Here is a 55,734-nt window from a genome sequence, read left to right on the forward strand (position 1 = left end):
GGATGCGGGCCCAGGATGCGTCGGTGAGTTCGTGTCGGCCGACCATCACTCGAGCCTGAACCACACCGATGAAAGATCGCCAGGACAGGCCCTAGAAGGACCACCCTTCCCCCCACGCCTCGCAGGCTCGGCGCGGGCCCCTGAAGGGCGGCCGTTCCAGCACGTCACCGGGCGCCGGTCCAGCACGTCACCGAGGGCCGGTCCAGCACGTCACCACGCTCCGCCGAGGGCCGCTCCCGCACCGCGGGGGCGGCCCTCGGCCGTGTCCGGGGTCAGCCGCCCCGCGGCGCGTACATGATCACGGCGACGCCGAGCAGGCAGATCAGCGCCCCGAGGACGTCGAAGCGGTCCGGCCGGTAGCCGTCCAGCGCCATGCCCCAGGCCAGGCTCCCGGCGACGAAGACCCCGCCGTAGGCGGCCAGGATCCGGCCGAAGGTGGCGTCCGGCTGCAGGGTGGCGACGAAGCCGTAGGCGCCCAGGGCCACCACCCCCAGGCCGATCCAGAGCCAGCCGCGGTGCTCTCGGACGCCCTGCCAGACGAACCAGGCGCCGCCGATCTCGAGCACGGCGGCGGCGAGGAACAGGACGATGGAGCGGGCGACGAGCACGGGCGGATGCTCCCAGCCGGAGCGGTGCCGGGTGCGGGCGCGTGGTGGACTCGGGGCGTGACCGTCCGCGCCGTCCCGTCCGTCTTCGTCCGCGCGCACACCCAGGTCCGGCGGCCCTCCTCGGTGCCGGAGGTCCGGCTGCACGTGGCCGACGACGTGGTCGCGCTGTGGGAGGCGATGGAGGCCGCGGACGGCGGTGCGGGGGAGGCCCCGCCGTTCTGGGCCGCGGCCTGGCCCGGCGGGCAGGCGCTGGCGCGGTACGTGCTCGACACCCCGGAGGCGGTGGCCGGGCGGGCCGTCCTCGACCTCGGGTCCGGCAGCGGGCTGGTGGCGCTGGCCGCCCGCCTCGCCGGCGCCCGCTCGGTGCTGGCCAGTGACGTCGACCCGTTCAGCCGGGCGGCGGTCGGCGTCAACGCCGGGCTCAACGGCATCGCCGGCGTCAGCGTGACCGGCGACGTCCTCGGCCGGGACCCCGCCGGCATCGACGTCGTCCTGGCCGGCGACGTCTGCTACGACCGGGAGATGACCGAACGGGTGCTGCCCTTCCTCGACCGGGCCCGCGCCCGCGGCTGCGAGGTCTACGTCGGCGACCCCGGCCGGCCGTACCTCCCGCACGACCGGCTCGAGCCGGTCGCGGTCCACGAGATCCCGGAGACCGAGGGCCCGGGGCTGCGGCGGACGACGGTCTGGCGGCTGCCCTGACCGAGGAGGTGGGGCGGGTGGGTGACGGTGCAGCCGTGCACGTCGGGACGTCGGGCTGGAGCTACGACCACTGGGACGGCGTCCTCTACCCGCCGGGCACCCCACCGCGCGACCGGCTGGCGCACTACGTGCGGCACTTCGGCACCGTGGAGCTCAACGCCAGCTTCTACCGCTGGCCGCGGACGGCGACCTTCGCCTCGTGGCGCCGGCGGCTGCCCCCGGGTTTCCAGCTGTCGGTCAAGGCCCCCCGCGGCCTGACCCACGCCAAGCGGCTGTACGCACCGGAGACGTGGGTCGGCCGGCTCACCGCGTGCTGGCACGAGCTCGGCGACCGGCGCGCCGTCCTGCTGGTGCAGCTGCCGCCCACCCAGGCCCGGGACGACGCCCGGCTGGACTTCTTCCTCGGCCTGCTGCCGGACTGGATGCGGGTCGCGGTGGAGTTCCGCCATCCCAGCTGGCACGACGAGGCGGTGTACGCGCTGCTCGAGCGGCACGGCGCGGCGTACTGCGTGATGAGCGGCGCCGGCCTGCCGTGCGTGCTGCGGGCCACCGCGCCGTTCGTCTACGTGCGGCTGCACGGCCCGGACGACGCGCACCTCTACGCCGGCTGCTACCCCGACGCCGACCTGCGCTGGTGGGCCGACCGGATCGGCGAGTGGGCGCGCGACGGCCGCGACGTCTACGCCTACTTCAACAACGACGGCCACGGGCACGCCGTGCGGAACGCCGAGACCCTGCGGGCGCTCGTCCCGCGCTGAGCCGGCGTCACTGCTTCCGCGGCGGCACCACCACCAGCGCGACGCCGAGCGCGGTGACCCCGATCCCCACGAGCGACAGCCCGCCGACCCGCTCGCCGAAGAGCAGGTACGCCTCGACGGCGGTGGCCACCGGCACGAGGTAGTAGAGGCTGGAGACGCCCGCGGCCGTGCCCCGGCGCAGCAGCAGGAGCAGCAGCAGGACGGCGCCGATCGACAGGAACAGCACCAGCCAGACGAACGCGGCGACGAACTCACCGGTCCACCGGATCGACATGTCCTCGGTCGCTCCCGCGATCACCAGCAGCACGGCCGCGGCCGCCGCGTACTGCACCGCCGTCCCCCAGACCAGCGGGATGCGGTCACCGTGCCGCTTCTGGTAGACGGTGCCGAGCGTCCCCGAGGCGAGTGCCACGAGACACGCGACGAGACCGGCCACCGGGAGCGGCTCGGCGGAGCCGGCGTCGGCGATGCCCGGGCCGACCACCAGCACGACGCCGCCAACACCGAGCGCCAGCCCGAGCCACTGGCGCGCCGCGGGCCGCTCGCCGAGCACCCGCGCGGCGAGGACGGCGGTGAGCACCGGTTGCAGGCTGACGATCACCGCTGCCACCCCCGCGGGCACACCGAGCGAGATGCCGTAGAAGACGCCGCCCAGGTATCCGCCGTGCAGCAGCAGCCCGGCGACCGAGGCGCGGCCGTACTGCGGGCGGGAGGCCATGCCGGCCGAGCGCAGTGCGACGGCGAGGACGCCGAGCAGGACCGCGGCGACGCCCAGGCGCAGGCTCAGGAAGGTGAACGGCTCGGCGTAGGGCAACCCGTACTTCGCCCCGACGAAACCGGTGCTCCACAGCAGGACGAACAGCGTCGGCCCACCCAGCGTCTGGACCCGCGAGGTCGTCCCCGTCATCGGCTCAGTCTGACGACGCCGGGACGATCACCGCCTCCGTGCCGCCATCCCGGCCGCGGGCGACCCGCACTGCCAGCAGCCCGTAGCCGAGCACGTTGGGCACCAGCGCGACGGCGTAGATGCCGGCCTGGACGGCGGGGCCGCCGACGTCGAGCCCGAGCGGCGCGAGGGCGTAGTGGCCGAGGAAGCCGCCGGTGTACGGGACCCCGCCGGCGCGCTCGCGCAGCGCCAGCTCCAGCTCGGTCAGCGGGCAGGGCGCCCCGGCCAGGTGCACCGCGAGGATCGCCGCGGCCACCGGCGCGTGCACCAGCAGGAAGCGCGGCCGGCGCAGCGCGACCAGCGCGCCGGTCACCATGAGGGCGACGGCGAGCGCGTGCACGAGCGCGACGAGGTGTGCCACCACCACGTTGCCAGCCTGGCACGCCCCGGAGCGCGCCGGCCGCCCGCGAGCGCGAGGATGGGGGCATGAGCGAGCACGACGCCGGCGGGCGTGAGACCGGGTCCGGAAGCCGGGTGAGCCGGTCGGTCGAGGAGTTCGTCGGCCAGCTGCGCGCGTTCACCGACCGCGCACGCGGAGCGGTGCCCTTCTCGATGCCGCGGCTGCCCTCGCCGCCCGGGGCGATGTCGGCGGCACAGCTGCGCGCCATCGACCGGGCGGTGCGCAGCCAGCGGCAGCAGATCGCGGCGATGACCGCCCAGCTGCAGGCCTTCGACGAGCAGCTGGCCGTCTTCGAGCGGATCCTCGACCCGCTGGTGGAGTGGAGCGCCACCTGGGCGCGGCTGGAGGAGTCGGTGGCCGACCTGGTCCGCCGGCCCGGCGATCCCGACGACGGGACGGCGGGGACGACGCCGCCTCCCTGAGCTACCGCTGATCGCGCCGCAGCGGGTGGTCGGGCGGCACCTCCACCAGCACGATGCGCACGCCCTCGGGGTCGGCGACCCACGCCTCGACCAGGCCCCACGGCTCGGTCCGCGGGTCGCGCAGCACCGTCGTCCCGGTGGCGCGCAGCCGCTCGACCTCGGCGGCGACGTCGCGCACCTGCACCCACAGCGCCATGCCGCGCGGCGGCTCGTCGCCGGGACCGGAGACCTCGAGCAGGCCGTTGCCGAGGAAGAACACCACCCCGGGGTGCTCGGGCGGCCCGAACTCGCGGTGCACCGCGAGCCCCAGCACGTCGCGGTAGAAGGCCTGCGACCGCGCGGGGTCGACCGGCCGGAGGAGGACCCGGCTGCTCAGCACGTCCACGGGGGCATCATCGCGGCAGGACCGCACACCGATGCGAGGAGGGACGCCGTGGCGCAGCGCTACGAGTACCGGGTGGTCGAGCTCCGCGAGGGGCTCATCGGCGGCAAGATGTCGGGTGACAAGCTGGAGAAGGTGCTCAACCAGCACGCCCGCGAGGGGTGGCAGCTCAAGGCGATCACCTCGGTCGAGGTCAAGGGCCGGCTCGGCCCGGGCGGTGTCGAGGGCGTGCTGGTGACGCTGGAGCGCCCGACGAGCTGACCGATCCTGCGAGGAGGGCCCGTGCCCGACGCCGCCGAGGCTCGCGCCCGGCTGCGCGCGGACTGCACCCGCTGCGCCGGGCTGTGCTGCGTGGCCCCGGCGTTCGCCGCCTCGGCCGACTTCGCCATCGACAAGCCGGCCGGGCACGCCTGCCCGAACCTGCGGGACGACGACCGCTGCGGCATCCACGCCGAGCTGCGCGAGCGCGGCTTCCCCGGCTGCACGGTCTTCGACTGCTTCGGTGCCGGGCAGCAGACGGTGCAGGTGACCTTCGCCGGCGCCCCGCGCTGGCGGGACTCCCCGGAGCAGGCGGCGGCGGTGTTCGCGGCTTTCGGCGTCCAGCGGCTGCTGCACGAGCTGCTCTGGTACCTCGCCGAGGCGCTCGCCCTGGACGCCGCCGCGCCCCTGCAGGGGGAGCTGGCCGCCACGCACGGACGGGTCGAGCGGCTGACCGCCGCGGACGCCGGAGAGCTCGCCGGCGTGGACGCCGGGGTCCTGCAGGCGGAGGCCGGTGCGCTGCTGCTGTCGGTCAGCGAGCTGGCGCGGGCCGGCGTCCGGCCGAGGGCGGGGGGCCGGCGCCGGGCCGACTGGCGCAACGCCGACCTGGTGGGCGCCGACCTGCGTCGCGCGGACCTGCGGGGTGTCAGCCTGCGCGGTGCCCTCCTGATCGGGGCGGACCTGCGCGGTGCCGACCTGCACCGGACCGACCTGCTCGGTGCTGATCTGCGGGGCGCGGACGTGCGCGGTGCCGACCTCTCCGGCGCGCTGTTCCTCACCCGGCGCCAGGTGGCCGGCGCCCGCGGGGACGCCGCGACCTCGCTGCCCGCCGGGCTGGAGTTCCCGCCGCACTGGGGCCCGCGGTGAACGACGCCGAGCGGTGGGTCCAGCGGCACCGGGGCGGCGCCGCACCGGCCGACGTCCTCGCCTTCGCCGACCGGCTGCCCGGCGTGGCGGTCGAGGAGGTGACCGGCCGCTGGCGGGGGGCCGAGCTGCCCACCGGCTCACCGCTGGACGGGCTGCTGAGCGCGCACCGGTGGTGGGGCAAGGAGGTGGTCGACCCCGACACCGTGCACCCGCTGCTCGTCGCCGACCGGGCGGGCCGGCCGCGGCCGGTCGACCCGGCGCCGGCCCCGCTGACCCTGCTGCGCCGCGCACCCGGCCTGGCCCGCAGCGCCCCGGCCCGGCTGGCGTTCACCGTCGCCCGGCCGCTGCTGACCACCCGTCGTCCCACCGCCCGGCTGCGCCTGGTGGTGCACCGTGGCGTGCCCACCGCGGCGCTGGTCTACGACCGGCTGCCCGTGGTCGACGTCTTCCGCCGGGTGGGTCCGGACCTGCTGCTCGGGCTGATGGACATGCGGGGACTGCGGGACCCGTTCGCCTTCCTGCTCCAGCGCGCTCGCGGCTGACGACCCAGGAAACCGAGCGCCCCAGGACACCGAGGCAACGTGGTTCCGCGGGCAGCCCGCCCGCCATCCACGCCGTCCTGGTGCGCGCCGTCGGCCGGGGAGGACCACCGGCGGACGGTCAGGCGGGGGGCGCGTCGTCCTCCGGGCGGTCCTTGGTCCCGGGCGCACGGCGGCGCAGGAAGCCGGCGACCGTGCCGACCCGGTCGGTGGCCTGGCGCAGCCCGTGCACCAGCGGGAGGAGGTCGTCGGAGACGGTGCGCAGCGTGTCGGGCAGGGTGTCGACGGCCGGGTCGTCGAGCACCCGGCCCACCCGCTCGAGCCCGGGCCGCAGCGCCCGCACCGGTTCTTCCAGCTCGTCGACCAGGCCCTCGAGCCGCTCGGCGGTCCGCTGCGCGGACGCGATGGTCTCGGTGGCCACCCGCGTGGCCGTGATCAGCTCCCGGACGGCGCTGTTGAGGTCGGCCAGCGTCCGCGGCAGCTGGGCCATCGCCTCGGTCTGCTTCTGCAGGACGTCGACCAGCTCGGACAGGCCGGGGATGCGGGGGAGGCCCAGCCCGCGGAGGGGGTCCACGGCACCACCGTCCGCGAGCGGGGCCGTCGCCGCAACCCGCAGCCGCCCCGGGCCGGTGCGGCCGCCGCGTTCCCTGCGTCCTCCCCGGGGCATCGGCGCCCCCTCGCCGCGCTGCGCGGTGTGCAGGCCCTGGGAGACGGGACCATGCTGCGCCGGCCGTCCCGCTACAGCGCCTTGAGGATGTCCTCCACCCGCTCGCGGGCGTCGCCGAAGAGCATCCGGGTGTTGTCCCGGAAGAACAGCGGGTTCTGCACGCCGGCGTACCCGGTGCTCATCGACCGCTTGAAGACGACGACGTGCCCGGCCTCCCACACCTGCAGCACCGGCATGCCGGCGATCGGGCTGCCCGGGTCCTCGAGAGCGGCCGGGTTGACCGTGTCGTTGGCGCCGATGACCAGCACCACGTCGGTCTTGGCGAGGTCGTCGTTGATCTCGTCCATCTCCAGGACGATGTCGTAGGGCACCTTCGCCTCGGCCAGCAGCACGTTCATGTGCCCGGGCAGCCGGCCGGCGACCGGGTGGATGCCGAACCGCACCGCCACGCCCTTCTCGGTCAGCGTGCGGGTGAGTTCCGCGACGGGGTACTGGGCGTGGGCCACCGCCATCCCGTAGCCGGGTGTGATGACCACCGACTCGGCCTCGCGCAGCAGGTCGGCGACCTCCTCGGCGGTGATCTCGGTGTGCTCGCCGTCCTCGGTGCCGGAGGCCGTGCTGCCCTCGTTGCCGAAGCCGCCGGCGATGACCGAGAGGAACGACCGGTTCATCGCCCGGCACATGATGTAGCTGAGGTAGGCACCCGAGGAGCCGACCAGCGCGCCGGTGATGATCAGCAGGTCGTTGTCCAGCAGGAAGCCCGAGGCCGCGGCAGCCCAGCCCGAGTAGCTGTTGAGCATCGAGACGACGACCGGCATGTCCCCGCCGCCGATCGAGGCGACCAGGTGCCAGCCGAGCGCGAGGGCCAGCACCGTGACGGCGGCCAGCAGTCCCAGCCCGGGGGAGACGACGAAGGCGACGGTCAGCGCGGCGAAGGCGACCAGCGCGCCCAGGTTGAGCCAGTTGCGGCCGGGCAGCATCAGCGGGTTGCTCTTGATCCGCGCCGAGAGCTTGAGGAACGCGACGATCGAGCCGGTGAGGGTGACCGCGCCGATGAAGACCCCGATCACCACCTCGGCGGAGTGGATGCCCAGCAGGTCGGCCGGCACCTCGGTCTGCTCCCCAGCGTTCGCCTCGACCGACAGGTAGCCGTTCCACCCGACCAGGACGGCGGCCAGGCCGACGAAGCTGTGCAGCAGCGCGATCAGCTCGGGCATGCCGGTCATCGCGACCCGGCGGGCCCGCCACAGCCCGATCGCGGCGCCGCCGGCCATGGCGACGACGATCAGCCCGACGGCGGTGGCCCCGGTGCTGCGGGCGGCGAGCCCGACGGTGGCGGCCAGCGCGACCGCCATGCCGGCGATGCCATACCCATTTCCGGCCCGCGCCGTCTCGTGCCGGGACAGCCCGGTGAGGCTGAGGACGAAGAGCAGGGCGGCGACGATGTAGGCCGCGGCGGCGGCGGACGTGGCGGTCATGTCAGCTCCTCGTGAACATGCCGAGCATGCGGCGGGTCACGGCGAAGCCGCCGAAGACGTTGATGCTGGCGACCAGCACGGCGACCGTGGCGAGCACGGTGACCAGGGCGCTGGTGTGGCCGATCTGCAGCAGGGCGCCGACCACGATGATCCCGGAGATCGCGTTGGTGACGCTCATCAGCGGGGTGTGCAGCGCGTGGTGCACGTTGCCGATCACGTAGAAGCCCACGACGACCGCCAGCGCGAACACCGTCAGGTTGCCGATCAGCTGGTTCGGCGAGAAGGCGGCGGCCAGGAACAGCAGCAGCGCCGCCACGCCGACGACGGCCGCGGTGCGCGCGGGGGAGCGCGGCGTCTTCGGTGCCGGGGGCGGTGCGGCCGGGCGCGGCGCGGGTGCCGCGGCCGGCGTCGCGGACACCTGCACCGGGGGCGGGGGCCAGAGCAGCTCGCCGTCCCGCGCCACCGTCATCGAGCGCTGGACGACGTCGTCGAGGTCGAGGACCAGCCGCCCGTCCTTGCCGGGGGTGAGCAGCTTGACCAGGTTGACCAGGTTGGTGCCGAACAGCTGCGAGGCCTGGCCGGGCAGCCGGCCGGGCAGGTCGGTGTAGCCGATGATCGTGACCCCGTTCGGGGTGACGACGACCTCGTCGGGCACCGAGCCGGCCACGTTGCCGCCCTGCGCGGCGGCCATGTCGACCACCACGCTGCCCGGCGACATCGACGCCACCATCTCCTCGGTGATCAGCCGCGGCGCCGGCCGGCCGGGGATGAGCGCGGTGGTGATCACGATGTCGACCTCGCGGACCTGCTCGGCGTACATCGCCGCGGCCCGCCGGTCGTAGTCGGCGGAGGTGACGCTCGCGTACCCGGTGCCGCCCCCGCTGTGCTCCTCGTCGGCCGGCACCCCGACGTACTGGCCGCCCATGGAGGCGATCTGCTCGGCGACCTCCGGCCGGACGTCGGTGGCCCGCACGACCGCGCCCAGGCTGCTGGCCGCGCCGATGGCGGCCAGCCCCGCGACGCCCGCGCCGACGACCAGGACCGTCGCGGGGGGCACCTTGCCGGCCGCGGTCACCTGTCCGGTGAAGGAGCGGCCGAAGGCGTGCGCGGCCTCGATGACCGCCCGGTAGCCGGCGATGTTGGCCATCGAGCTGAGCACGTCCAGGGACTGGGCCCGGCTGATCCGGGGGACGGCGTCGATCGCCAGCGCGGTGATCGGGCGGCTGGCCAGCGTCGCGAGCAGGTCGGGGTCGAGCGCGGGGGCCAGCGTGCTGACCAGGACCGCGCCCTCCCGCAGCCGGCCGACCTCCTCGACGGTCGGCTTGGCCACGTGCAGGACGACGTCGGCGCCCCACGCCTGGTCGGCCGTCCCCACCCGGGCGCCGGCCTCGCGGTAGCCGTCGTCGGGGAAGCTGGCGGCCGACCCGGCTCCGGTCTCCACCAGGACGTCGTGGCCCAGCGCGGTCAGCTGGCGCACGGTGGTCGGCGTCGCCGCCACGCGGGTCTCGCCGGGGCGGGTCTCCCGAGGCACTCCGATGAGCACGTCCGGTTCCTCCTGCACGGGTCGCTCGCCGCCCGTCTCCGGTGACGGTGCGGTCCGGTACAGCGGTGGTGCACGCCGGTGGGCGGGCGATCCGGGACGGCGTGCACTGGTGGCGCAGCCGAGGAGATCATGCCGAACCGTGGAACAGCTCCGTGAGCGGGCTGCGTCACCCTCTGCTGCGAGCGCGCCGACCGGCCTGGGCGTCGGGGCCCGGAGCCCCCGCAAGGGTGAGGACCTCCCTTCCGGGCTGGAAGCCGCAACCCCTCCTGGCGTACTCCTCTGCAGACGGACGAGCGGCACGGACGCCGGTCGCCGTGGGTCGGCCGAGGGGGACGCGTGGCAGCGACGACGGGAACCGCTGGACCGCTGGTGCCACCGGAGGTCGTCTCGTCGGTCTTCTACGGGGCCGCGGTGAGCGACACGCTGGTGCTCCTGGTCGTCGAGGTCGTGGACGGCACGCCCCGGATCGCCTGGGGCAACGAGGGCGCGACCCACCTGCTCGGCTACGGGATGGACGACCTGCGGTCGCTGTCGCTCGCCGCGCTGGTGCCCTCGCTGCGCGGCGCGGAGGTGGGGCTGCTGCTCCGCCGCGAGCGCAGCGCGCGCATGAACCTGCCCGTCCGCACCGCCAGCGGCGCCCTGGTCGGGGTGCTCGTGCTGTGCACCCCGACGCCGAGCGGGCGGACGTGGACGCTGCAGCTGGTCCCGGCCGACAGCTTGTCCGAGCGGGTCCTGCGGGCCACCACCGAGGCCTCCGCGCAGCGCCTTGCCACGCTGACCGAGCGCTCCCCGGTGCCCACGCTGCTCTCCGAGCAGGGCATGCGCCTGGCGCACGTCAACGACGCCTTCTGCAACCTGGTCGGGCTGCAGGCCGAGCAGCTGCTGGGCACCGGCTGGATGGCCACGGTGCACCCCGACGACCTCGACGGCGTCATCGAGCAGGTCGTCGCCGTCCTCGGGGGGCGCGACGGGGAGACCAGGGCCCGGCTGGGCCGCACGGACGGCACCGAGCGGACGACGGTCATCCGCTTCGCGCAGCTGTTCACCCCCGGCGTCGGGGCCGGTTTCGTCGCCACCATCGAGGACGTCACCGACCGGCTGGCCGTCGAGGCCCGGCTCGCGCACCACGCCTCCCACGACCCGCTCACCGGGCTGCCCAACCGCACCCGGCTCGCCGAGCACGTGGCCGGACGGTTCCGTCCCGGTGCCGGCGGCCTGGCCGTCATCTTCCTCGACCTGGACGACCTCACGGTCGTCAACGAGTCGCTCGGCCACGCGGCCGGCGACGAGTTGCTCGTGGAGGTCGCCGCCCGGCTGCGCGCCACCGTGCGGCCCGGCGACCTGGTGGCCCGCTTCGGCGGCGACGAGTTCGTCGTGGTCTGCGAGGGCGTGGACGCGGCCGACGCGGTGGCCCTGGCGGAGCGGATCGGCGCGGCGCTGGCGTTGCCGGTGCGCCTGTGCGGGGTCGACGTCCGCCCGCACGCCAGCGTGGGCGTCACCGTGCAGACCGCTGAGCACTGCGCGGCCGAGGACCTGATCCGCGACGGCGACATCGCGGTGTGCCAGGCCAAGGCCGGCGGCAGGGGCCGGATCACCGTGCTCGACCAGCGGGCCCGGGCCGAGGCGCGGGACAGGCTGCGGCTGGTCGCCGAGCTGCGCGAGGCGATCGAGCGCAGGGAGGTCACGCTGCACTACCAGCCGATCTTCCGCGCCGACGACGGCACCCCGGTGGCCGTCGAGTCGCTGGCCCGCTGGCACTCCCCGCTGCGCGGCCCGATCAGCCCGGCGGTGTTCGTCGCGCTGGCCGAGGAGAGCGGGCTGATCGGCGCGCTCGGCCTGCTGGTGCTCGACGAGACCTGCCGCCAGCTGGCCGAGTGGGACCGCCTCCTGGACGACGCCGCCCCGCAGCGGGCCAACGTCAACGTCTCGGCGCTGCCGCTCGACGACCGGCTGCAGGGCCACGTGCTCGCCGCCCTGGAGCGGCACGGGCTGCACCCGTCGCGGCTGTCGATCGAGATCACCGAGTCCGCCTTGGTGGAGGACCCGTCCGCGGCCCGCGAGGTGCTCGTGCAGCTGCGCGACCTCGGCGTCTCGCTGGCCATCGACGACTTCGGCACCGGCTGCTCGTCGCTGGCCCACCTGCGCCACCTGCCGGTGGACGTCCTCAAGGTGGACCGCTCGTTCGTCGCCGAGCTCGCCGACGGGCACGCCGAGATCGCCTCGGCGGTCATCGCGCTGGCCCGCAGCCTCGACCTGACGACCGTGGCGGAGGGCGTGGAGACCGCGGAGCAGGCGGCGCGGCTCGCCGACCTCGGGGCCGGCTTCCTGCAGGGCTTCGCCCTCGCCCGGCCGATGACCGGCCGCCGCGCCGCTGCCTGGTACGCCGCCTCCGCCCGATGACCGTCAGCCGCCTCGTCCCCCCGGGAGCAGCCGTGCGCACGACCCCGCCCGCCACCCCGTCCGCCGACCTCGAGGCGGTGCTGAGCAGCATCGACACGATGGCCGCGCAGCAGCCGATCGCCGCGCGGATCGTGGCGATGGCCGACTCCGACGACACCGACGCGCGCACCCTCGCCCGGACCCTGGCCTCCGATGTCGCGCTGGCCGGCCGGGTTCTGAAGCTGGCCAACTCCGCCTACTTCGGCATGCGGGGGCGGGTCGGCTCGCTGCAGATCGCGGTCACCGTCGTCGGCTTCCCCACCGTGCGCACCATGGCCACCGTCGCGCTGGCCGGCCTGGACGACGAGTCGCGGCTGCCCGAGGGGTTCTGGGGGATGAGCAGCTGCGTCGCACTGGGCGCCGCCACCCTCGCCCCGCGGTTCGGCGAGCGCCCGCAGGACGCCCTGTGCCTGGGCCTGCTGGCTCCGCTCGGCGTCGCGCTGCTCCACCACACCGACGCCGACGGCTACGCCGAGCTGACCGCCGCCGAGCCGACCGCCGCGGGTCGCCGCGCGGCGGAGGTGCGCCGCTACGGCATCCACGCCCACCGGCTCACCGCGGTGGCGCTCGAGCAGTGGGGGTTCCCGCCGAGCATGGTCACCCCGCTGGGCGCGGTCGACGACTGCAGCAGGCCGGAGGGTGCGCTGCTCCGGGCGGCGCTGGAGCTGGCGGCCCGGCTGACGGCCGGGGACCACGTGCCGGTGCCGGTCGAGCAGCTCACCGGCGGTCAACTGCGCGAGGACGCCGTCCCGCCGGTGCTGGAGCGGGTGCGCGCCGAGGCCGACGAGCTGCGCCTGGCGATGCTGGGGGAGTAGGGCGTCTCACGGCCCGGCGGCCTGCACCCGGTCGGCCACGTCGCGCAGGACCGCCGGCCAGTCGTCGATGCCGTAGTCCCGGCCCATGCGGACGACGACCACGTCGGTGGCGGGGTCGACGTAGACGTACTGGCCCTTGTTGCCGCGCGCGGAGAAGCGCCCCTCCCGCTCCGTGTCGACCCACCACCAGTACTGGTAGTGCTCGGCCGGGTCCGCAGAGGTGTCGCGGGCGGTGGCCTCGGCGACCCAGGCCGCCGGCACCACCTGGCGGTCGCCCACGCGGCCCTCGTGGGCGAACAGGTACCCGAAGCGGGCGTAGTCCACGGCCCGGGCGTTGAAGCCGCTCTCCATCTTCGGGAAACCGGAGGCCTCGCTGTCGGCGCTCCACGACGCGTCGGCCTCGGCGCCGAGCGGCTGCCACAGCACCTCGCTCGCGTAGTCCGCCACCGGGGTCCCGGTGGCCCGCTCCAGGACCAGCCCCATGAGCAGCGGGTTGTAGTTGTCGTAGTGCCAGCGGACGCCCGGGGCCTCGTCGATCCGCACCGAGAGGGCCGTCGCGCGCAGGTCGGGCGAGTAGTAGGTGACCGAGTCGTCGCTCCACGGCAGCCCCTGCTCCTCGTAGTGCAGCCCCGACGACATGGTGATCAGGGACCGCAGGGAAACCCGGGCGAAGTCGGGGTCGCGGTCCAGCAGTTCGGGCACGTAGGCAGTGACCGGGTCGTCCAGGCTGCCGATCTCCCCGCGGTCGAGCGCGATGCCGACCAGGGTCGAGAGGATCGACTTCGCGACGGAGAACGACGTCTGGGTCGCCTCCCGGCCGCCGCCGTGCAGGTACCGCTCGTCGACGCGCTCGTCCCCGCGGAGCACGAGGAAGGCCTGCGTCCCGGTGCGCTCGAGCAGGGCGTCCAGGTCCTCGGTGTGGCCGTCGGGCAGGGTCACCTCGTCGAGGACGCCGACGGGCAGGGACCCCGGCCGGAGTTCCAGGGTCCGCGGCCCCGCCGGGACCGGCAGCGCCGGGAAGCGCCGCCAGTCGTCGACGTCGGCGTCGCGCCAGATGACCGCCCGCGCGACCGCGGAGGAGTCGAGCGCGGCCAGCGCCCAGAGCTGCACGCCGGCGCCGGTCACCGCCAGGAAGGCCAGGGCCGCGACCAGCGCGGTGACCGGCCGCCCGCGCCGACGGCGGACGAGCCGGGCGGCGCCCCAGGCGGCAAGGCCGGCGGCCGCGAGGAGCAGCGGCACGAGCAGCGGGGAGGTGAGCACACCGGGAGGCTAGGGAGGCGGACCGGCGCCCGGGCGTGCGGGCCGCCGGCGCCCGTTCCCGCAGGCGGCAGCGGCCGGCGCCCTCCGAGAGGACGCCGGCCGCAGCTCCTTGCTGGCTACCCGGTGTAGGGCGCGCCCAGCGGGTCGACCGTCTCGTGCGCGTCGACGTCCTCGGCCAGGCGGGACAGCGCCCAGTCGCCGTCGCCCAGGACGTGGTCGATCGCGGTGAGCCGGCTGGTGTGGTGGCCGACCGTGTACTCGGCGGTCACCCCGATCCCGCCGTGCAGCTGGATCGCCTCCTTGCCGATGTGCCGGCCGGCGCGGCTCGTCTGCAGCCGGGCGCGATCGGCCGCGGCGATGACGTCCCCGCCGGCGTCGACGACCATCGACGCCCACAGCGCGGTGCTGCGGGCCAGCTCGAGCGAGACGTACATGTCCGCGGCGCGGAAGGTGAGCGCCTGGAACCGGTTGAGCGTCACGCCGAACTGCTTGCGGGTCTTGAGGTACTCGGCGGTGGTGCGCAGCGCCGTGTCCATCGACCCGATGGCCTCGTGGGCGTAGGCGATGCGCGCCTCGGCGAGCACCCGCTCGATCTGTGCGGTCCGGTCGGCAGTGCCCTCGCCGAGCAGCTCGGCCGGGGTGCCCTCGAAGCGGACGTTCGCCGCGCGGCCACCGTCGTGGGTGCGGTAGCCGGTGCGGGTCAGGCCCGCCGCGTCGCCGCGGACGAGGAACAGCGCCGTGCCGCCCTCGACGACCGCGCTCACCACGAGGACGTCGGCCCGCGCACCGTTGAGGACCGGCTCCTTGACGCCGGTGAGCGTCCAGGAGCCGCCGTCCTGCGTGGCGGTGACGGCCGCGGCCGACGGGCTCCAGCGGGTGCCGGGCTCGGCGTGCGCGACGGCGGCCAGCGTCGTCCCCTCGGCGATGCCGGCGAGGACCTCGGCCTTCTGGGCGTCGGTGCCGACGGCGGCGACCAGGCCGCCAGCCAGCACGACCGCCTCGACGAAGGGCTCGGGTGCGAGCACCCGGCCGATCTCCTCGGCGACGACCGCGACCTCGATCGGCCCGGCGCCCATGCCGCCGTGCTCCTCGGCGAAGGGCAGGCCCAGCAGCCCCATCTCGGCCAGCCGCGACCAGGTCTTCTCGTCGAAGCCCGGATCGCTCGCGGTCACCCGGCGGCGCTGCTCGCCGTCGCCGTAGGCGCGCTCCAGCAGACCGCGCACGGCCCCCCGGAGGTCGTTCTGCTCACTGTCGAAGGTGAAGTCCACGGTTGCCTCAGAGCCCCAGGATCGTGCCGGCGATGATGGTGCGCTGCACCTCGTTGGAGCCTCCGTAGATGGAGACCTTGCGGTAGTTCAGGTAGTGCGGCGTCGCGACGCGCGCCCAGTCCGGGACCTCGGAGCCCTCGTCGGCGAACGAGGACAGCGAGAGCGGGCCGGCGATGTCGACGACGAGCTCGGTGGCGGCCTGCTGCAGCTCCGAGCCGCGGAGCTTGAGCACCGACGAGGCCGGGTGCGGCTTGCCGTCGGCGGAGGTGGCGACCACGCGCAGCGCGGTGAGCTCGAGGGCGAGCAACTCGTTCTCCAGCTCGGCGATGCGCGCTGCCGTGCGCGGGTCCTCGAGCAGCGGGCGGCCGCCGACGGTGACCTCGCGCGCGTGGGCCTTGGCCTGGACCAGCATGCGCTTGGTGGAGCCGATCCGGGCGATGCCGACCCGCTCGTTGCCGAGCAGGAACTTGGCGTAGTCCCAGCCGCGGTTCTCCTCGCCGATGAGGTTCTCCGCCGGCACGCGGACGTCCTCGAAGAAGACCTCGTTGACCTCGAAGCCGCCGTCGAGCAGCTCGATGGGCCGCAGGGTGACCCCGGGGGTGTCCATCGGGAACACCAGCAGCGAGATACCGCGCTGCTTCTTCTCCGCGGTCGGGTCGGTGCGGACCAGGCAGAAGATCCAGTCGGCGTGCTGGCCGAGCGTCGTCCAGGTCTTCTGGCCGTTGACGACCCAGTCGTCGCCGTCGCGGACGGCGGTGGTGCGCAGGCTGGCGAGGTCGGAACCGGCGTCGGGCTCGGAGAAGCCCTGGCACCACCAGATGTCGAGGTTCGCCGTCGCCGGCAGGAACCGCTCCTTCTGCTCCTGGTTGCCGAACGCCGCGATGACCGGGCCGATCATGCTGGTGTTGAAGGCCAGCGGCTCGGGGACGCAGGCCAGCTGCATCTCCTCGCGCCAGATGTGGCGCTGCAGCGGCGACCAGTCCTTGCCACCCCACTCGACCGGCCAGTGCGGCACCGCGAGGCCGGCGGCGTTGAGCACCCGCTGGCTCTCGACGTACTGCTCCTTGGTCACGTGCCGGTGAGCCGCGACGGTGTCCCGGATCTCCTGGGGCACCTGGGTGGTGAAGAACGTCCGCATCTCCTCCCGGAAGGCCTCCAGCTCCGGGGACAGTTGCAACCGCATCGGACCTCTCTCCTGACGTCGGCCACCCTCGTCGTCACTGCGTCTCGCAGGGTGGGGGACCGACGATCCCACACGAGCTACCGGCCGGTAGCCCCCGGGGCGCGGTGGGCGGCGTGGCGTGTCCTCGGCGGCGCGTCGTGCTCCGTCGGTGTGCGCCGCTGAGCAGTTTCCGCGCCGCTGGCTGCGCATCCGCGCACACGGTCGCCGGCGGGGCTGCCCAGGTCGTCCCGAGCCCCGCGCGGGGGAACGCGCGGCCCGCGTCGCCCGTTCGCCGGGACATGGAGCTGACCTGTCCCAAGTGCCACGGCACGATGCGCACCTACGAGCGCAACGGGGTGCACGTCGACCAGTGCACGGAGTGCCGCGGCATCTTCCTCGACCGCGGTGAGCTGGAGCGGCTGGTCGACGCCGAGAACGCCTGGCATGGGGGTGGCCGGTCGTCCACGCCGTCCTCGTCGTCGGCCGCGTACGGCGGGGCGGGTCACTCGACCAGCGGCCCCGGCTCGGGCGGCCCCGGCTCCGCCGGAGGGTACGGCGCCGGCGGGCTCGGCGCGGTGGTCGGCGAGGTGCTCAGCCAGGTGCAGAAGAAGCAGCACTCCTCCGGTCACGGGCACAAGCGCAAGCAGTCGTTCCTGGGCGAGCTGTTCGGCTGAGGTCGCGAGCGTCGCCGCCCTCCGCGGGGGACGCTGGGAGGCGTGTTCGACGTCGACTGGATGGGCCAGTTGGCCCGCGAGGTGCTGAGGGAGCGGCTGCCCGCGCTGATAGCCGAGGCGTGCGCGTGGAGCGTCGGGATGTCCGACCGGCCGCACCACGAGCGGCGCCGCGGCCGGCTGGGCGAGACCGGCGGGACGATCGGCGACCGGATCGCCCGCGAGCAGCCGCTGTCCGGCGAGGAGGACGGCCGGCTCGACCTCGGCGACGCCAGGCCGGGCAGTTTCCGCGACGTGCTCAACGCGGTGGACGCCGCCGGGGTGCTCTACGCCGACCGGTTCGACCGCGAGGTGCTCGAGCCGTTCGTGCTGGGCACCTGCGTGCTCGCTGCTGAGCGGGCACGGGCCACCCGGCCGGTGGCGTGGGCCGAGCTGCTCGACGACCTCGGGGAGGACGGCCGCGACCTGGTCGGGATCGTCCGGGCGGGGGAGTGGGAGGCGTCGCTGCGCACCGAGGCCGAGCACCTGGTGCTGGCCGCGCTGGCCGACGTGCCGCTGCTGGAGGTCGAGGCCGAGGGGCTGCCGTTGTCGCTGGTGCGCGCGGCCGAGGCGCTGACGCGGGAGGCCGCGACCTCCCCGCCGCCGCCCGCGCCGGCGGGGGAGGACCCGGCGGCGTCCGGCGCGGTCTTCCTCGCCCGGGCCGCGCTCGCGGACCTCGGCGAGCCGGTGCCGCCCTCGTGGGCCGACCGGGTGCTGACCGCGCTGCTGGCCGAGGGCATCGAGCCCGACGAGCTGCCCGCCGTCCTGCCGCACCTGCCGCTGGCGCCGGGCACCGCGGACGCCGTCCTCACCTTGCTCGACGCCGGCCGCTGACCACCCGTCAGGTTCGGGCGGGCATCCTGGACACCGCCCTCGCGCCGGGGTGCCTCCCTCCGTCACGATGGGCGGGGTGGTGGTCCCGGGTGGCGGGGTGCCCGGTGGACGGAGGACGGAATGTCGGAACAGCAGCCGGTCGAGCCCGACGCGATCATCGGGAGGGACGGCGCTGCGATCCCGGGCCGGCACGGTTCCGGTGGAGCGCTGCAGCCGCTCCCCGCGCTGATCCCGGCGCTCGCGCGCGTGGCGCTCGCCGGGCCGCTGCTGACCGCGTCGGCGGTCGCGCTCACCGCGGCCGCGGCCGCCAAGGCGGTCGAGGTGGCCGGCCGGGTGGCCCGGCAGCGGATGGGTGCTGACGCGGTGCAGCAGGTGTTCCCCGGCGGGCTCGAGGTCACCTGGACCAGGATCGAGATCCGCTGGACCCCGTGACCGGCGACCGGTCATCCCCGCGGGGTCACGTGTCGAGCGGGAGGCCGGTGTAGTTCTCGGCCAGCTCGCGGGCGGCGGCCTCGGACGAGCAGACCCGGCGCAGCTGGGAGAGCTGCAGCTCGGCGTCGAAGTCGTCACCCGAGCGGTGCAGCATCGACGTCATCCACCATGAGAAGTGCGTGCACCGCCAGACGCGGGCCAAGGCCCGGTCGGAGTAGGAGTCGACCAGGTCGGTCTCCTTCTCCTGCAGCAGCCGCACCAGCGCCGAGGCGAGCAGGGTGACGTCGGCGACGGCCAGGTTGAGGCCCTTGGCGCCGGTCGGCGGGACGATGTGTGCGGCGTCCCCGGCCAGGAAGAGCCGGCCGCGGCGCATCGGCGCGCTGACGAACGAGCGCATCGGCAGGACCGACTTCTCCGTCACCGGCCCGCGGTTGACCGACCAGCCCTCCAGCGCCATCCGGGTGTCGAGGGCGTTCCAGATCCGGTCGTCGGACCAGTCCTCGATCCGCTCCGACGGGTCGACCTGCAGGTACAGCCGCGACACCGACGGCGAGCGCATCGAGTACAGCGCGAAGCCCTCGGGGTGCCAGGCGTAGATCAGCTCGTCGGTGGCGGGTGCGGCGTCGGCCAGGATGCCCAGCCACGCGTAGGGGTAGGTGCGCTCCCACACCCGCCCGCCTGCCTGCTGCACCACCGCGCGGGAGGGGCCGTGGAAGCCGTCGGTGCCCGCGACGGCGTCGCACTCGAGCACCTGCGCCACGCCGTCCGCGTCGGTGAACCGGATGCGCGGGCTGTCGCCGTCGACCTCCTCGGGGCGGACGTCGGACACCTCGAAGAGCAGCGGCGGGCCGCCGTCCAGCTGGGCCCTGATCAGGTCCTTGGTGACCTCCGTCTGCCCGTAGACCCACACGGTGCGCCCGCACAGCTCGGGGAAGTCCAGGGGATGCCGCACCCCCGGGTACTGCAGGTGGATGCCGCGGTGCTCGAGGCCCTCGCGCTGCAGCCGCATCCCCACCCCGGCCGCGGTCAGCGTGTCGACGGTGTGCTGCTCGAGGATGCCGGCGCGGATCCGCGCCTCCACGTACTCCCGGGATCGGTTCTCCAGGACGACGGAGTCGATGCCCCGCAGCGCGAGCAGTCGCGACAGCAGCAGGCCGGCCGGGCCGGCGCCGATGATCCCCACCTGTGTGCGCACGGGCCGAGTGTGACCGCCACCGCACACGGCTGGGAACCGCCGGCTGCCGCTCAGCGGAAGTGCTGCACCCGCGACAGCTCCCGTCCGATGCCGCGCGCGGCCACCTCGAGCACGGGTACCAGCCGCAGCAGGTCCCGCCGGTGACTGGGGACGACGACGCCCAGCGCGGCGACGACGACCGGGCCGCCGGGTCGCTCCACGCGCACCGGGACGGCGACCGACAGCGTGCCCAGCGACATCTCCTCGGCGGTCCGGGCGTACCCGCGGCGCCGGACCTCGGCGATCTCCCGGCGCAGCCGACCCGGGTCGACGACGGTGTGCCGGGTCTCCCGGGTGGGTGCCCGCAGCACCGCCGCCGCGACGTCGTCCGGCGCGGCGGCCAGCAGCACCTTGCCGACCCCGGTGGCGTGCAGCGGCAGCCGGCTGCCCACCTGGCTCACCACCGGCACCGACTCGCGACCGGAGACCCGTTCGACGTAGAGCGCGCTGCGGCCGTCGCGGACGGCGAGGTGCACGGTGTCGCGGGTGGCGGTGTGCACGTCGAGCAGGAACGGGGCCGCCACCTGGCGCAGCTCGGCCTGCACGGGGGCGAGCAGGCCGAGGTCCCACAGCCGGCGGCCGATCTCGTAGCGGCCGTCGGGTCGCCGGTGCAGCGCGCCCCAGGCCACCAGCTCGCCGACGAGCCGGTGGGCCGTCGACAGCGGCGTCCCCGAGCGCTCGGCGAGCTCCGAGAGGGTCAGCCGCGGCGCACCGGAGTCGAAGGCGCCGAGCACGTCGAGGGCGCGTGCGGTCACCGACCGCCCTGCCGTCGTCCCGCCACCGGCCACGGCAGCCCCCTTCCGCTGGCCGGAAGGCCAGGCTTGGGCAGGGTAGCCCCGCGGCCCTACGGTCCTGGACATGACCGGGACCACATCCGGCAGTCGGCTGGACCTGCCGCGCTACGCGCGCACGGACGCCGGACTGCGCACCCCTCTCGGGTATGACGACTACAGGAGCACGGGGCTGCGCGCGCCGCTGCGCACTCCGGTCGACCTGCCGCACCGGCTCACCGAGGTGACCGGCCCGCTGCTCGGTGAGGACCGGGTGACCGCCACCGACGCCGACCTGACCAAGCGCCTCGGCGGCGAGGCCCAGGGTCAGCGGATCATCGTCCACGGCCGGGTGCTCGACAGCGACGGCCGGCCGGTCCCCGACACCCTCGTCGAGGTCTGGCAGGCCAACGCCGCCGGGCGCTACCGGCACGTCGTCGACAACTGGCCGGCGCCGCTGGACCCGCACTTCGACGGGCTCGGCCGGGTCATGACCGACGACCAGGGCCGCTACGAGTTCACGACGATCAGGCCCGGCGCCTATCCGTGGGGCAACCACCACAACGCCTGGCGGCCGGCGCACATCCACTTCTCGCTCTTCGGCCGGGCGTTCACCCAGCGCCTGGTCACCCAGATGTACTTCCCGGACGACCCGCTGTTCTTCCAGGACCCGATCTTCAACGCGATCCCCGAGGGCGCGCGTCACCTGGCGATCAGCCGCTTCGACTACGAGCGCACCGTGCCCGACTGGGCACTGGGGTTCCAGTGGGACATCGTCCTGCGCGGCGCGGAGCAGACCCCGTTCGAGACCGAGGACGACGGGGACGTCGCGTGATGACGGTCGAGGGAGCATCGCAGCGAGGAACGAGCGAGGGAGCATCGCAGCGAGGAACGAGCGAGGGAGCATCGCAGCGAGGAACGAGCGAGGGAGCATCGCAGCGAGGAACGAGCGAGGGAGCATCGCAACGAGGAACGAGCGAGGAGCGGACCGGGTCCGGAGTCGCGCGGGGAGGTGTCGCGTGATGACCCAGCTGCAGACGACGCCCAGCGCCACCGTCGGCCCGTACCTGGCGATCGGCCTCACCTGGGAGGGCGGCGAGTTCGCCGTCCCGGCCGACACCCCGGGCGCGATCTGGCTGCGCGGCACGGTGTTCGACGGCAACGGCGACCCGGTGCCCGACGCGATGGTCGAGACCTGGCAGGCCGACCCCGACGGCCGCTTCGACCACCCCGACGACCCGCGCGGCGCCGCCCGGTACCCCGGCTTCACCGGCTTCGGCCGCTCGCACACCGACTCGGGCGAGTACGCGGTCTGCACGCTCAAGCCCGGCCGGGTGCCCGACGGCGAGGGCGGCCTGCAGGCGCCGCACGTCGACGTCTCGCTGTTCGCCCGCGGGCTGCTCGACCGGGTCGTCACGCGCATCTACTTCGCCGACGAGGCCGAGGCCAACGCGCAGGACGTCGTCCTGCGGGGGCTGACCGAAGAGCAGCGCCGCACGCTGGTCGCGGAGCCGACCGACGACGGCTACCGCCTGGACATCCACCTGCAGGGCGAGCGGGAGACGGTGTTCTTCGCCGTATGACGCTGCTCTCCGGGACCTTCGCCCGCGGCGGGGCCGCGGCCGCCGTTGCCGACGACGCCTGGTTCCGGGCGCTGCTCGACGTCGAGGCCGCGCTCGGGCGCGCCGCGGCCCGCGCCGGGCTGGTGCCCACCACCGCGGCCGACGCGGTCACCGCCGCCTGCGCGCACCCCGAGCGGCTGGACCTGGCGACCGTGGTGGCCCGGGCCGCGGACGCCGGCAACCCGGTGCCGCCGCTGGTGCGGGTGCTGCAGGACGCGGTCGGCGAGCGCGACGCCGTCGCCGTCCACGTCGGGGCGACCAGCCAGGACGTGCTGGACACCGCGCTGCTGCTGATGGCGCGGAACGCGATCGCCGCCATCGACGCCGACCTCGCCGCCGCGGCGGAGACCACCGCGGATCTCGCCCGCGTCCACCGGGACGACGTCCTGGCCGGTCGCACGCTGATGCAGCAGGCGCTGCCCACGACCTTCGGGCTCAAGGCCGCCGGCTGGCTGGCCGGCCTGGACGGCGCCCGGCTGCGGCTGGCCGAGGTGGTCGCCTCGCTGCCGGTGCAGTACGGCGGTGCGGTCGGCACGCTGGCCGCGAGCGGCGGCGCCGGGGTCCTGCTGCGGAAGGCGCTCGCCGAGGAGCTGCGGCTCACGAGCACCGCCGTCCCGTGGTTCACCGTCCGGCTGCCGGTCGCCGACCTGGCCGGGGCGCTGGGCGCTGCCGCCGGCGTGGTCGCCACCGTCGCGGTAGACGTCGTGCTGCTGGCCCAGACCGAGGTCGCGGAGGTCGCCGAGGTGGGCGAGGGGCGGGGCGGGTCGTCGGCGATGCCGCACAAGCGCAACCCGGTGGCCGCCATCTCCGCCCGGGCCTGCGCCCGCCGCGCGCCGGGGCTGGTCGCCACGCTGCTGTCGGCGATGGAGCAGGAGCACGAGCGGGCCGCCGGCGCCTGGCACAGCGAGTGGCCGGCGCTCACCGAGCTGCTCACCACCGCCGGGTCGGCGGCGTCCTGGCTGGCCGAGAGCCTGCGCGGGCTGCGGCCGGACCCGGCCCGCATGGCCGCCACCGCCGCGACCGCTGCGGAGGGGCCGGTGGCCGGCGCGCTCGCCGAGGCGTTGGCGCCCACCCTGGGCAAGGGTGCGGCGCACGACGCCGCGGCCGCGGCCGTCCGCGAGGCCCGCGACAGCGGCCGGCCGCTGATCGAGGTCGTCGCCGCCCGTGCTGACGTCGACACAGCCGCCGTGCTCACCGCCGGTACACCCGACGTCGGCGAGGCCGGCGCCCAGGTCGACGCCGCACTCGCCGAACACACCGCACTCACGGAGGGACGCCAGTGACCGCAGTCGAGGTCTCGTACACCGAGGACGGGCCGGCCGACGCGCCGGTCGTCGTCCTCTCCAACTCGCTCGGGGCCACCCGCGGCATGTGGGACCCGCAGGTGCCCGCGCTCGCGGAGCGCTACCGGGTGGTCAGCTACGACACCCGCGGCCACGGCGACTCGCCGTCCCCGGCCGGGCCGTACACCCTCGACGACCTGGTGGACGACGTCGTGGCGCTGCTCGACCGGCTGGGTGTCCGGCGCGCGCACGTCGCCGGGCTGTCCCTGGGCGGGATGACGGCGCTGCGGCTGGCCGCCCGCGAGCCCGCGCGGGTGGACCGGCTCGTCGCCCTGGCCACCTCGGCGAAGCCCGACCCGCAGGGCTTCCTCGACCGGGCCGCCGCGGCCCGCTCCGGCGGGACGGCGCCGCTGGCGCCGACCGTGGTCAGCCGCTGGCTGACGCCGGGGTACGCGGCCGAGCACCCGGACCTGGTGGCGCGGCTGGAGGCAATGATCGTCGCGGCGGACGACGAGGGCTACGCGCTGTGCTGCGAGGTCGTGGCCGCCGTGGACCTGCGCGAGGACCTCGCGCGCATCACCGCCCCGACGCTGGTCGTGTCGGGCGCCGAGGACCCGGCGCTGCCGCCTCCGCACCAGCAGGCCATCGCCGACGGGATCGCCGGCGCCTCGCTGGTGTCGGTGAGCCCGGGGGCGCACCTGCCCAACCTGGAGCAGCCGCTGGAGGTCACCGGCGCGCTGCTGGGGCACCTCGACGCGGCGGGCGGCCACGCATGAGCGAGCTGCCCGACACCGACGACGCCCGCCGCGACGCCGGCATGCGCACCCGCCGCGAGGTGCTCGGCGACGCCTGGGTCGACCGTGCGGTGGCGGGCACGACGCCGTTCACCGCCGACTTCCAGGACTTCATCACCCGCGTGGCCTGGGGGGACGTGTGGCAGCGACCCGGCCTGGCCCGCCGCGACCGCAGCCTGATGACGCTGTCGATCACCATCGCGCTGCGGCACTGGGACGAGTTCGCGCTGCACGTGCGGGCGGCCAGGAACAACGGCCTGTCCGACGAGGAGATCGCCGAGGTCATCCAGCACGCGGCCGTCTACGCGGGCGTGCCCGCGGCCAACCACGCGTTCAAGGTCGCCACGACGGTCCTGGCGGAGCTGCGCGGCGAGGGCTGACCGCAGCCGGCGGTGTGCATCCGTGGCGCGTCGCGCGCCCTCCACGCGCCACGGACGCACACCGCCCCTCAGGCCGGCCGGCCGCGGCCCTCCCGCAGCAGCCGGACCAGCGCATCGGTCGACGAGTCCGCGTCGTACTCCGGTGCGGACTCGCTCTGCAGCTTGGGCGCCAGCTGGTTGGCCATCACCTTGCCCAGCTCCACGCCCCACTGGTCGAACGAGTTGATGCCCCAGACGACGCCCTGGGTGAAGACCCGGTGCTCGTAGGCGGCCACCAGCTGCCCGAGCACCGACGGCGTCAGCTTGGGCGCGACGATGGCGTTGGACGGGTGGTTGCCCGGCATGACCTTGTGCGCGACGACGTCCGGCGCCGTCCCCTCGGCGGCGACCTCCTCGGCCGTGCGGCCGAAGGCCAGCGCGCGCGGCTGGGCCAGGAAGTTGGCCAGGAACAGGTCGTGCATCGAGTCCAGGTCCCTGTCATGAGCGAGATCGTTGGGCTGCACGAATCCGAGGAAGTCAGCCGGGACGAGGACCGTGCCCTGGTGCAGCAGCTGGTAGAAGGCGTGCTGGCCGTTGGTGCCCGGCTCGCCCCACACGATCTCGCCGGTGGCGACGTCGACCGGTGAGCCGTCCAGTCGCACCGACTTGCCGTTGGACTCCATGCACAGCTGCTGCAGGTAGGCCGGGAAGCGCGCCAGGTACTGCGAGTAGGGGAGCACCGCCTGGCTCTGCGCGCCGAAGAAGTCGACGTACCAGACCGAGATCAGCCCCAGCAGGGCCGGCAGGTTCTCCTCGTACGGCGCGGTCCGGAAGTGCTCGTCGACGGTGTGGAAGCCGTCGAGCAGCTCGCGGTAGTGCTCCGGCCCGATGGCGACCATGAGCGAGAGGCCGATCGCCGAGGTGAAGGAGTAGCGGCCGCCGACCCAGTCCCAGAAGCCGAACATGTTGGCGGTGTCGATGCCGAACTCGGCGACCTTCTCGGCGTTGGTGGAGACGGCGACGAAGTGCTGGGCGACGGCCTTCTCGTCCCCGCCCCGCCCGTCGGATGCCAGGCCCTCGAGCAGCCAGCGGCGGGCCTCCTCGGCGTTGGTGAGCGTCTCCTGGGTGGTGAAGGTCTTCGACGCGACGACGAACAGCGTGGTGGCCGGGTCGAGGTCGCGGGTGGCCTCGGCCAGGTCGGTCGGGTCGATGTTGGAGACGAACCGGAAGGTCAGCGACCGGTCCGAGTAGTCGCGCAGCGCCTGGTAGGCCATGGCCGGGCCGAGGTCGGACCCGCCGATCCCGATGTTGACGACCGCCCGGATCCGCTCGCCGGTGTGCCCGGTCCACTCCCCGCTGCGCACCCGGTCGGCGAACTCCGCCATCCGGCCGAGCACCTCGTGCACCTCGGCGTTGACGTCGTGGCCGTCGACGTCCAGGCCGCTGGTGCGGGGGTCGCGCAGCGCCACGTGCAGCACCGCCCGGTCCTCGGTCGCGTTGATGTGCTCGCCGCGGAACATCGCCTCGGTGCGCCGGCGCAGCCCGACGCTGTCGGCCAGCGCCGCCAGCAGCCGCACCGTCTCGCGGGTGAGCCGGTTCTTCGAGTAGTCCAGGTAGAGGTCGCCGGCGGTGACCACGAGCTCGGTGCCCCGCTGCGGGTCCTCGGCGAACAGGTCCCGCAGGTGGGCGTCGCGCAGCTCCCGGTGGTGCTCTGCCAGCGCCCGCCACTCCGCACTGTCCGTGATGCCCATGGACTCCTCCTGCTCCCGGCCGACGGATCGGCTGCCGATCCACCTACCCTGCCGGGAGGCGGCTCCTGAGGCGACTCCGGACGTGCCGCACCGGCGACGAGAGGAACGGCATGGCACTGCTGGACGACGGCGCGTGGCAGGGGAAGGTCTGGACCGGCACCTGGAGCGACGGGTCGGGCGGCAGCTACGACGTGGTCGAGCCCGCGACCGGGGACGTCGTCGGCGCGGTCGGGAAGGCCACCCCGGAGGACGTCGTCGCCGCGGCGGACCGGGCGGCCGAGGCCCAGCGGGCGTGGGCGGCGCTGCCGTTCGAGGACCGGGCGCGGGTGCTGCGCCGCGCCGGTGAGGTCCTCGAGGCCGACGCCGACGAGATCAAGGGCTGGCTGGCCCGGGAGACCGGCGCGATCCAGCCCTTCGGGGACTTCCAGGTGCACACCACCGCCGCCGAGTGCTACGAGGCGTCGGCGCTGCCCAGCCACCCGTACGGCGAGCTGCTGCGCACCGGGGCGCCGCGGCTGTCCTTCGCCCGCCGGGTGCCGGCCGGCGTGGTCGGCGTCATCGCACCGTTCAACGTGCCGACCATCCTGGCGATCCGGGCGATCGCCCCGGCGCTCGCGCTGGGCAACGCCGTCGTCCTCAAGCCCGACCCGCGCACCGCCGTCTCCGGCGGCGTGCTCTTCGCCCGTGTCTTCGAGGAGGCCGGCCTGCCCGCCGGTGTGCTCCAGGTGCTGCCCGGCGGCGCGGACGTCGGTGAGGCGCTGGTGACCGCACCGCCGGTGCGGGTCATCGCCTTCACCGGTTCGACCAGGGCCGGCCGCGCGGTCGGCGCGCTCGCCGGTCAGCATCTCAAGCGCGCGCACCTGGAGCTCGGCGGCAACTCCGCGCTCGTCGTGCTGCCCGACGTCGACGTGACCGCGGCGGCCTCGGTGGGTGCGTGGGGCACCTTCGCCCACCAGGGCCAGATCTGCATGGCCACCAGCCGGCACCTGGTGCACGAGTCGATCGCCGAGGAGTACACCGCCGTCCTCACCGAGAAGGTCGAGAAGCTGCCGGTGGGCGACCCGTTCCGCGAGGAGGTCGCGCTGGGTCCGCTGATCGACGCCGGCCAGCGCGACCGGGTGCACGGCCTGGTGACGAGCAGCGTCGAGGGCGGGGCGACGCTGCGCACCGGCGGCACCTTCGAGGAGCTGTTCTACCGGCCCACCGTGCTCGGCGACGTGCCGGTCGAGGCGCCCGCGTACCGGGAGGAGATCTTCGGCCCGGTCGCGCCGGTGACCCCCTTCCGGAGCCTCGACGAGGTGGCCGAGCTGGCCTGCGGCACCGAGTACGGACTGAGCCTGGGCATCCTCACCCGCGACGTCTACGCCGGCCTGCAGCTGGCCGAGCGGATCCCCTCGGGTCTGGTGCACATCAACGACCAGACGGTGAACGACGAGGCCGTGGCCCCGTTCGGCGGAGTCGGGGCGTCGGGCACCGGCTCCCGCCACGGCGGCCCGCAGGCCAACATCGAGGCGTTCACCGAGACCCAGTGGGTCACGCTGCGCGGCGACCTGCCCGCCTACCCGTTCTGAGCGCCGCAGCCGGGGGACCGGTGACCATCGGTTCGTCGCCGTGTCGGCTCGTCGACATGGCGACGAACCGACACGGCGGGCGCCCGGATGTCAGAACGGGGGCAGATCGGTGTCGTCCGGCGGTGGTGCGCCGGATGCCTCCGGTGGGTCCGGTGCCGGTGGTCGCAGGCCGGGTGGTCGGGTGGTGCGGGTGACGCCCGACGGTGTGGTCACGTGCAGGGTGCCGTCGTCGTCCATGACGAACCGCCAGCCGCGGGCGTGGGTCTTGAGCCGGTGGTGGCTGCGGCACAGGCAGCAGAGGTTGGCGCAGTCGGTGGCCCCGCCGGCGGCGTGCGGGACGACGTGGTCGAGATCGGCCCAGCCGGCGCGCTGTCCGCAGTGGGGGAAGCGGCAGGCGCGGTCGCGGGTGGTGAGGAAGGCGTCCTGGGCGGCGGTGGGCGTGTAGGCGGCGGTGGGTGCCGGCCGGTCGAGCACCGGGCAGCCGCAGTTCTGCTCGGGGTGGGTGGGGCAGCCGCGGCGGGCCAGCCGGGCCAGCCGGCCGGGGGTGGTGGTGGCCCGCAGCCGCCCGTCGGCGTCGGTGACCGCGAAGGTCACCGTGCCGCCCTCGGGTGTCTGGAGGCCGAGCGCGCCGAGGCGGGCCAGCAGGTCGCGCACGTGGCCGGCGGTGATCGGCAGCCCGTTGACCGATCCGGGCGTCCTGGCGGCGCCCTCGAGGGCGTCCAGCGCGGCGGTCACCGGCAGGTTCGCCGTGACAGCGGGCCGGCCGGAGTCGGCCGGGCGGCGCAGCAGCAGCGAGCAGACCTCCGCGCGCAGCTGCCCGATCGGGCGATCGTCGCCGTCGGCCTTGGCCGTCTGGGCCAGCCGGTCGATCAGGTCGTAGGCCTCGGCGGCCTGGTCGGCGGGCAGGTCGGCGGCCAGGGTGGCCATGCCCTCCCGGTGGGAAGGGTAGGAGCGCACGTCGGCCTGCCGGCGGGCGTCCTGCCGCCGCTTGTCGACGGCGTCGGCGTCGCACTCCAGCAGCAGCGCCAGCGCCCGGGCCCGCAGCCGGCCGGTGGACAGGTGCGTGGCCGCCGGCAGCAGCCGCGCCTCGATGACCCGGGCGACCGCCGGACAGGTGTGCTGCAGCACCTCGGCGAGCACCTTCGCGCGGGCCTCGTCCAGGACACCGGCGGCCAGCGCCGCCCAGGTCGCCGGCAGGCTCTCCCGATAGGTCCAGGCCCGATGCGCCAGGTGGGCGGCGGTGCCCCGCCCGCAGTTGAGCACCACCGCCAGCTCGCTGGTGAAGAACGCCGACACCCCCGGCAACTCGGCATCCGGCGCCCACGACCCCTTCTTCGCGCCGGGGTGGCCCGGCGGCGGATCCAGCGTGTCCGGGGTGTCCTCGGCCAGTCCCAGCACCAGTTCGGCCTCGTAGGCGGCGTCCATCGCCTTGCGGGCCTGCAGGCGCCGCAGCTCGGCGGCCTTCTCCTGCCGGGTCAGCAGCCCCACCGGCAGCCGCGCGCTGGTCGGCGGCCGCTCCAGCAGCCGGCCGACCAGCTCAGCCTCCAGCGGCGAGCGCAGGGCACCGGCCGACGTCATGACCCGAACATACGTTCGGGGTACGACACTTTCGCGTCGCTGAGCAGGGCATCGACCACCGAGCTGCAGACGCCAGGCGGCAGGACGGCCGCATCACCGGCCTCGTCGCTGGACCGGTTCTGCCCCCTCATCGGCGTGTGGACGCCGCGGGTCCGCGGTCGCGCGGAGGGCGAGCAGGGCTGTCGTCAGCGGCGCACTCCAGCAGCGTGGACGGCGTCCGCCGGGCTCTCGGTCACCAGCCGCGGCCGGCCGGCGTACAGCCCGGCCGCGAGCTGGAGGGCCTGGAGGACCAGCAGCACGGCCAGCCCCGCGCGCCATCCGCCGGTCGCGTCGTGCAGCAGGCCGACCGCCAGCGGCCCGGTGGCGGCGAGCAGGTACCCGACGCTCTGCGCGGCCGCCGACAGCCGGCCGGTCTGGGCGGCGTCGCGGGTGCGGACCAGCACCAGCGTCAGCGCCAGCGGGAACGCCGTCCCCGTGCCCAGGCCCCACAGCACCGCCCACACCGCCGGGGCGGTGGTGGGCGCGACGAGGAGGCCGAGGATCCCGACGGTCGACAGGAGGGTCGCGCCGGCCACCCACGCCACCTGGGACCGCTGCCGGGCGGCCAGCGGCGGGACGACGAGCGCGCAGGGTGCGCCGAACGCGGCCGCGGCGGCCACCAGGCCACCGGCGGTCACCGCGGACGTGCCGGCGTCGTCCTCGAGGACGTCGGCCATCCAGGTGAGCATCACGTAGAAGGCCAGCGACTGGAGGCCGAAGAACACCGTCACGGCCATCGCCACGCGGTCCCGGAGGACGGCGACCACCGGCAGCCGGGCCGCCGGGGGACCGGCGGTGGGGCGGCCGCGCCGGGCGAGCAGCGCCATCGCCGGGATCGCCACCAGGACCGGCGCGAGCCACAGCGTGAGCCCGGCGACCGCGCCCCCGGTCACCGTGACCAGCGGCTGGGCCAGGCCCGCGCCCAGGCTCGCCGAGAACCCCATGGTCGCGGTCGTCGCGCCCAGCACCGGTGCCGCGCGGTTCCCGTAGACGGCCCGCGCGGCCGCCGGGACCAGCACGTTGCCCACCGCGATGCCGGCCGACAGCAGCACGGTGCCGGCGTACAGACCCCAGGTGCCGGCCGTGCGCAGCGCGACCCCGGCGGCGAGCACGACCAGGCCGGCCAGGACGGCCCGGTGGACGCCGAGCCGCGCGGCCAGCGCAGGCGCGACGGGCGAGACCAGGCCGAAGCAGACCAGCGGGAGCGTGGGCAGCACCGACAGCGCGGCCTGCGGCAGGAACAGCTCGTCCCCCAGCTCGCCGAGCACCGGGCCGACGGCGGAGAACGGCGCGCGCAGGCACAGGGCGGCGAGGACCAGCGCGGCGGCGGGTGCGATCACCACCCACCACCGGGTCCGGCCGGTCGGGGTCGCCGGGTCGGCGGTCTGCACGCGCGTTCCTCCAGGGGATATGGGCGGGTGGATGGGAAGAGCTGATCGTCGCGCAGTGCCGGCCGGTCGCTCGGGAGCGGTCTACGAGACGACGTCGACCGCGCGCGGTCGGCTCGCCGTCGGACGGCTCGCCGTGTCCCTGGCCGGCCGGCGCGGGCCTGCGGTCAGCACCACCAGGCTGAGGAGCACGACGCCCATGCCGAGCCAGCCCAGGGCCGGCAGCCGTTCGTGCAGGACGAGGACGGCGATGACCGCGGCCACGACGGGCTCGAGCAGGGAGAGCGTGGTGGCGGTGCTGGCGGGGACCGCGGCCAGGCCCTGGCCGAACAGCACGTAGCCGACGAACATCGGCACGAGGGCGAGGTAGGCCACGGCCGCGAAGTTGGACCAGGCCGCGAGGATGGGAGCGCCGGTGAACAGCAGGACCGGCAGCAGCAGGACGCCGCCGGCCCCGAAGACCGCGCCCATGACCGGGCGGGAGGGCAGGCCGCGGCGCATCACCCGTGCGGCGCCCCAGGAGTACAGCGCATAGGTCAGGCCGGCCAGCAGCCCCAGCGCGATGCCCAGGAGCGGCCGCGTGCCGGAGGTGCCGGTCGCCGGCTCGCCCGGATCGGGGTGGGCGAGGGCCAGTGCCAGCACGCCGAGCACGCCGGCGGTGGCACCGAGCGCCCAGCGGCGGGACAGCGGTCGGCGGTCGATGACGCGCTCGACGAGGGCGGCCGCCACCGGGGCCGAGCCGATGGACACGACCGTGCCGACCGCCACCCCCGCCAGACGCATCGAGGTGTAGAAGGCCAGCGGGTACACCGCCACCGCGGCGGCGGCCACCGCCAGCGTCCGCCACTGCGCGGCCAGGCCGACGCGGTGGGTCCGCATCCCGCGGCCCGCGGCCGCCGCCTGCAGCAGGCCGCCGACCCCCATCGCCGCCGCACCGACCGCCAGCGACCCGACGCCGGGTGCCAGCGCCGCCGCGGTGCCCGTCGTGCCCCAGAGCGCGGCCGCAGCCAGCACGCACGCGCTGCCGTACGTCGCGCCGTGCCTCACTGCGCGTCCCCGCCGGCGGCGGCGTCCACCAGCTGCCGGGCCAGCTCGCGGACGCGGTGCAGCCGACGGGAGTCACCCTCCAGCCCGGCCCGGGCCATCGCACCCTCGAGCAGGAAGGACAGCTGCTCGGCCAGATCGGCGACCCGGCCCGCCGGCAGCCCGTCCAGCTCGGCGAGGTGCGTGGCGAGCAGCGCCTCGACCTCCTCCTTGTGCCGGCGCACCAGCCGGCGCCCCGGCGCACCGGCCGGCAGCTCGGCCGCCGCGTTGAGCAACCCGCAGCCGCGGAACCCGTGCCGGTGGGCCGTCTCGGCGTGGTCGACATAGGCGTCGACCACGGCGGCGACCCGCTGCCGGGCGTCGGTCGCGTCGGCCAGCCGGCGGCGGTAGAGGCCCAGCCACTCCTCGTGCCGCGCCTCGAGGTAGGCCAGCACGAGGTCGTCCTTGCCGGCGAAGTTGTTGTACAGGCTCATCTTCGCCACCCCCGCCGCGGCGGTGATGGTGTCGATCCCGGTGCCGGCCACCCCGTGGTCGTAGAAGCTCTCTGCTGCTGCCGCCAGCAGCCGGGCCCGAGCCGAACCGCGGGCCGACCTCGTCGGCGGCTCGGTCCCTCCGGTCGGTCGGCGTCCACGGTCGGACATGCGCATACCCCTCGTCGGATTACTAGGTAGACCAGTCTACCTAGTAGGGTGCCGTACACCGCCGCCGGGGAGGCCCGACGACGGAGGACGGCGCGCGCAGCACAAGGCGGACGGCGCGCGGAGGCACCTGGCCGGAACGGGGCGAGGTCACGACAGGGCGCCGCGGAAGCGCAGCGTCTGACCGGGGCGCAGCTGGCCGCAGCGGTCGACGTCGGCGTCGGCGACGTAGCCGATGACCGGGTAGCCCCCGGTCACCGGCGCGTCGGCGAGGAAGAGCACCGGCTGCCCGGAGGGCGGCACCTGCAGCGCGCCGCGCACCATGCCCTCGCTGGCCAGCTCGCCGGTGCGCGACCGCTCCAACGCGGCGCCGGCCAGCCGCAGCCCGATCCGGTTGCTCTCGCCGGTCACCTCCCACGCGGTGGCGGTGAAGGCGGCCGTGGCCCGGGAGGGGAACCAGTCGGCGCGCGGGCCGGGCAGCACCCGCACGGTCAGCTCGCCGCCGGGCGGATCGGGCACCGGCGCGAGGTCGACCCCCGGCATCGGCGCGGTGGGCTCGCCGACCGGCAGCACGTCGCCGGGAGCGAGCACCGGCGGGCCGAGGCCGGAGAGCAGGTCGGTCGAGCGGCTGCCGAGCACCGGCTCGACGGTGATCCCGCCGCGGACGGCGACGTAGGTGCGCAGCCCCGACGGCGGCAGGCCGAGCCGCAGCTCGCGGTCGGCCCGCAGTGGCACCGGCGCGTTGTGCGCGACCGAGCACCGCGCTCCGGTCGTGGCCAGCACCAGGTCTGCGCCGGCCCGCAGCACCAGCCCGCCGAGGGTCACCTCGAGCACCGCGGCGTCCGGGTCGTTGCCCACCAGCCGGTTGGCCAGTCGCGCGGCGGCGCGGTCGCAGGCCCCCGACCGGCCGACGCCCATCGCGCCCTGCCCGGGCCGGCCGCCGTCCTGCACGGTGGTCAGCGGCCCGGTCGCCACCACCGTCAGCGTGCGCGTCACGCTGTCCTGCGACGCGGCGCGGCCGGTCACGTGGCGTCCACGAAGCGCACCCGCACACCGGGGCGCAGCAGCGCCGCCGGGTCCCGGGCCACGTCGAAGACGGCGACCTCGGTGCGCCCGATCAGCTGCCAGCCACCCGGCGACTCACGCGGGTAGACGCCGCTGAACTCCCCGGCCAGCGCCACCGACCCCGGCGGCACCTTCGTCCGCGGGCTGTCCCGGCGCGGCACCTGCCACGGCTCGCCGTCGGGGGTGAGGTAGCCGAAGCCGGGGGCGAAACCGCAGAAGGCCACCGTCCACTCCGTTCCGGTGTGCCGGCGCACCACGTCGCCGGGCTCCACGCCGAGGTGGCCGGCGACGTCGCCGAGGTCGGCGCCGTCGTAGACGACCGGCAGCTCGACCAGCTCCCCGCCGCCGCGCCGGCCGGACCGGGGCGTCGTCCGCCGCACCGCCTGCTCGACCGCGGCGGGGGTGGTCACCGCGGGGTCGGTCACCAGCAGCACGGTGCGCGCCGCCGGGACGACGTCCACCACGCCGTCCACCGGCTCGGCCACCAGCGCGGCGTACAGGCCGAGGACCTCGTCGAGGCCGTCGAGCTCGACCAGGAGCGCGGTCGACCCGGCGGGCAGGACGCGCATCAGGGGGCGAACGGCGCCAGCGCGACCCCGGCCGTGGTGAGCGCCTCGCGCACCTGCCGGGCGATCTGCACCGCGCCCTGGGTGTCGCCGTGCACGCAGATCGAGTCCGGCGCCAGCCGCAGCAGGCCGCCCTCGACGTCGGTGACCGGTTCCCCGGTGGCCATCGCGACGCAGCGGCGGGCGATCTCGTCGGGGTCGTGCAGCACCGCGCCGGGCAGTCGCCGGGAGACCAGCGTGCCCTCGGGGGTGTACTCGCGGTCGGCGAACGCCTCGGCCACCGTCGTCAGCCCGGCCTCGTCGGCCAGCCGCAGCCAGGCCGACCCGGGCAGCCCGAGCACCGGCAGCTCGCCGTCGTACTCGACCACCGCCCGCACCACCGCTGCCGCCTGCTCCTCGTGGCGGACGATCGTGTTGTAGAGCGCGCCGTGCGGCTTGACGTAGCGCACCCGGGAGCCGGCGACCTTGGCGAACGCCTCGAGCGCGCCGATCTGGTAGAGCACGTCGGCGGTCAGCTCGTCCGGCTCCACGTCGATGAAGCGGCGACCGAAGCCGGCGAGGTCGCGGTAGCCCACCTGGGCGCCGATCGCGACGCCGGTCTCCGCCGCCCGCGCGCAGACCCGCCGCATGATCGACGGGTCGCTCGCGTGGAAGCCGCAGGCCACGTTGGCGCTGGTGACGACGTCCAGCAGCGCCTCGTCGTCCCCCAGCCGCCACTGGCCGAAGCCCTCGCCGAGGTCGGAGTTGAGGTCCATCCCGCCAGCCTCCCTCACGAGAACAGCGCGATCACCGGGCGGATGGAGTTGACCGCCAGGTAGAGCGTCAGCAACCACGCCGCCCAGCCGACCACGAGCAACCAGCGCGGGTAGCGGTACCCGTTCAGCAGGTCGGACCGGCGGGTGGCCACCCAGAGGATCACCGCGATCCCGATCGGCAGCAGCAGGCCGTTGAACGCGCCGGCGAAGACCAGCAGCGTGGTCGGGGCGGCACCGAGGAGGAGGAAGGCCAACGTGGTGACCGCGATGAAGCCGACCACCAGCATCGTGCGGGTGCGGTCGCTGGTGCGGGTGCGGGAGGTGACGAAGGAGACCGTCGTGTAGGAGGCGCCGATGACGCTGGTGATCGCCGCGGCCCACAGCACGATGCCGAAGACCCGCAGCCCGACCTCGCCCGCCGCGGCCTGGAAGGCGTTGGCCGCCTGGTTCTCCGTGCCGAGGTCGGCGCCCCCGGCCACCACGCCGAGGATGGCGAGGAAGAGGACGACCCGCATGATCCCGGTGATCACGATCCCGGTGATCGAGCCGCGGGTGATGTCGCGGACGTGCTCCCGGCCGGTGATCCCCGAGTCCAGCAGCCGGTGGGCGCCGGCGTAGACGATGTAACCGCCGATCGTGCCGCCGACCAGCGTGGTGATCGCCAGGAAGGAGACCTCCTCGGGGAGGACGACGTTGCGCAGCGCCTGGCCCACCGGTGGGCCCGAGGTGATCGCGATGTACGCGGTGAGCACGATCATCACCAGGCCGAGGACGACGACGATCCGGTCGACCGCGACCCCGGCCTTCCTGCTCAGGAAGATGCCGATGGCGATGACGGCGGAGATCGCGCCGCCGATCCTCGGGTCCAGCCCGAGCATCGCGTCCGTGCCGAGGCCCGCGCCGGCGACGTTGCCGATGTTGAACACCAGCCCGCCGATCAGCAGGAAGGCGGCCATGACCCAGCCGAGGCCGGGGAAGACGAGGTTCCCCAGCTCCTGGGCCCGCCGTCCGCTGACCCCGATCACCCGCCACACGTTCAGCTGCAGCGCGATGTCGAGAACGATCGAGACGGCGATGGCGAAGGCGAACGCGGCGCCCAGCTGGACGGTGAAGGTGGTCGTCTGGGTGATGAACCCGGGGCCGATGGCCGAGGTGGCCATGAGGAACATCGCGCCGAGCAGGGTCGAGCGCGTGCCCGCGGCCATGCGGCTGCTGGCCGGGGCGGTGGTGGCGGGGGCGGGCTCGTGGCTCTGCGACATGGGCTTCTCCACGACGGCGGGGGTCCGACGCTAGGGGCCCTTGCAGGCAGCGGCAACGTGAGAGCGGGCGGCGCTCCGTCCGCGCCGGCAGCCGGCCGCTCGCAGGCGATCACGGAGTCGGCGCGGCGACGCGCCGGAGCTCGTCCGCGTGTCGCCCCCGCAGCCCCATGATCGTCCGCAGGGTCGGACGGGGCAGTGGGCCGGGGACGGCGGAAGGGGGACCCGCGGAGGAGCCGGGCGGGGGTGGCCGGGGGACGATGGGCGCCTGGCTTCTCGCGACCGACCGAGGAGGACCCGTGACCGCCACGATGCCCGCCGCCGACCCCGCGGTCGCCCGCGAGCACTACCGCGCCGGCCTGGCCGTCCCGTCGTCGGGCTGGGCGCCCGGCTACACCCAGGCCAACCTGTTCGTCGTCCCGCAGGACTGGGCCTACGACATGCTCCTGTTCGGTCAGCGCAACCCGAAGCCGGTGCCCCTGCTCGACGTGACCGACGCCGGGTCGTACCGCACGGCGCTGGCGCCGGACGCCGACCTGCGCACCGACCTGCCGCGCTACCGGGTGTGGCGGGACGGCGAGCTGGTCGAGGAGCCGACCGACGTCGTCGACCTGTGGCGCGACGAGCTGGTCGCCTTCCTCATCGGGTGCAGCTTCAGCTTCGAGACCGCGCTGCTGGACGCCGGTGTGCCGGTGCGCAACATCGAGCAGGGACGCAACGTGTCGATGTACCGCACCAACCGGCCCTGCCGCCCGGCCGGCCGGCTGTCCGGGCCGCTGGTGGTCTCGATGCGGCCGGTGCCCGGCGAGCTGGTGGCCGCCGCGGTGCAGGTGACCGCCCGGATGCCGCAGGTGCACGGGGCGCCGGTGCACGTCGGTACCCCCGACGCCCTGGGCATCGCCGACCTGGGCGCCCCCGACTTCGGCGACCCGGTCGAGTCCGCCGACGGCGACGTCCCGGTGTTCTGGGCCTGCGGGGTCACGCCGCAGGCGGCGCTGATGGCCTCCCGGCCGCCGTTCGCGATCACCCACGCGCCCGGACACATGTTCGTCACCGACGTGCCGGACGCGGTCTACCGCCAAACGTGACAACCGGCCCTCCGGCGCGAGACGGTGGCCCCCCTGCAGGGCCCCGCCGCGAGCTTGCGAGCGGTGGGGGGCAGTGAAGGACCACCCTGCCCCCCATCCCTCGCACGCTCGGGATGGGCCCCTGCAGGAGTGGCCTAGTCGGTGCCGGACTCCATCGCGGCGCGGTCGAGCAGTTGCTCGTCGTCGGCGACCGTGCCGCGGGAGGCGATGGCCTCCGCGCCCCCGGCGTCCATCGCGCCGATCAGCCCGGTCGAGGCCGCCTGGGCGACCCCGATCAGCCGCGGGTGCCCGCTGCCGACCATGCCGAGGGCCGCGTACTGCTCCAGCTTGGCCCGGGAGTCGGCGATGTCGAGGTTGCGCATGGTCAGCTGGCCGATCCGGTCCGACGGGCCGAAGGCGGAGTCCGCGGTGCGCTCCATCGACAGCTTGTCCGGGTGGTAGCTGAACGCCGGTCCGGTGGTGTCGAGGATCGAGTAGTCCTCGCCGCGCCGCAGCCGCAGCGTGACCTCGCCGGTGACCGCCGTCCCGACCCAGCGCTGCAGGGCCTCCCGGAGCATCAGCGCCTGCGGGTCCAGCCAGCGGCCCTCGTACATCAGCCGGCCGAGGCGCCGGCCCTCGCTGTGGTAGGTGGCGAGGGTGTCCTCGTTGTGGATGGCGTTGACCAGCCGCTCGTAGGCGGCGTGCAGCAGTGCCATGCCCGGGGCCTCGTAGATGCCGCGGCTCTTGGCCTCGATGACGCGGTTCTCGATCTGGTCGGACATGCCGAGCCCGTGCCGGCCGCCGATCGCGTTGGCCGCCAGCACCAGGTCGACGGCGGTGTCGAACGTCTTGCCGTCGATCACCACCGGCCGGCCCTGCTCGAAGCCGATCGTCACGTCCTCGGGCTCGATGTCGACGTCCGGGTCCCAGAACCGCACACCCATGATCGGCTGCACGATCTCCACGCCGGTGTCGAGGTGCTCGAGCGCCTTGGCCTCGTGGGTGGCGCCCCAGATGTTGGCGTCGGTGGAGTAGGCCTTCTCCGCGCTGTCCCGGTAGGGCAGGCCGTGCGCGGTCAGCCACTCCGACATCTCCTTGCGGCCGCCGAGCTCGGTGACGAAGTCGGCGTCCAGCCACGGCTTGTAGACCCGCAGCGAGGGGTTGGCCAGCAGGCCGTAGCGGTAGAACCGCTCGATGTCGTTGCCCTTGAAGGTCGAGCCGTCGCCCCAGATCTGGACGTCGTCCTCGAGCATGGCGCGCACCAGCAGGGTGCCGGTGACCGCGCGGCCCAGCGGCGTGGTGTTGAAGTAGCTGCGCCCGCCGGAGCGGATGTGGAACGCCCCGCAGGTCAGGGCCGCCAGGCCCTCCTCGACCAGCGCCGCACGGGCGTCGACCAGCCGGGCGACCTCCGCGCCGTAGGCGGCGGCGCGCCCGGGCACCGAGCTGATGTCGGGTTCGTCGTACTGGCCGATGTCGGCGGTGTAGGTGCAGGGCACCGCGCCCTTGTCGCGCATCCACGCGACCGCCACCGAGGTGTCGAGACCACCGGAGAAGGCGATCCCGACGCGTTCGCCGACGGGCAGGGAGGTGAGCACCTTGGACACCCGAAGAAGTATGCACGACTGTGAATGACCATGCGTCGGTGGGCCCACCGACACCGGCCCGGTCGGCGACCGCAACCGCCCCCGCGGCCTCGCGACGCCGCGGCCTCGCGACGCTTCGGCCGCCTCACCCCCGGACGACGTCGTAGCGGACGCAGACGAACTCGCCGTTGACCGCCTCCTCGGTGCGGACCAGCTCGAGCCGGCGCGGCAGCAGCGGCGCCCCGCCGCCGAGGGTGACCGGGGCGATCGCCACGACCACCTCGTCGAGCAGGCCGCGGTCGGCGAACTGGCCGGCCAGGTCGCCGCCGCCCACGATCCACACGTCGCGGTCCCCGGCGGCGGCGACCATCTGCCCGTGCACCTCGGCGACGTCGGCGGCGGTGAACCGGACGTCGGCGCCCGGGGGAGCGGTGAACTGCCGGTGGGTGAGGACCCAGGCCGGGACGGTGTAGGCCCACGCGCCTGGGTCGTGCTCCTGCACCCACTGGTAGGTCGTGGCGCCCATGGCCAGCGCGCCGACCCGCTTCTCGAACTCCGCGTAGCCCATCGGGCCGTGCTCGTCGGAGTGCCGGGAGAGCAGCCAGTCCAGCGAGTGGCGCTCGTCGGCGATGAAGCCGTCGAGGCTGGTCGCGGTGTAGTAGACGGTGCGCGTCATCGGTTCCTCCTGGTCAGCCAGTCGATGGGGTCCCCGGAGTCGACGGCCAGGCCGGCGTCCCGGAGCAGGTGGCGCACCAGCAGCCGCCGGTGCCCGGAGAACGTGAGGACGTGGGCGACGACGCTGCCGAGGACGAAGGTCTCCGGCGGCTCGCACAGCGCGTCGACCAGCCGGTCGCCCCAGGCGCCGCGCCGGGCGATGTCGCGGACGGCGGCCAGCCAGCGCGGTGCCACGGCGTCGTGCCGGGCCAGCAGGGCGGCCGGGTCGTCGGCGCCGCGGGCGGGCTGCCCGGCGCCCTCGATGGAGGCCAGCCACACCTCCTTGGTCCACACCAGTGCGCCGAGGAGGGCGGCGACGGACTCCTCCGCGCCGCTCCAGGCCAGGACCGAGAGCCCGGGCAGCCGGGCGCGGCGGTACTCCTCGTCCGGAAGTGCCTTCGCTCCCTCGAGCAGGGCGCGGGTGTCCTCGACGTCGTGGTGGACCAGCATCGCGGTCACCTCGTCCGGGGAGCCGCGCCCGCTGTCGTCGGCGACCCACAGCGAGGTCGGCGGGTGGAAGTGGATGCCGTTGGGCGCCGGCAGCCAGTGCTCGTCGCGGGTGCGCGGCCGGCCGTCGTCCGGCGTGCCGGGGGAGTGCCCGTAGGCGCGGCCGAAGGCGCGGGCGAAGCCCTCGACCGACTCGTACCCGGCGGCGAAGGCGGCCGCGGTGACGCTCGACCCCTCGCGCAACTGCCACGCCGCCCGCTCCAGCAGCACCCGGCGGCGCAGCGCCACCGGCGGCTCCCCGGCGCCCCGGCTGACCTGCCGGGCGAAGTACCAGGGGCTGGCGTAGGCGTCGCCGGCCATGTCGGGGAGCGTGCGGTTGTCCTCGTCGAGGACGGCGTCGAGCAGCTCGCGGAGCCGGTCCCGTCCGGGGAGGGGGTCGTCGTCGGCCACGTGGGGCAGTCTGGCCGGGGACGGCGATCCCGCGCCCGACCGTTCTTGCCCTCCTGTGCCGCCGCCGGCCGGTTGCCCGAACCGGCGGCGGTCGACGTGGCCGACCGCCCGGCCGAGCCGTCGGCACCGGACGCCGTCCGGGCCGGGGGAGACCTGGCGGACGCGGGTCGACCGGTACCCCGCCGACGGGCTGACCGAGGACGACGTCGACCGCTGGGTGCAGTCGGCGTCGACCCCGTACGGCAACGGCGACGCCCTCGACATCGCGGTGCAGGACGCCGGATCGTCGGCGTCCGCGGCCGGCCGGTCGACGGCGGCCGCCTGGACCCCGAGGACCTCTTCGGCCGGCGGGCCAACGCCTCCCCGGACCACCCGGCGGGGCCCCCTCGGGGTCGTGGGCGGGAGAGGGCCGGCGCCCGGTCGGGCTCTGCACGGCGTGGCCGGGCCGGTGTGCCGCGGATCACACGGGTGGTGGCGAGGCGGTAGCTTCCTCGCTCCCGGAGACCACGGGGTGCCGACGAGGAGGCCACCGATGTCCGTCCGTCGCTCGATCTGCCTCTACACGCCGTCCACCGACCCCTCGGGGATGGGCGCGCACATGGTGGACCTGCTCGCCGAGTACGCGGGGACGGCCGACGTGGCGCTGATGATGAGACCGACCGTGGGTGGCCGGCGGCTGCTCGACCGCGCCGCCGCGCTCGGTGCCCGCACGGTCGAGCTGCCCTCCCCCCGCGACCCGCGGTTCGCCCGGGTCGTCACGGGCTTCCTCGACACCTCCCCCGCGGACGTCTTCCACTGCCACGTCGGCACCGGCTGCGAGGACTGGGACGGCGTCCGCCTGGCCCGCCGCGCCGGGTGCGGGGTGGTGGTGCAGACCCAGCACCTGCCCTACCTGGTGTCCCATCCGCGCAAGCGGCGGGCCTACCACCACGCGATCGAGGAGGTCGACCGGCTGGTCGCCGTCTCCGAGGGACTGCGCCGCACCTACTCGCGGATCGGTGTCCCACCGGAGCGGATCACCACCGTGGCCAATGGGGTGGCGCCGCTCTCCCACCGGATAAGCCGGGACGCCGCCCGGGCGGCCCTCGGGCTGGACCCGCGGCAGCCCGTCGTCCTCACCGTGGGCCGGCTGACCCACATGAAGGGCCAGTGCCACCTCGTCGACGCCGTGCCGCGGCTGCTCGCCCGCTTCCCCGACCTCGCCGTCGTCCTCCTCGGGGACGGGCCGCTGCGGGAGACCCTGGAGAAGCGGAGCGCCGGGCTGGGCGTGGGGAGTGCCGTCCGGTTCCCCGGCCACCGGGCCGACGCCCGCCAGCTGCTGGCCGCGGCCGACGTCTTCGCCCTGCCCTCGCGGCACGAGGGGATGCCGCTGGTGGCGCTGGAGGCCATGGAGGCGGGACTCCCGGTGGTGGCCACCCGCGTCATCGGCAGCGAGGAAGTCGTCGACGACGGGGTCACCGGCGCGCTGGTGCGGCCCGCGGACCCCGCCGCCCTGGAGGCGGCCCTCGGACGGCTGCTGGCCGACCCGGACCTGCGGCGCCGGCAGGGCGCCGCCGGCCGGCGCCGGTACCTGACCTGTTTCACCCGCGAGCGGATGGCCCGGGACACCGCGGCGGTCTACGAGGCGGCGCTGCGCGGGACCGGGCGGTGAGCCGGCTGCGGGTGGGCGTCGTCGGCACCGGGTTCATCGCGGGCCGGCACCTGGCGGCGCTGACGGCCTTCCCCGACGTGACGGTCGTGGCCGTGGCCGACCCGGTGCGCGAGCGGGCCGAGGCCGCCGCGGCACGGTGCGGGGCGCGGGCCCACGGCGACGGGCTCGCACTCCTGGAGACCGAGGAGCTCGACGCGGTCTGGCTGTGCGTCCCGCCGTTCGCGCACGGGCCGCTGGAGGCGGCGGCCGTCGCCCGCGGGCTGCCGTTCTTCGTGGAGAAACCCCTGGCCCTGGACCTGACCACCGCGGAGGCGGTCGCGGCCGAGGTCGCCCGGACCGGCCTCCTCACGGCGGTGGGCTACCACTGGCGGCACCTGGGGGTCGTGCAGCGCGCGGCGGAGACGGTGCCGCCCGGGGAGGTGCAGCTGGTCACCGGTTCCTGGCTGGACCGGACACCCGCGCCGCCCTGGTGGGTGCAGCGCGGCGGTTCGGGCGGGCAGGTGGTCGAGCAGACGACGCACGTCCTCGACCTGGCCCGGCTGCTCGCCGGGGAGGTGGACCTGGTCTCGGCGGCCGAGCGGCCGGCCGGCGCCGACGGCGAGGTCCCGACGGCGGCCGTGGCGCTGCTCCGCTTCGCGTCGGGTGCGGTGGGCAGCATCTCCTCGACGCGGGTCCTCGGCTGGCGGCACGCGGTCGGCCTGCAGGTGGTGACCGAAGGGCGGGTGGTCGAGCTGTCCGAGCGCAGCCTGAGCGACCACTCGTCGCGGGTGGTCACGGCCGACGGCGAGGAGGTCAGCCGCAGCGACGAGGACCCGGTCGCCGCCGAGGACCGCGAGTTCGTCGACGTCCTGCTCGGCCGGTCGGCGGGGGTCCGGGTCCCCTACGCGGAGGCCCTGCGCACGCACGCGCTCGCCTGCGCGGCCGACCGGGCCGCCCGCGAGGGCACGTCCGTGCGGCCGGCCTCCTGAGTGCCGGCCGGGTTTCACCGACCGGCCCGCCCGGGCACGGGGTCGGCATGACGACGAGGATCGGCCTGGTCGGGGCCGGGTTCATCGCCGGCCGGCACCTGGACGCGCTCAGCGCCATCGAGGGCGTGGCGGTCGCCGGGGTCGCCGACCCGCGGGCCGACCGGGCCGAGGTGCTCGCCGCCCGGGCGGGGGCGGCGGCCTACGCCCACTGGCAGGACCTGATCGACGTGGAGCGGCTCGACGCGCTCTACGTCTGCGTGCCGCCGCACGCGCACGGGGAGGTCGAGGGCGCCGCCGTCGAGCGCGGGCTGCCGCTGTTCGTGGAGAAGCCGCTGGCGACCGACCTGCCCACCGCCGAGGCGCTGGCCGACCGGATCGACGGTGCCGGCCTGCTCACCTCGGTCGGCTACCACTGGCGCTACCTGGACACCCTGGAGACCGCCCGCGAGCTGCTCGCCGAGGCGCCGGCCCGCATGGTGCTGGGCACGTGGCTGGACAGGGCGCCGCGCGTGGACTGGTGGGCCCGGCAGGACGGCTCGGGCGGGCAGACCGTCGAGCAGGCCACCCACCTCTTCGACGTCGCCCGGGTGCTGGTCGGCGAGGTGGCGGGCGGCTGGGCCACCGGCTCGCGCTCCGCCGAGGGCCCCGGCGACATCCTCGACGTGTGCACCGCCGCGCTGCGGTTCACCTCCGGCGCGGTCGGGTCCTTCTCCAACAGCTGCCTGCTGCCGCGGGCCCAGCGGATCGGCGTCGAGCTGGTCGCACCCGGCCTGGGCCTGTGGCTCACCGAGCACCAGCTGGTGGTCACCGACGCCGACGGCGAGCGGACGGTGCACCGCGGCGTCGACCCCTTCGCGGCCGAGGACCGCGCGTTCGTCGCCGCCCTCCGCGGCGAGGGGGACGACGTCCGGACGACCTACCGGGAGGCCCTGCGCACGCACCGGCTGGCGGTCACCGTCGCCACCGCGGCCGTCGACGGCGGAACGGTGCAGCTGTGAGCCGGGTGGTCCGCAGCATCGGCGTCGTCGCGCCGGGGGAGCCGGCGATCCTGGACGTCGAGGAACCCGACCCCGGCCCCGGGCAGGCGTGGGTGCGCACCGAGTGGAGCGGGGTGAGCGCCGGCACGGAGGTGGCGATCGTCCGCGGCACCGACCCGCACCACCTGCTGCACTGGGACCCCGACCTGCGGTCCTTCGACGACGACGCGGGCCCGCCGGCCACCTACCCGGTCCGCGCGCTGGGCTACATGGAGGTCGGCCGGGTCACCGTGAGCCGCACCCCGGAGCTCGCCGAGGGACAGCTGGTGGCCATGGCGTACGGGCACCGCACCGGCGTCTGCGCCGACCCCTCGGCCAGGCCGGTGATCCCGGTGCCCGACGACCTCGACCCGCTGCTCGGCGTCTACCTCGCGCAGATGGGGCCGATCTGCGTCAACGGGCTGCTGCACGCCGCGGCCGACGCCGCCGGGCCGGGCGCGGGTGTGGACGCCGGGGTGCGCGACCGGCACGTGCTGGTCACCGGCGCCGGCGTCATCGGGCTGCTGAGCGCGCTGCTCGCCGTCCGGCACGGCGCCGACGTCGTCGTCGCCGAGCCCTCCGCCGAGCGGCGGGCGGTCGCCGAGGCGCTGGGCCTGGCCACCCTCGCCGATGACGGGTCCGCCTGGCGCGCGGTCAAGGAGCGCTGGCACCACGGGCGGGGGGACGCCGGCGCCGACGTCGTCCTGCAGTGCCGGGGCCACGACGCCGCGCTGGCCACCGGGCTCAAGGCGCTGCGCCCCCAGGGCACCGTCGTCGACCTGGGCTTCTACCAGGCCGGCGCCGAGGCGGTGCGGCTCGGCGAGGAGTTCCACCACAACGGCCTGGCGGTGGTCTGCGCGCAGGTCGGCCGGGTGCCGCGCGGCATGGCCGACGCCTGGCCGCGGACGGCGCTGGCGCAGGTCACCCTGGACCTGCTGCGCGAGCGGGGTCCGGAGATCCGCGCCCACCTGGTCACCGACGTCCTGCCGTTCGAGGAGGGGCCGCGGCTGCTGGCCGACCTCGCCGGCCGCCGGTTGGCCGCCCCGCCGCTGCAGGCGGTGCTGAGCTTCCCGGGCGGCTGAGCCCGTGCGGGTCCTGCTGGTCGGCAACCACTGGACGCTGGCCCCGGGCGGTGCGGAGACGATGCTGGTGCTCACCGCGGACCTGCTGCGCGCCGCCGGGCACGAGGTGGTGCCGTTCGCCGTCGCCGAGGAGCGGACGCTGCCGACGCCGGTGCGCTCGTCCCTGCCGACGGCGGCCGGCGCCGGCGCGCGCACCCGGTTCGGCGAGGCGTGGGCGGGCACCTGGTCGCCGCGGGCGTTCCGGGCCCTGGTGCGGGTGATCGACGAGGTGCGGCCGGACGTCGCGCACGTGCACCACGTCTTCGAGCGGCTGACCGTCTCGGTGCTCGACGCGCTGCAGCGCCGGGGCGTGCCGACGGTGATGACGCTGCACGACTACAAGCCGGTCTGCCCCAACTTCCGGCTGTTCACCGACGGCGCGCCGTGCACCCGGTGCCTGTCCGGCGGCTACTGGCAGGTGGTGCGGCACCGCTGCCTGGAGGGTTCGCGGTGGCGGTCGGTCGCCGCCGCGGCCGATGCCTACGCCTCCCGTTCCCGCGGCGTCTACGACCGGGTCGACCGCTTCCTCGCGCCGAGCGCGTTCCTCCGCGACCGGGTGGTCGAGGGTGGGCTGCCGGCCGCGCGGGTGGAGGTGCTGCCCAACCCCGTGGTGGCCGCAACCGAGCCCCGGCCGGCCCGGGCCGAGCCGCCGACGGTGCTGTACGCCTCCCGGCTGGTCGCGGAGAAGGGCGTGGACACCCTGCTGGACGCCGCCGCACGGCTGCCGCCCGGCGTGCGGGTGCGGCTGGCCGGGTCCGGACGGCTGGAGCGGGCGGTGCGCTCCCGGGTCGCGCCGGAGCGGCTGCCGGTCGACGTCCTCGGCCCGCTGCCGCCGCCGGACGTCGCGGCTGCGCTGCGGGCCGCGGCGGTCGCCGTCCTGCCGGCGCTGTGGTGGGAGAACTGCCCGATGGCGGTGCTCGAGGCCGCCGCGCAGGGGGTCCCGGTGGTCGCCTCGGCGGTGGGCGGCGTCCCCGAGCTGGTGGACGACGGCTCGACCGGGCTGCTGGTGCCGCCGGGGGACGCCGCTGCGCTGGCCGGCGCGCTGACCCGGCTGCTGGACCGGTCCGACGAGGCCGACCGGATGGGCCGGGCCGGGTGGGCGCGGGTGCGGGCGCGGCACGACCCGGACGGCCACGTCACGGCGCTGCAGGAGCTCTACCGGCGTGTCGCGCGGTGAGTCGTTCCGGACTCCCTTGTGCCGCAACGAGGGGCGGCGGATCCTGCCGTCATCGCCGCTGACGCCGGGTGGGCCGGGCTGCCTCGGCGGTTCGGGGAGTGGGTCGTCATGAAGTGGGCGATCATCGTCGTGCTCGGCTTCGGAGTGGAGATCGCGCTGGTCATCGCGATGGCGCGGAGCAACACGGCGCGGTGGGAGCGGGACCACCGGGCCGCCCGGGCGGCCGTCCGGGCGCGCGAGGAGGCGGGGCTGCGCGTGCGGGCGGCGGGGCTGGTGGCGCAGCGCGTCCCGCACCCGCACCTGTCACACCTCCCGCACGTGCACCTGTCGCCGCGGGTCGTCGACCGGCTCGCGCACACCCGCGAGGTCCTGCACGTCCCGCGCCTGCACCTGCCCCGCCTCACCCGGCACCCGGCGCGGCCGGACATCCCGGCTCCCACGCCGGCGCCGGGCGACGCGACCGCGGCAGACAGCCCGTCCGAGGAGCAGCCCGCGTCGTAGCACCCGCCGTCCGGTCGCGGTGGGTGCACGCAGCGCTGTCCCGGCGCACCCGGACACGCGATGTGTGCACGCACCGCGAACGGCCTCGCCCCGCGCTCGGACGCCGTCGGGCGGTTAGCGTCCCGGGCGTGACGCCGGACGAGGAGGTGGCGGTGACGCCCCAGGACGACCGCACCGAGGCCCCACTGGTCGGGGACGAGGTCCCGCTGCTGACCGGCTTCCTCGACTTCCAGCGGCAGACCCTCGCGTGGAAGTGCGCGGGGCTCTCGCCGCAGCAGCTGGCGACCCGCGCCGTCGCCACCTCCGACCTCACCCTGCTCGGCATGGTGCGGCACCTCGCGGCCGTCGAGACGGGCTGGCTCGTCGGCTTCGGCGGGCTGCCGCACGACGCGTGGCCGGACGTGGTCCGGGACCGCGACGAGCAGTTCCGGGTCGATTCCACGACCGTCACGCAGGAGGACGTCGACGCGGCCTGGGCGATCTGGCACGCCGTCACCCGCGCGGTCGGCACGGTGGTCGACCAGCTCCCGTTCGACACCGCGGACCGGCCGTGGGGCCGCGACGACGAGTTCTCGCTGCGCTGGATCCTGCTGCACCTGGTCGAGGAGTACGCGCGGCACAACGGCCACGCCGACCTGCTCCGCGAGGCCCTGGACGGCGCCACCGGCGAGTAGCCGGAGCAGCGCCGGCCGCTACGCGGGAAACGGGAGGAGGGGCGGTGCCTCGACCCGAGGGTGGTCCCGCGGCCCCCGCGCCGCCCGCTCCGCGCACCGGGCGGCCCGGCGCGCCGCCTCCCGCCGGTCGGTCGCGCGCCGGGCGTGCAGCGCCCGGGCCTCCTCGGCCCCCGGTGCCTCGAAACCGTCGGTGGTGAGGCGGCACGCGCCGAGCCGCACCCAGCGCGTGCCGCCGTCGACGTCGCGGACGCCGACCAGCAGCCCGGTGTTGTGCCGGCGCACCGCGTAGGCCACGCCGCGCACCGCCAGCTCGGTGTCCGCTGCCGACTCGGCGGCCGGCCCGTAGAGCCAGGTCACGTGCCGGACCCGCGTCCGGTACCGGTCGTCGCGCTCGCGCCAGGCGGTGTCCGGCAGCGCTGACAGCTGCACCTCCACCGCGGCGCCCACCTCGGCCACGACGACGTGCAGGCCGCCGCTCCCGGCCGGACCCGGGACCTCCTCGAACCGCGGCCGGAACCCCTGCGCGGCGAGCCACGCCGCCACCGCCCGCCGGTAGCGGAGGTGCTCGTACGCCGGCCCGGCGTCGGACCCGGGGAGAGCGCAGCGCACGTCGCCGGAGTGGCGGAAGTGCGGCCGGGAGCCCTCCCGCACCTCCAGGACGAGCCGGCTGCCGCACCCACCGGCCTCGCGGGAGCACCAGAAGCCGCCGTCGCGGTGCAGGCCGAGCACGCGGGCCGCCGTCCCGTCCTCGGGCAGGGTGACGGCGGCCGTGCCCGCCGGCCCGTCCGTCACCGCCCACCGCAGCTCGATCGACACGCCGCGACGGTAGGCCGGGGGTCCGACAGGACGGAGCCCGACAGGACGAGCCGGACAGCGGCCTCCCTGCAGGTTGAAGGACCCCGTCCTCCTCACCGCTCGCAAGCTCGCGGCGAGCCTCTGGACGAGGCCTGGTGCGAGCTCGCGGGCGGTGGGGGCAGGGAGGTCCTCTCTCAGCGGGCGACCGACCGGAACAGGTCCACGACGCGGTCGGCGTGCGCGTCGAAGGTGTGCTGCTCCCGCACCGCCAGCGCCGCCGCCGCACCCCGCCGGGACGCCAGCTCTGCGGCCAGGACGGCGGCCACGTCGTCGGCGTCCCGGTAGAACAGCCCGGTGCCGTCGCGGCGCAGCACCCGCTCCACCGACACCAGCGACCCCGGGTTCGCCTGCTGCAGCAGCGGCAGCCCGGCGGCCAGGTACACCGGCAGCCGGGCGGGGGAGTTGAGGTCGTCCCACGTCGCCCGCCGCAGGTCCCCGTCGTTGGTGCTGTCGAACCGGTGCAGCCACCCGGCGTCGTACCGCGACAGCTCGCGCACCCAGGCCTCCGGCCCCACCGGCGGGTGCACGTGCACGAACCCCGGCGCGGCGGCGAGCGCGGCGGCCAGCCAGCCGGTCCACGACCCCTTCGGTCCGGGCGCCCGCACCTGGCCGTGGAGGTGGGTGTGCACCCCCCGTGCAGCCAGTGCCAGCACCCAGTCGAGGTCCAGCCCGGCCGGCCGGCCCGCGACGACGGTGTGCGGCTGCCCGTCGTGGTCGGAGAGCCGGGGCGAGAGCGGGGCGTCGAGCCAGTCGCGCGTGGGCAGGTCGCCGTCCAGCACGCCGAGCCGGGCCGGATCGACCCGGCCGGACAGCGCGAGGGCGAACCAGTCGCGCTCCTCCTCGGTGGCGAACAGCGACGCGTCGGCGCGGCACACCAGGTCGGCCAGCAGCGGCCACTCGCCGCGGACGGTGCTGCGCTGCGGCGCCTCCTTGAACGTCCACACGAACGGCAGCTGCGGGAACGCCGACTGCACCGCGTGCGCGAACGGCACCGCCCGCCAGTTCAGCTGCGCCCACACCACGTCGGGCGCCAGCTCGCCCACCGCGGACCGCCAGCGGTCGCGGTCGAGGTCCGGTACGTGCCCGAACGGCAGCGGCCCCACGGTCGAGTCGCCCAGGCCGTCCGTGGTCCACAGCCCGGTGAGGGAGTGCCCGCGCCCGGCCAGCGCCAGCACCCGCTCCGGGTTGAGCGCCAGCTCGCCGGCCACCAGCACCGACAGCCCGTCCGCCGACGGCGGGTACGACCGCGACCGGAACCGCGCGTAGCGGGCCACCTCGTCGACGTCGCCGCCGTCCGAGGAGGCGAAGCGCAGCGGCTCGCGCACCCGGTAGCGGCTGCGGAAGACGTTGAGCCCGCCGTCCCGCGACTCCCGCAGCACGGCCGACCGCTGGCCGGGGTGGCAGGTCCAGGAGCAGGTGACGCGGCCGGTGTCCGCCGTCCGCCCGCGGGCCCGCAGCCGGTCCCACATCAGCCGGCCCAGGTCGTCGGACTCCAGCTCGGCCCGCTCGGTCCACCGGTCGGCGGTGACCCGGTGCGCGACCTGCACCAGCTGCGCGTAGGGGGTGTCCGGGGGCTCGGCGAGGCCCGACCGCGCCAGGACGGCGCCCGGCTCGGCCAGGCAGTCGAGCAGCGCGGCCAGGTGGTCGGGGGACCAGACGTCGTCGGCCGGGAGGTAGGCGACCAGCGGGGCGTCCAGCACGTCGAGCCCGGCGTTCAGCGTCGCGCCGAGCCCGCGGTTGTCCGGCCACCGGACCAGCCGCACCCGTGGGTCGGCCAGCCCGCGCACCACGTCGGCCACCGCCGAGGGGTCCGGTGAGCCGTCGTCGAGCACCAGCGCCGTCCAGTCGGCGCGGGACTGCGCGCGCAGGCACTCGAGCGCGCGGGGCAGGAAGGCGGCCTGGTCGTACACCGGCACGAGCACGCCGACCGCCGTCACGCCACCGCCTCCAGCACGTCCCCCTCCCGCACCCGCGCGTAGACCGACGCCACCCGCGCGGCCAGCCGGGGCCACGCGTACTCCTCAGCCCGGACCAGCGCCCCCGCGGCGAGCCGGGCCCGCAGCTCGGGATCGGCGGCCAGCCGGTCCAGCGCCGCGGCCAGCGCGTCGGCGTCCCCGGGCGGCACGAGCAGCCCGGTGACGCCGTGGTGCACCACCTCCGGGATGCCGCCGACGTCGCTGGCGACCACGGGCAGCCCCGAGGCCATGGCCTCGGTCAGCACCGAGCCCATCTCCTCGTAGGCCGAGGGCAGCGCCAGGACGTCCAGCGAGGCCAGCACGGCCGGGACGGCGGTGTGCTCGACGAACCCGGTGAGGTGCACCCGCGGCAGGCCGGCCGCCAGCGCGTGCACCCGCTGGCGGTCCGGGCCGTCGCCGACCACCACCAGGGAGGCCGGCTCGCGCATCCGGCCGAAGGCCTCGACCAGCCGGTCGGCCCGCTTCTGCGGGGCGAGCCGGCCGACGTAGCCGATCCGCGGGCGGCCGACCCCGGGGAACGCGTCCGGCGGGCGCCCGGCGAACAGCCGCGGGTCGAAACCCGACGGGACGGTGCTGACCCGCTCGGCCGGCACCCCGTCGGCGACCAGCGCCGCGGCCGTCCGGTCGGTGAGGACGACGACGGCATCGGCCCGGCGCAGCGCGGAGCGCTCGACCGCCCCGCCGAGCGCCCGCAGCAGGCGGGTGCGCAGGCCCCCGCCGGTGAGCGTGTGCCCGACGCTGCAGTGCACGGTCACCACCAACGGGCAGCGGTGCCACCGCGCGGCGAGGCGGGCCAGCGGCAGGGTGGCGAGGTCCTCGCCCTGGTGGGCGTGCACGACGTCGACCGGCCGGGCGGGCCGCCGCAGGACGACGCGCAGCGCGTCGAGCGCCCACAGCTGGCGCAGCCGCGGTACCGGCAGCCCGGTGCGGTGGACGACGGCCGAGCGGCCCAGCCGGGTGACGCCGCGCCCGCCGGCCAGCCGCGAGGTGACCACGGTCTGCACGTGCGCCTGGGCGTCGAGGCAGCGGGTGAGCGTGGCGGTGTGGTTCTGCATGCCGCCGATCGGGTCGTACCGTGCGGACCGTCCGTCGACCGCGGCCTCCCCGGAGGGCAGCGGCTCGAACACGCTGCACAGCCGCAGCACGTGGACGGGGTGCACGGGACCTCCGAGTGGACCGACTCCAGCGACATCGGCAGGACCCGCAGTAGAGCAGAGTTGCGCCGGCGTCGCCGCCGGGGAAGATGCCGCAGGTGAGCGGACCCCTCGCCGACCCGGCGGTGCGCCGGGTGGCCCTCGTGCGGCTGCGCGTGGGCCTGGGCGACCTGCTCTGCTCGCTGCCCGCGGTGCGCCGGCTGCGCGCCGCCCGGCCCGACCTGGAGGTCAGCCTGGTCACCTGGCCGGAGACCGCCGCGGTGGTGGAGCGGATGGCGGACGCCGTCGACGAGCTGCTGCCCTTCCCCGGGGCGGACGACGTCCCCGACCGCCCGCCGGGCCGCGAGCCGGACCCGGCGTCGTGGGCGGCGTTCACCGCGGCGGCGGCCGGGCGGCGCTTCGACCTGGCGCTGCAGGCGTACGGCGACCGGCCTGCCGCCAACCGGGTCACCGCCGCTCTGGGCGCCCGGCTGGTGGGTGGGTTCGCCCCGACCGGCTGGGCGCCGCCGCCGGGCACGGAGCAGCTGCACCTGCGCTATCCGGTGCACCTGCACGAGGCCGAGCGGCACACCCGGCTCTTCGAGCACCTCGGCCTGCCCCCGGCCGGCCCGCCCGAGATGGCCTTCCCGTTCACGCCCGCAGACGAGGCCGAGCACGCGGCGACGCTGGACCGCGCCGGCCTGGTGCCCGGCGGCTACGCCGTCCTGCACCCGGGCGCCTCGTCGCCGACCCGCATGTGGCCGGCCGACCGGTACGCCGCCGTGGGCGACGCGCTGGTCGCCGACGGGCTGGCCGTGGTCGTCACCGGCGGGCCGGGGGAGCGGGCGGTCGGGTCGGCGGTGGTCGCCGCGATGCGCGCCCCGGCGGTCGACCTCACCGGCGCGACCAGCCTCGGCGGGCTGGCCGCGCTGCTGCGCGACGCCGCGGTGCTGGTCGGCAACGACACCGGCTCGGCGCACTTGGCCGCCGCCGTCGGCGCCCGCAGCGTCACCGTCTTCCTGCCCGGCGACCCGGTGCGGTGGGCGCACCGCGGGCCGCGGCACCGCGCGCTGGTCGCCGACGTGCCGTGCGCGCCGTGCCCGCACCTGGTCTGCCCGATCGACTTCCGCTGCGCCGACTCGGTGCGGCCCCGGGACGTGCTCGCCGCTGCCCGCGAGCTCGCTTCCGGCCATCCCCGCGGGGATGGCCGGGAGGGGGTCGCGTGAAGCGGGTCTCGCTGGTCTGCGACTCCGAGAACTGGGGCGGCGCGGAGGTCTACCTGACCTCGCTGCTGCGCCGCGCCGGCTGGCTGGGCTGGACCGCGTCGCTGGTCTGCGCCGAGCCGCTCGCCGGCCGCTTCGCGCCGTTCGTGCCGCCCGGCCGGCTGGCCGCCGTCCCGCTGGCCCGGCACACCGGCGCCGCACCGGCGCTGCGCGCCGCGCTGGCCGCGCAGCTCCCGGACGTCGTCCTGGTCAACCTCGTCGACCCCGGCTCCAACGCCGCGGCGGTGGCGGCGGCGCTCGAGGTGGCGCCCACGGTCGGCGTCCTGCACCTGCCGGGCGACGCCGGAGCGGGGGACGTCCGCGCCCACCTGGCCGGGCTGTACGGGCGGATGGCCGCCGTCCTCACCCCGGCCGCCGGTGCGCGGGACCAGCTGAGGACCGACCTGGCGGTGCCCGCCGACCGCGTGCACGTCGTCCCGAACGGCGTCGACCTGCCCGCCGATCCGGCCGGGCCGGCGGGGCGGACCGTGCCGCGGGTCGGCGGGCTGGGCCGGCTGACCGCGCAGAAGGGCTTCGACGTGCTGGTCGACGCCGTCCGGTCGCTGACCGGCGCCGGCGTGCCGGTCGAGGTGGTGGTCGGCGGCGAGGGGCGGGACGGCGAGCGGCTGCGCGCCGCGGCGGCGGACCTGCCGGTCACCTTCTGCGGTTTCGTCGACGACGTCCGCGGCTTCCTCGCCGGGCTGGACGTCTTCTGCCTGTCCTCCCGCCGCGAGGCGCTGCCGCTGGTGCTGCTGGAGGCCATGGCCGAGGGCCTGCCGTGCGTGGCCACCGACGTGGGGGACGTCGCGGTCGCGGTCGGCCCGGACGCCGTCGTCGTCCCGCCGGGGGACGCCGGAGCGCTCGCCGCGGCGCTCGCCGGCCTGCTCGGGGACCCGGCCGGGCGGGCCGAGCTGGGACGGCGGGCGCGGACCCGGGCGACCGACGCCTTCGACGCCGGCCTCATGGCGCGCCGGACGTTCGCCGTCCTGACCCGTGCGGCGGGTGTGCCCGCGACCGGCGCGGGGAACGCCCAGGAGCGAGAGAGTTGACGCGCGCGGGGCCTCGGTGAGCCCCGCACCCGAGAGAGGACGCCGCCCATGGCCATCGCCACGGTCAACCCCGCCACCGGCGAGACGCTCCAGACCTTCGAGCCGCTGTCCGAGGAGGCCGTCGAGGAGCGGATCGCCCGGGCCGCTGCCGCCTTCGACAGCTACCGGCTGACCACCCCGCAGCAGCGCGCCGGCTGGCTGCGGGCCGCCGCCGACGTGCTGGACGCCGACGCCAAGAGCGTTGCGGAGCTGATGACCACCGAGATGGGCAAGACGCTGGCCTCGGCGCAGGCGGAGGTCGGCAAGTGCGTCAAGGCGCTGCGCTACTACGCCGAGCACGGCCCGGACATGCTGCAGCCGCGGCCGGCCGACGCGCAGGCGGTCGGCGCGACCGAGGCGTACGTGGTGCACCAACCGCTGGGTGTGGTGCTGGCGGTCATGCCGTGGAACTTCCCGCTGTGGCAGGCCATGCGGTTCGCCGCCCCGGCGCTCATGGCCGGCAACGTCGGGCTGCTCAAGCACGCGTCCAACGTGCCGCAGACGGCGCTGTACCTGGAGGAGCTGTTCCGCAAGGCCGGCTTCCCCGACGACGTCTTCCAGACCCTGCTCATCGGGTCCGGTGCGGTCGAGCGGGTGCTCCGCGACGAGCGGGTGGTGGCCGCGACGCTGACCGGCAGCAACGCCGCCGGTCAGGCGGTGGCCAGGGTCGCCGGGGACGCGCTGAAGAAGACGGTGCTGGAGCTGGGCGGCTCCGACCCGTTCATCGTCATGCCCTCGGCGGACCTGGACCGGGCCGCGGAGGTGGCGGTGACCGCGCGCTGCCAGAACAACGGGCAGAGCTGCATCGCCGCGAAGCGGTTCTTCGTGCACGCCGACGTCGCCGAGGAGTTCACCCGGCTGTTCGCCGAGAAGATGGCGGCCCTCCCCGTCGGGGACCCGATGGACGAGGAGACCAAGGTCGGCCCGCTGGCCACCGAGTCCGGCCGGGAGGACGTCGAGCGCTACGTGGCCGACGCCGTCGGGAAGGGCGCCACCGTCGTGGTCGGCGGCAAGCGGGTGGACCGGCCCGGCTGGTTCTACGAGCCGACCCTGGTCACCGACGTGACGCCGGAGATGGGCATCTGGTCGGAGGAGGTGTTCGGCCCGGTCGCCGCGCTGCACACCGTCGCCGACCTGGACGAGGCGATCCGGCTGGCCAACGAGCACGTCTACGGCCTGGGCGCCAACCTGTGGAGCGAGGACCAGGGCGAGCGGCTCCGGTTCATCCGCGACATCCAGTCGGGCATGGCGTTCGTCAACGGGATGACGACCAGCTACCCGGAGCTGCCCTTCGGCGGGGTCAAGCAGAGCGGCTACGGCCGGGAGCTGACCGAGGTGGGCATGTACGAGTTCTGCAACGCCAAGACCGTCTGGATCGGCCCGCCCAGCAGCCGGCAGGGCGAGGGGGACACCGCGGCCGCGGCGTCGGAGTGACCCGCGTCGTCCTGGCGACCGCCTACGGCGGCCCCGAGGTGCTCGCCGTCGTCGACCGGCCGGTCGGCGACCCCGGCCCCGGGCAGGCGCGGGTCGAGGTCCGCGCCGCGGGGGTCAACCCGGCGGACTGGAAGAGCTACACCGGCGCGTTCGGCACCGATCCGGCCGCACTGCCGAAGCGCCTCGGCTTCGAGGTGTCCGGGGTGGTCACCGCGGCCGGTCCGGACGTCGGCCTCGCCGTCGGCGACGAGGTCATCGGGTTCCGGGTCTCCGGCGGGTACGCCGACGAGCTCGTCGTCCCGGCGTCGGCACTGGTGCCCAAGCCGGCGTCGCTGGGCTGGGCGCCGGCCGCCGGCCTGATGCTCACGGGCGCGACCGCGGTGCACGCCCTGACCGCGACCGGCGTCGGCCGGG

Annotated in this window: 56 protein-coding genes (1 of these 56 only partly in view); 29 read left to right on the plus strand and 27 right to left on the minus strand. The window is 75.7% G+C overall.

Annotated features, from left to right (window positions below; all coding sequences use genetic code 11):
- Positions 1–272: 272 nt before the first annotated feature.
- Complete coding sequence (locus tag BUB17_RS02345) at positions 273–608, minus strand: YnfA family protein (RefSeq protein ID WP_072913642.1); 336 nt, start codon at positions 606–608, stop codon at positions 273–275.
- Positions 609–665: 57 nt separating this feature from the next.
- Between BUB17_RS02345 and BUB17_RS02350 the strand changes: the two genes are divergently transcribed.
- Both BUB17_RS02350 and BUB17_RS02355 read left to right on the plus strand, forming a co-directional pair.
- Positions 666–1,310, plus strand: coding sequence for a class I SAM-dependent methyltransferase (locus tag BUB17_RS02350; protein ID WP_072912674.1), 645 nt, complete (start codon positions 666–668; stop codon positions 1,308–1,310).
- A 17-nt stretch (positions 1,311–1,327) separates the two neighbouring features.
- On the plus strand, positions 1,328–2,068 hold the full coding sequence (locus BUB17_RS02355) for a DUF72 domain-containing protein (protein ID WP_244276832.1): 741 nt from the start codon (positions 1,328–1,330) through the stop codon (positions 2,066–2,068).
- A 7-nt stretch (positions 2,069–2,075) separates the two neighbouring features.
- Here BUB17_RS02355 and BUB17_RS02360 read toward each other — a convergent pair whose 3' ends face one another.
- Both BUB17_RS02360 and BUB17_RS02365 read right to left on the minus strand, forming a co-directional pair.
- Positions 2,076–2,975, minus strand: a complete 900-nt coding sequence (locus tag BUB17_RS02360; RefSeq protein ID WP_072912677.1) for a DMT family transporter — start codon at positions 2,973–2,975, stop codon at positions 2,076–2,078.
- 4 nt (positions 2,976–2,979) lie between these two features.
- Positions 2,980–3,381: a DUF2784 domain-containing protein gene (locus BUB17_RS02365; RefSeq protein ID WP_072912680.1), complete on the minus strand. Its 402-nt coding sequence runs from the start codon at positions 3,379–3,381 to the stop codon at positions 2,980–2,982.
- A 59-nt stretch (positions 3,382–3,440) separates the two neighbouring features.
- On the opposite strand from BUB17_RS02365, the gene BUB17_RS02370 reads away from it, so the two are divergent.
- Positions 3,441–3,836 carry a hypothetical protein gene (locus tag BUB17_RS02370; protein ID WP_072912682.1) on the plus strand — a complete coding sequence of 132 codons (396 nt, stop codon included), beginning with the start codon at positions 3,441–3,443 and terminating at the stop codon, positions 3,834–3,836.
- 1 nt (position 3,837) lies between these two features.
- Here the strand turns inward: BUB17_RS02370 and BUB17_RS02375 are convergent, their stop codons facing one another.
- The gene (locus BUB17_RS02375; RefSeq protein ID WP_072912685.1) at positions 3,838–4,221 is read right to left on the minus strand and encodes a VOC family protein; all 384 of its coding nucleotides are present in this window, start codon (positions 4,219–4,221) and stop codon (positions 3,838–3,840) included.
- A 48-nt stretch (positions 4,222–4,269) separates the two neighbouring features.
- Between BUB17_RS02375 and BUB17_RS02380 the strand changes: the two genes are divergently transcribed.
- Genes BUB17_RS02380 through BUB17_RS02390 form a run of 3 tightly spaced genes read left to right on the plus strand, consistent with a single transcriptional unit; the run spans position 4,270 to position 5,885 of the window.
- Positions 4,270–4,479, plus strand: coding sequence for a DUF4177 domain-containing protein (locus tag BUB17_RS02380; protein WP_072912688.1), 210 nt, complete (start codon positions 4,270–4,272; stop codon positions 4,477–4,479).
- Positions 4,480–4,500: 21 nt separating this feature from the next.
- The gene (locus tag BUB17_RS02385) at positions 4,501–5,343 is read left to right on the plus strand and encodes a pentapeptide repeat-containing protein (RefSeq protein WP_072912691.1); all 843 of its coding nucleotides are present in this window, start codon (positions 4,501–4,503) and stop codon (positions 5,341–5,343) included.
- Positions 5,340–5,885, plus strand: coding sequence for a DUF4334 domain-containing protein (locus BUB17_RS02390; protein WP_072912694.1), 546 nt, complete (start codon positions 5,340–5,342; stop codon positions 5,883–5,885). The genes BUB17_RS02385 and BUB17_RS02390 overlap by 4 nt, the downstream gene beginning before the upstream one ends.
- Positions 5,886–6,003: 118 nt before the next feature.
- Here the strand turns inward: BUB17_RS02390 and BUB17_RS02395 are convergent, their stop codons facing one another.
- The 3 genes from BUB17_RS02395 to BUB17_RS02405 form a co-directional block, all read right to left on the minus strand.
- Positions 6,004–6,456 (minus strand): hypothetical protein, encoded by a 453-nt coding sequence (locus BUB17_RS02395; protein WP_072912697.1) that lies wholly within the window; start codon positions 6,454–6,456, stop codon positions 6,004–6,006.
- A gap of 164 nt (positions 6,457–6,620) precedes the next feature.
- Positions 6,621–8,027 (minus strand): Re/Si-specific NAD(P)(+) transhydrogenase subunit beta, encoded by a 1,407-nt coding sequence (pntB, locus tag BUB17_RS02400; RefSeq protein WP_072912700.1) that lies wholly within the window; start codon positions 8,025–8,027, stop codon positions 6,621–6,623.
- Position 8,028: 1 nt separating this feature from the next.
- Positions 8,029–9,570: a Re/Si-specific NAD(P)(+) transhydrogenase subunit alpha gene (locus BUB17_RS02405; RefSeq protein WP_072913649.1), complete on the minus strand. Its 1,542-nt coding sequence runs from the start codon at positions 9,568–9,570 to the stop codon at positions 8,029–8,031.
- A gap of 336 nt (positions 9,571–9,906) precedes the next feature.
- Between BUB17_RS02405 and BUB17_RS02410 the strand changes: the two genes are divergently transcribed.
- Both BUB17_RS02410 and BUB17_RS02415 read left to right on the plus strand, forming a co-directional pair.
- Positions 9,907–11,970, plus strand: coding sequence for a putative bifunctional diguanylate cyclase/phosphodiesterase (locus tag BUB17_RS02410; RefSeq protein WP_072912703.1), 2,064 nt, complete (start codon positions 9,907–9,909; stop codon positions 11,968–11,970).
- 32 nt (positions 11,971–12,002) lie between these two features.
- Positions 12,003–12,824, plus strand: a complete 822-nt coding sequence (locus BUB17_RS02415; RefSeq protein WP_244276834.1) for an HDOD domain-containing protein — start codon at positions 12,003–12,005, stop codon at positions 12,822–12,824.
- A gap of 6 nt (positions 12,825–12,830) precedes the next feature.
- On the opposite strand, the gene BUB17_RS25310 is transcribed toward BUB17_RS02415, so the two are convergent.
- The 3 genes from BUB17_RS25310 to BUB17_RS02435 all read right to left on the minus strand — a co-directional run bounded on the left by BUB17_RS25310 (position 12,831) and on the right by BUB17_RS02435 (position 16,535).
- Positions 12,831–14,084, minus strand: coding sequence for a serine hydrolase domain-containing protein (locus BUB17_RS25310; RefSeq protein ID WP_083605957.1), 1,254 nt, complete (start codon positions 14,082–14,084; stop codon positions 12,831–12,833).
- A gap of 116 nt (positions 14,085–14,200) precedes the next feature.
- A complete protein-coding gene (locus BUB17_RS02430) occupies positions 14,201–15,352 on the minus strand; it encodes an acyl-CoA dehydrogenase family protein (protein WP_072912709.1) in 1,152 nt (383 codons plus the stop codon).
- A 7-nt stretch (positions 15,353–15,359) separates the two neighbouring features.
- On the minus strand, positions 15,360–16,535 hold the full coding sequence (locus BUB17_RS02435) for an acyl-CoA dehydrogenase family protein (RefSeq protein ID WP_072912712.1): 1,176 nt from the start codon (positions 16,533–16,535) through the stop codon (positions 15,360–15,362).
- 278 nt (positions 16,536–16,813) lie between these two features.
- On the opposite strand from BUB17_RS02435, the gene BUB17_RS02440 reads away from it, so the two are divergent.
- The 3 genes from BUB17_RS02440 (at position 16,814) to BUB17_RS02450 (ending at position 18,490) form a co-directional block, all read left to right on the plus strand.
- Entirely contained in the window at positions 16,814–17,188 is a 375-nt protein-coding gene (locus BUB17_RS02440; protein WP_072912715.1) for a TFIIB-type zinc ribbon-containing protein, read from the plus strand.
- Between the two features lie 42 nt (positions 17,189–17,230).
- Positions 17,231–18,058 (plus strand): hypothetical protein, encoded by an 828-nt coding sequence (locus BUB17_RS02445; protein WP_072912718.1) that lies wholly within the window; start codon positions 17,231–17,233, stop codon positions 18,056–18,058.
- Between the two features lie 120 nt (positions 18,059–18,178).
- Positions 18,179–18,490, plus strand: a complete 312-nt coding sequence (locus tag BUB17_RS02450) for a hypothetical protein (protein WP_072912721.1) — start codon at positions 18,179–18,181, stop codon at positions 18,488–18,490.
- A 25-nt stretch (positions 18,491–18,515) separates the two neighbouring features.
- On the opposite strand, the gene BUB17_RS02455 is transcribed toward BUB17_RS02450, so the two are convergent.
- Together BUB17_RS02455 and BUB17_RS02460 are read right to left on the minus strand one after the other, a co-directional pair.
- Entirely contained in the window at positions 18,516–19,685 is a 1,170-nt protein-coding gene (locus tag BUB17_RS02455; RefSeq protein ID WP_072912724.1) for a 4-hydroxybenzoate 3-monooxygenase, read from the minus strand.
- 50 nt (positions 19,686–19,735) lie between these two features.
- Positions 19,736–20,479, minus strand: a complete 744-nt coding sequence (locus tag BUB17_RS02460) for an IclR family transcriptional regulator (RefSeq protein ID WP_244276836.1) — start codon at positions 20,477–20,479, stop codon at positions 19,736–19,738.
- A 103-nt stretch (positions 20,480–20,582) separates the two neighbouring features.
- On the opposite strand from BUB17_RS02460, the gene pcaH reads away from it, so the two are divergent.
- The 5 genes from pcaH (at position 20,583) to pcaC (ending at position 24,573) form a co-directional block, all read left to right on the plus strand.
- Positions 20,583–21,329 (plus strand): protocatechuate 3,4-dioxygenase subunit beta, encoded by a 747-nt coding sequence (gene pcaH, locus BUB17_RS02465; protein ID WP_072912730.1) that lies wholly within the window; start codon positions 20,583–20,585, stop codon positions 21,327–21,329.
- 187 nt (positions 21,330–21,516) lie between these two features.
- The gene (pcaG, locus tag BUB17_RS02470) at positions 21,517–22,077 is read left to right on the plus strand and encodes a protocatechuate 3,4-dioxygenase subunit alpha (RefSeq protein ID WP_072912733.1); all 561 of its coding nucleotides are present in this window, start codon (positions 21,517–21,519) and stop codon (positions 22,075–22,077) included.
- Positions 22,074–23,399, plus strand: a complete 1,326-nt coding sequence (pcaB, locus tag BUB17_RS02475) for a 3-carboxy-cis,cis-muconate cycloisomerase (RefSeq protein ID WP_072912736.1) — start codon at positions 22,074–22,076, stop codon at positions 23,397–23,399. The genes pcaG and pcaB overlap by 4 nt, the downstream gene beginning before the upstream one ends.
- Positions 23,396–24,175 (plus strand): 3-oxoadipate enol-lactonase, encoded by a 780-nt coding sequence (gene pcaD, locus BUB17_RS02480; RefSeq protein WP_072912739.1) that lies wholly within the window; start codon positions 23,396–23,398, stop codon positions 24,173–24,175. Before pcaB ends, pcaD begins: the two co-directional genes overlap by 4 nt.
- Positions 24,172–24,573 (plus strand): 4-carboxymuconolactone decarboxylase, encoded by a 402-nt coding sequence (gene pcaC / locus BUB17_RS02485; RefSeq protein ID WP_072912742.1) that lies wholly within the window; start codon positions 24,172–24,174, stop codon positions 24,571–24,573. Before pcaD ends, pcaC begins: the two co-directional genes overlap by 4 nt.
- A gap of 68 nt (positions 24,574–24,641) precedes the next feature.
- Here the strand turns inward: pcaC and pgi are convergent, their stop codons facing one another.
- Positions 24,642–26,303 (minus strand): glucose-6-phosphate isomerase, encoded by a 1,662-nt coding sequence (pgi, locus tag BUB17_RS02490; protein WP_072912744.1) that lies wholly within the window; start codon positions 26,301–26,303, stop codon positions 24,642–24,644.
- Positions 26,304–26,413: 110 nt separating this feature from the next.
- Between pgi and BUB17_RS02495 the strand changes: the two genes are divergently transcribed.
- Positions 26,414–27,874, plus strand: a complete 1,461-nt coding sequence (locus BUB17_RS02495; protein WP_072912747.1) for a benzaldehyde dehydrogenase — start codon at positions 26,414–26,416, stop codon at positions 27,872–27,874.
- Positions 27,875–27,964: 90 nt separating this feature from the next.
- On the opposite strand, the gene BUB17_RS02500 is transcribed toward BUB17_RS02495, so the two are convergent.
- The 8 genes from BUB17_RS02500 to BUB17_RS02535 form a co-directional block, all read right to left on the minus strand.
- A complete protein-coding gene (locus BUB17_RS02500) occupies positions 27,965–29,452 on the minus strand; it encodes an HNH endonuclease signature motif containing protein (RefSeq protein ID WP_072912750.1) in 1,488 nt (495 codons plus the stop codon).
- 185 nt (positions 29,453–29,637) lie between these two features.
- Positions 29,638–30,882, minus strand: a complete 1,245-nt coding sequence (locus BUB17_RS02505) for an MFS transporter (protein ID WP_083605959.1) — start codon at positions 30,880–30,882, stop codon at positions 29,638–29,640.
- An 81-nt stretch (positions 30,883–30,963) separates the two neighbouring features.
- Positions 30,964–31,926: a DMT family transporter gene (locus tag BUB17_RS02510; RefSeq protein WP_072912753.1), complete on the minus strand. Its 963-nt coding sequence runs from the start codon at positions 31,924–31,926 to the stop codon at positions 30,964–30,966.
- Entirely contained in the window at positions 31,923–32,570 is a 648-nt protein-coding gene (locus BUB17_RS02515; RefSeq protein ID WP_348537036.1) for a TetR/AcrR family transcriptional regulator, read from the minus strand. The genes BUB17_RS02510 and BUB17_RS02515 overlap by 4 nt, the downstream gene beginning before the upstream one ends.
- A 141-nt stretch (positions 32,571–32,711) precedes the next feature.
- Positions 32,712–33,557, minus strand: a complete 846-nt coding sequence (locus BUB17_RS02520; RefSeq protein WP_244276840.1) for a 5-oxoprolinase subunit C family protein — start codon at positions 33,555–33,557, stop codon at positions 32,712–32,714.
- A gap of 26 nt (positions 33,558–33,583) precedes the next feature.
- Positions 33,584–34,195: a 5-oxoprolinase subunit B family protein gene (locus BUB17_RS02525; protein ID WP_072912759.1), complete on the minus strand. Its 612-nt coding sequence runs from the start codon at positions 34,193–34,195 to the stop codon at positions 33,584–33,586.
- On the minus strand, positions 34,195–34,947 hold the full coding sequence (locus BUB17_RS02530) for a LamB/YcsF family protein (protein WP_072912762.1): 753 nt from the start codon (positions 34,945–34,947) through the stop codon (positions 34,195–34,197). Before BUB17_RS02530 ends, BUB17_RS02525 begins: the two co-directional genes overlap by 1 nt.
- Before the next feature lie 14 nt (positions 34,948–34,961).
- Positions 34,962–36,206: an NRAMP family divalent metal transporter gene (locus tag BUB17_RS02535; protein ID WP_083605961.1), complete on the minus strand. Its 1,245-nt coding sequence runs from the start codon at positions 36,204–36,206 to the stop codon at positions 34,962–34,964.
- 296 nt (positions 36,207–36,502) lie between these two features.
- On the opposite strand from BUB17_RS02535, the gene BUB17_RS02540 reads away from it, so the two are divergent.
- On the plus strand, positions 36,503–37,291 hold the full coding sequence (locus BUB17_RS02540; RefSeq protein WP_244276843.1) for a putative hydro-lyase: 789 nt from the start codon (positions 36,503–36,505) through the stop codon (positions 37,289–37,291).
- Between the two features lie 134 nt (positions 37,292–37,425).
- Here BUB17_RS02540 and argG read toward each other — a convergent pair whose 3' ends face one another.
- The 3 genes from argG to BUB17_RS02555 all read right to left on the minus strand — a co-directional run bounded on the left by argG (position 37,426) and on the right by BUB17_RS02555 (position 40,464).
- Positions 37,426–38,874 carry an argininosuccinate synthase gene (gene argG, locus BUB17_RS02545; protein ID WP_072912766.1) on the minus strand — a complete coding sequence of 483 codons (1,449 nt, stop codon included), beginning with the start codon at positions 38,872–38,874 and terminating at the stop codon, positions 37,426–37,428.
- Between the two features lie 124 nt (positions 38,875–38,998).
- Positions 38,999–39,529, minus strand: coding sequence for a dihydrofolate reductase family protein (locus BUB17_RS02550; RefSeq protein ID WP_072912769.1), 531 nt, complete (start codon positions 39,527–39,529; stop codon positions 38,999–39,001).
- Positions 39,526–40,464 carry a helix-turn-helix domain-containing protein gene (locus BUB17_RS02555; protein WP_072913658.1) on the minus strand — a complete coding sequence of 313 codons (939 nt, stop codon included), beginning with the start codon at positions 40,462–40,464 and terminating at the stop codon, positions 39,526–39,528. The genes BUB17_RS02550 and BUB17_RS02555 overlap by 4 nt, the downstream gene beginning before the upstream one ends.
- Positions 40,465–40,996: 532 nt before the next feature.
- On the opposite strand from BUB17_RS02555, the gene BUB17_RS02560 reads away from it, so the two are divergent.
- The 7 genes from BUB17_RS02560 (at position 40,997) to BUB17_RS02590 (ending at position 47,572) form a co-directional block, all read left to right on the plus strand.
- Complete coding sequence (locus tag BUB17_RS02560; RefSeq protein ID WP_072912772.1) at positions 40,997–42,115, plus strand: glycosyltransferase family 4 protein; 1,119 nt, start codon at positions 40,997–40,999, stop codon at positions 42,113–42,115.
- Complete coding sequence (locus BUB17_RS02565) at positions 42,112–43,083, plus strand: Gfo/Idh/MocA family protein (RefSeq protein WP_208983296.1); 972 nt, start codon at positions 42,112–42,114, stop codon at positions 43,081–43,083. The genes BUB17_RS02560 and BUB17_RS02565 overlap by 4 nt, the downstream gene beginning before the upstream one ends.
- A gap of 47 nt (positions 43,084–43,130) precedes the next feature.
- The gene (locus BUB17_RS02570; RefSeq protein ID WP_072912775.1) at positions 43,131–44,081 is read left to right on the plus strand and encodes a Gfo/Idh/MocA family protein; all 951 of its coding nucleotides are present in this window, start codon (positions 43,131–43,133) and stop codon (positions 44,079–44,081) included.
- On the plus strand, positions 44,078–45,181 hold the full coding sequence (locus BUB17_RS02575; RefSeq protein WP_072912778.1) for a zinc-dependent alcohol dehydrogenase: 1,104 nt from the start codon (positions 44,078–44,080) through the stop codon (positions 45,179–45,181). Before BUB17_RS02570 ends, BUB17_RS02575 begins: the two co-directional genes overlap by 4 nt.
- A 4-nt stretch (positions 45,182–45,185) precedes the next feature.
- Positions 45,186–46,397 carry a glycosyltransferase gene (locus tag BUB17_RS02580; protein WP_072912781.1) on the plus strand — a complete coding sequence of 404 codons (1,212 nt, stop codon included), beginning with the start codon at positions 45,186–45,188 and terminating at the stop codon, positions 46,395–46,397.
- A 108-nt stretch (positions 46,398–46,505) separates the two neighbouring features.
- Positions 46,506–46,898: a hypothetical protein gene (locus BUB17_RS25890; RefSeq protein WP_072912784.1), complete on the plus strand. Its 393-nt coding sequence runs from the start codon at positions 46,506–46,508 to the stop codon at positions 46,896–46,898.
- Positions 46,899–47,026: 128 nt separating this feature from the next.
- A complete protein-coding gene (locus tag BUB17_RS02590; RefSeq protein ID WP_208983297.1) occupies positions 47,027–47,572 on the plus strand; it encodes a DinB family protein in 546 nt (181 codons plus the stop codon).
- An 18-nt stretch (positions 47,573–47,590) separates the two neighbouring features.
- Here BUB17_RS02590 and BUB17_RS26540 read toward each other — a convergent pair whose 3' ends face one another.
- The 3 genes from BUB17_RS26540 to BUB17_RS02605 form a co-directional block, all read right to left on the minus strand.
- Positions 47,591–48,388, minus strand: coding sequence for a competence protein CoiA family protein (locus BUB17_RS26540; RefSeq protein ID WP_072912787.1), 798 nt, complete (start codon positions 48,386–48,388; stop codon positions 47,591–47,593).
- A gap of 173 nt (positions 48,389–48,561) precedes the next feature.
- Complete coding sequence (locus tag BUB17_RS02600) at positions 48,562–50,364, minus strand: glycosyltransferase family 2 protein (protein WP_072912790.1); 1,803 nt, start codon at positions 50,362–50,364, stop codon at positions 48,562–48,564.
- Entirely contained in the window at positions 50,361–51,563 is a 1,203-nt protein-coding gene (locus tag BUB17_RS02605; protein ID WP_072912793.1) for a glycosyltransferase, read from the minus strand. The genes BUB17_RS02600 and BUB17_RS02605 overlap by 4 nt, the downstream gene beginning before the upstream one ends.
- 83 nt (positions 51,564–51,646) lie before the next feature.
- On the opposite strand from BUB17_RS02605, the gene BUB17_RS02610 reads away from it, so the two are divergent.
- The 4 genes in view from BUB17_RS02610 to BUB17_RS02625 are tightly spaced (at most 48 nt apart) and all read left to right on the plus strand, a layout consistent with a single transcriptional unit that may run on beyond the window.
- A complete protein-coding gene (locus tag BUB17_RS02610; protein ID WP_072912796.1) occupies positions 51,647–52,762 on the plus strand; it encodes a glycosyltransferase family 9 protein in 1,116 nt (371 codons plus the stop codon).
- Complete coding sequence (locus BUB17_RS02615) at positions 52,759–53,847, plus strand: glycosyltransferase family 4 protein (protein WP_072912798.1); 1,089 nt, start codon at positions 52,759–52,761, stop codon at positions 53,845–53,847. Before BUB17_RS02610 ends, BUB17_RS02615 begins: the two co-directional genes overlap by 4 nt.
- A 48-nt stretch (positions 53,848–53,895) precedes the next feature.
- Positions 53,896–55,320: an NADP-dependent succinic semialdehyde dehydrogenase gene (locus BUB17_RS02620; protein ID WP_072912801.1), complete on the plus strand. Its 1,425-nt coding sequence runs from the start codon at positions 53,896–53,898 to the stop codon at positions 55,318–55,320.
- Positions 55,317–55,734, plus strand: partial view of an NADP-dependent oxidoreductase gene (locus BUB17_RS02625; RefSeq protein ID WP_141242881.1) — the 5' portion only. Its footprint extends 515 nt past the window's final position; the window shows 418 of its 933 coding nt (coding positions 1–418); its start codon is at positions 55,317–55,319; its stop codon lies beyond the right edge, outside the window. The genes BUB17_RS02620 and BUB17_RS02625 overlap by 4 nt, the downstream gene beginning before the upstream one ends.

The organism is Geodermatophilus obscurus, assembly GCF_900143215.1.
Taxonomy (GTDB): domain Bacteria; phylum Actinomycetota; class Actinomycetes; order Mycobacteriales; family Geodermatophilaceae; genus Geodermatophilus; species Geodermatophilus obscurus_A.

Bases quoted from the DNA above. Each gene is read 5' to 3' on its own strand.
- BUB17_RS02515 (WP_348537036.1), bottom strand. From the start codon at position 32,570: ATGCGCATGTCCGACCGTGGACGCCGACCGACCGGAGGGACCGAGCCG.
- BUB17_RS02560 (WP_072912772.1), top strand. From the start codon at position 40,997: ATGTCCGTCCGTCGCTCGATCTGCCTCTACACGCCGTCCACCGACCCC.
- BUB17_RS02535 (WP_083605961.1), bottom strand. From the start codon at position 36,206: ATGTCGCAGAGCCACGAGCCCGCCCCCGCCACCACCGCCCCGGCCAGC.
- pcaH (WP_072912730.1), top strand. From the start codon at position 20,583: ATGACCGGGACCACATCCGGCAGTCGGCTGGACCTGCCGCGCTACGCG.
- BUB17_RS02570 (WP_072912775.1), top strand. From the start codon at position 43,131: ATGACGACGAGGATCGGCCTGGTCGGGGCCGGGTTCATCGCCGGCCGG.
- BUB17_RS02440 (WP_072912715.1), top strand. From the start codon at position 16,814: ATGGAGCTGACCTGTCCCAAGTGCCACGGCACGATGCGCACCTACGAG.
- BUB17_RS02495 (WP_072912747.1), top strand. From the start codon at position 26,414: ATGGCACTGCTGGACGACGGCGCGTGGCAGGGGAAGGTCTGGACCGGC.
- BUB17_RS02435 (WP_072912712.1), bottom strand. From the start codon at position 16,535: ATGCGGTTGCAACTGTCCCCGGAGCTGGAGGCCTTCCGGGAGGAGATG.
- BUB17_RS02525 (WP_072912759.1), bottom strand. From the start codon at position 34,195: ATGCGCGTCCTGCCCGCCGGGTCGACCGCGCTCCTGGTCGAGCTCGAC.
- BUB17_RS02500 (WP_072912750.1), bottom strand. From the start codon at position 29,452: ATGACGTCGGCCGGTGCCCTGCGCTCGCCGCTGGAGGCTGAGCTGGTC.
- pcaC (WP_072912742.1), top strand. From the start codon at position 24,172: ATGAGCGAGCTGCCCGACACCGACGACGCCCGCCGCGACGCCGGCATG.
- BUB17_RS02360 (WP_072912677.1), bottom strand. From the start codon at position 2,975: ATGACGGGGACGACCTCGCGGGTCCAGACGCTGGGTGGGCCGACGCTG.
- pcaB (WP_072912736.1), top strand. From the start codon at position 22,074: ATGACGCTGCTCTCCGGGACCTTCGCCCGCGGCGGGGCCGCGGCCGCC.
- pntB (WP_072912700.1), bottom strand. From the start codon at position 8,027: ATGACCGCCACGTCCGCCGCCGCCGCGGCCTACATCGTCGCCGCCCTG.
- BUB17_RS02450 (WP_072912721.1), top strand. From the start codon at position 18,179: ATGTCGGAACAGCAGCCGGTCGAGCCCGACGCGATCATCGGGAGGGAC.
- BUB17_RS25890 (WP_072912784.1), top strand. From the start codon at position 46,506: ATGAAGTGGGCGATCATCGTCGTGCTCGGCTTCGGAGTGGAGATCGCG.
- BUB17_RS02530 (WP_072912762.1), bottom strand. From the start codon at position 34,947: ATGGACCTCAACTCCGACCTCGGCGAGGGCTTCGGCCAGTGGCGGCTG.
- pcaG (WP_072912733.1), top strand. From the start codon at position 21,517: ATGACCCAGCTGCAGACGACGCCCAGCGCCACCGTCGGCCCGTACCTG.
- BUB17_RS02370 (WP_072912682.1), top strand. From the start codon at position 3,441: ATGAGCGAGCACGACGCCGGCGGGCGTGAGACCGGGTCCGGAAGCCGG.
- BUB17_RS02550 (WP_072912769.1), bottom strand. From the start codon at position 39,529: ATGACGCGCACCGTCTACTACACCGCGACCAGCCTCGACGGCTTCATC.
- pgi (WP_072912744.1), bottom strand. From the start codon at position 26,303: ATGGGCATCACGGACAGTGCGGAGTGGCGGGCGCTGGCAGAGCACCAC.
- BUB17_RS02610 (WP_072912796.1), top strand. From the start codon at position 51,647: ATGCCGCAGGTGAGCGGACCCCTCGCCGACCCGGCGGTGCGCCGGGTG.
- BUB17_RS02620 (WP_072912801.1), top strand. From the start codon at position 53,896: ATGGCCATCGCCACGGTCAACCCCGCCACCGGCGAGACGCTCCAGACC.